The 57,671-nt window shown below is 72.0% G+C and carries 48 protein-coding genes (2 of these 48 cut by a window edge); 34 read left to right on the top strand and 14 right to left on the bottom strand.

From position 1 onward, the window contains the following. From ITX44_RS33785 to ITX44_RS33760, 6 genes are all read left to right on the top strand, one after another. On the top strand, nucleotides 1-343 hold the 3' end of the coding sequence (locus tag ITX44_RS33785) for an SDR family NAD(P)-dependent oxidoreductase (protein ID WP_205362521.1). 464 nt of this gene lie to the left of the window's left edge; 343 of the gene's 807 nt are visible here — the last part of the coding sequence; its start codon lies off the left edge, out of view; it ends in the stop codon at nucleotides 341-343. A 74-nt stretch (nucleotides 344-417) separates the two neighbouring features. Next, complete coding sequence (locus ITX44_RS33780; RefSeq protein WP_205362520.1) at nucleotides 418-1,455, top strand: sugar ABC transporter substrate-binding protein; 1,038 nt, start codon at nucleotides 418-420, stop codon at nucleotides 1,453-1,455. A gap of 42 nt (nucleotides 1,456-1,497) precedes the next feature. Beyond that, entirely contained in the window at nucleotides 1,498-3,189 is a 1,692-nt protein-coding gene (locus tag ITX44_RS33775; RefSeq protein ID WP_205362519.1) for a sugar ABC transporter ATP-binding protein, read from the top strand. Further along, entirely contained in the window at nucleotides 3,182-4,219 is a 1,038-nt protein-coding gene (locus tag ITX44_RS33770; protein ID WP_205362518.1) for an ABC transporter permease, read from the top strand. The genes ITX44_RS33775 and ITX44_RS33770 overlap by 8 nt, the downstream gene beginning before the upstream one ends. Nucleotides 4,220-4,271: 52 nt before the next feature. Beyond that, the gene (locus tag ITX44_RS33765) at nucleotides 4,272-5,252 is read left to right on the top strand and encodes an aldo/keto reductase (protein ID WP_205362516.1); all 981 of its coding nucleotides are present in this window, start codon (nucleotides 4,272-4,274) and stop codon (nucleotides 5,250-5,252) included. Further along, nucleotides 5,249-6,100 (top strand): amidohydrolase family protein, encoded by an 852-nt coding sequence (locus tag ITX44_RS33760; protein ID WP_205362514.1) that lies wholly within the window; start codon nucleotides 5,249-5,251, stop codon nucleotides 6,098-6,100. Before ITX44_RS33765 ends, ITX44_RS33760 begins: the two co-directional genes overlap by 4 nt. A 132-nt stretch (nucleotides 6,101-6,232) precedes the next feature. Here ITX44_RS33760 and ITX44_RS33755 read toward each other — a convergent pair whose 3' ends face one another. Next, on the bottom strand, nucleotides 6,233-6,904 hold the full coding sequence (locus tag ITX44_RS33755; RefSeq protein WP_205362512.1) for a FadR/GntR family transcriptional regulator: 672 nt from the start codon (nucleotides 6,902-6,904) through the stop codon (nucleotides 6,233-6,235). A gap of 127 nt (nucleotides 6,905-7,031) precedes the next feature. Between ITX44_RS33755 and ITX44_RS33750 the strand changes: the two genes are divergently transcribed. Continuing rightward, a complete protein-coding gene (locus tag ITX44_RS33750) occupies nucleotides 7,032-7,850 on the top strand; it encodes a hypothetical protein (protein ID WP_205362511.1) in 819 nt (272 codons plus the stop codon). Nucleotides 7,851-7,890: 40 nt separating this feature from the next. On the opposite strand, the gene ITX44_RS33745 is transcribed toward ITX44_RS33750, so the two are convergent. The 4 genes from ITX44_RS33745 to ITX44_RS33730 all read right to left on the bottom strand — a co-directional run bounded on the left by ITX44_RS33745 (nucleotide 7,891) and on the right by ITX44_RS33730 (nucleotide 12,870). After that, the gene (locus ITX44_RS33745; protein WP_205362509.1) at nucleotides 7,891-9,504 is read right to left on the bottom strand and encodes a glycerol-3-phosphate dehydrogenase/oxidase; all 1,614 of its coding nucleotides are present in this window, start codon (nucleotides 9,502-9,504) and stop codon (nucleotides 7,891-7,893) included. Between the two features lie 8 nt (nucleotides 9,505-9,512). Continuing rightward, entirely contained in the window at nucleotides 9,513-11,087 is a 1,575-nt protein-coding gene (glpK, locus tag ITX44_RS33740; protein ID WP_205362507.1) for a glycerol kinase GlpK, read from the bottom strand. A gap of 61 nt (nucleotides 11,088-11,148) precedes the next feature. After that, entirely contained in the window at nucleotides 11,149-11,934 is a 786-nt protein-coding gene (locus tag ITX44_RS33735; protein WP_205362496.1) for an MIP/aquaporin family protein, read from the bottom strand. A 171-nt stretch (nucleotides 11,935-12,105) separates the two neighbouring features. Next, complete coding sequence (locus tag ITX44_RS33730; protein WP_205362494.1) at nucleotides 12,106-12,870, bottom strand: IclR family transcriptional regulator; 765 nt, start codon at nucleotides 12,868-12,870, stop codon at nucleotides 12,106-12,108. Nucleotides 12,871-13,115: 245 nt separating this feature from the next. Here ITX44_RS33730 and metH point away from each other — a divergent pair, with 245 nt between their 5' ends. From metH to ITX44_RS33710, 4 genes are all read left to right on the top strand, one after another. Continuing rightward, on the top strand, nucleotides 13,116-16,634 hold the full coding sequence (gene metH / locus ITX44_RS33725; protein ID WP_205362492.1) for a methionine synthase: 3,519 nt from the start codon (nucleotides 13,116-13,118) through the stop codon (nucleotides 16,632-16,634). Between the two features lie 189 nt (nucleotides 16,635-16,823). Next, the gene (locus ITX44_RS33720) at nucleotides 16,824-17,537 is read left to right on the top strand and encodes an HAD family hydrolase (protein ID WP_205362489.1); all 714 of its coding nucleotides are present in this window, start codon (nucleotides 16,824-16,826) and stop codon (nucleotides 17,535-17,537) included. Between the two features lie 299 nt (nucleotides 17,538-17,836). Continuing rightward, complete coding sequence (locus ITX44_RS33715) at nucleotides 17,837-19,459, top strand: ABC transporter substrate-binding protein (RefSeq protein ID WP_205362487.1); 1,623 nt, start codon at nucleotides 17,837-17,839, stop codon at nucleotides 19,457-19,459. Between the two features lie 28 nt (nucleotides 19,460-19,487). After that, entirely contained in the window at nucleotides 19,488-21,092 is a 1,605-nt protein-coding gene (locus tag ITX44_RS33710) for an ABC transporter substrate-binding protein (RefSeq protein ID WP_205362485.1), read from the top strand. Nucleotides 21,093-21,123: 31 nt separating this feature from the next. Here the strand turns inward: ITX44_RS33710 and ITX44_RS33705 are convergent, their stop codons facing one another. Beyond that, nucleotides 21,124-21,795 carry a response regulator gene (locus tag ITX44_RS33705; protein WP_205362483.1) on the bottom strand — a complete coding sequence of 224 codons (672 nt, stop codon included), beginning with the start codon at nucleotides 21,793-21,795 and terminating at the stop codon, nucleotides 21,124-21,126. A 13-nt stretch (nucleotides 21,796-21,808) separates the two neighbouring features. After that, the gene (locus ITX44_RS33700) at nucleotides 21,809-22,726 is read right to left on the bottom strand and encodes a RecB family exonuclease (RefSeq protein ID WP_205362481.1); all 918 of its coding nucleotides are present in this window, start codon (nucleotides 22,724-22,726) and stop codon (nucleotides 21,809-21,811) included. A 182-nt stretch (nucleotides 22,727-22,908) separates the two neighbouring features. Here ITX44_RS33700 and ITX44_RS33695 point away from each other — a divergent pair, with 182 nt between their 5' ends. From ITX44_RS33695 to ITX44_RS33685, 3 genes are all read left to right on the top strand, one after another. Further along, complete coding sequence (locus ITX44_RS33695; RefSeq protein ID WP_205362615.1) at nucleotides 22,909-24,153, top strand: site-2 protease family protein; 1,245 nt, start codon at nucleotides 22,909-22,911, stop codon at nucleotides 24,151-24,153. A gap of 93 nt (nucleotides 24,154-24,246) precedes the next feature. Then, on the top strand, nucleotides 24,247-25,152 hold the full coding sequence (locus ITX44_RS33690) for a tRNA (adenine-N1)-methyltransferase (protein WP_205362479.1): 906 nt from the start codon (nucleotides 24,247-24,249) through the stop codon (nucleotides 25,150-25,152). 258 nt (nucleotides 25,153-25,410) lie between these two features. After that, nucleotides 25,411-25,935, top strand: a complete 525-nt coding sequence (locus ITX44_RS33685; RefSeq protein WP_307795615.1) for a hypothetical protein — start codon at nucleotides 25,411-25,413, stop codon at nucleotides 25,933-25,935. A 138-nt stretch (nucleotides 25,936-26,073) separates the two neighbouring features. Here the strand turns inward: ITX44_RS33685 and ITX44_RS33680 are convergent, their stop codons facing one another. Beyond that, complete coding sequence (locus ITX44_RS33680; protein WP_205362475.1) at nucleotides 26,074-26,367, bottom strand: ferredoxin; 294 nt, start codon at nucleotides 26,365-26,367, stop codon at nucleotides 26,074-26,076. Nucleotides 26,368-26,675: 308 nt separating this feature from the next. Between ITX44_RS33680 and arc the strand changes: the two genes are divergently transcribed. From arc to prcA, 5 genes are all read left to right on the top strand, one after another. Continuing rightward, a complete protein-coding gene (arc, locus tag ITX44_RS33675; protein ID WP_205362473.1) occupies nucleotides 26,676-28,442 on the top strand; it encodes a proteasome ATPase in 1,767 nt (588 codons plus the stop codon). A 96-nt stretch (nucleotides 28,443-28,538) separates the two neighbouring features. Next, on the top strand, nucleotides 28,539-30,050 hold the full coding sequence (dop, locus tag ITX44_RS33670) for a depupylase/deamidase Dop (protein WP_205362465.1): 1,512 nt from the start codon (nucleotides 28,539-28,541) through the stop codon (nucleotides 30,048-30,050). A gap of 177 nt (nucleotides 30,051-30,227) precedes the next feature. Next, entirely contained in the window at nucleotides 30,228-30,446 is a 219-nt protein-coding gene (locus ITX44_RS33665; protein ID WP_205362462.1) for a ubiquitin-like protein Pup, read from the top strand. A gap of 107 nt (nucleotides 30,447-30,553) precedes the next feature. Continuing rightward, nucleotides 30,554-31,402: a proteasome subunit beta gene (gene prcB / locus ITX44_RS33660; protein WP_205362459.1), complete on the top strand. Its 849-nt coding sequence runs from the start codon at nucleotides 30,554-30,556 to the stop codon at nucleotides 31,400-31,402. Nucleotides 31,403-31,491: 89 nt separating this feature from the next. After that, nucleotides 31,492-32,238 (top strand): proteasome subunit alpha, encoded by a 747-nt coding sequence (gene prcA, locus ITX44_RS33655; protein WP_205362449.1) that lies wholly within the window; start codon nucleotides 31,492-31,494, stop codon nucleotides 32,236-32,238. A gap of 85 nt (nucleotides 32,239-32,323) precedes the next feature. Here prcA and ITX44_RS33650 read toward each other — a convergent pair whose 3' ends face one another. Beyond that, nucleotides 32,324-33,358, bottom strand: a complete 1,035-nt coding sequence (locus ITX44_RS33650) for a LacI family DNA-binding transcriptional regulator (RefSeq protein ID WP_205362440.1) — start codon at nucleotides 33,356-33,358, stop codon at nucleotides 32,324-32,326. A gap of 141 nt (nucleotides 33,359-33,499) precedes the next feature. Between ITX44_RS33650 and ITX44_RS33645 the strand changes: the two genes are divergently transcribed. The 12 genes from ITX44_RS33645 (at nucleotide 33,500) to ITX44_RS33590 (ending at nucleotide 45,592) form a co-directional block, all read left to right on the top strand. After that, nucleotides 33,500-34,747 carry an MFS transporter gene (locus ITX44_RS33645; protein WP_205362438.1) on the top strand — a complete coding sequence of 416 codons (1,248 nt, stop codon included), beginning with the start codon at nucleotides 33,500-33,502 and terminating at the stop codon, nucleotides 34,745-34,747. 9 nt (nucleotides 34,748-34,756) lie between these two features. Further along, nucleotides 34,757-36,118 (top strand): Pup--protein ligase, encoded by a 1,362-nt coding sequence (gene pafA, locus ITX44_RS33640; protein ID WP_205362436.1) that lies wholly within the window; start codon nucleotides 34,757-34,759, stop codon nucleotides 36,116-36,118. Between the two features lie 105 nt (nucleotides 36,119-36,223). Then, complete coding sequence (locus ITX44_RS33635) at nucleotides 36,224-37,237, top strand: FKBP-type peptidyl-prolyl cis-trans isomerase (RefSeq protein ID WP_205362431.1); 1,014 nt, start codon at nucleotides 36,224-36,226, stop codon at nucleotides 37,235-37,237. A 112-nt stretch (nucleotides 37,238-37,349) separates the two neighbouring features. Continuing rightward, nucleotides 37,350-37,721 carry an FKBP-type peptidyl-prolyl cis-trans isomerase gene (locus ITX44_RS33630; RefSeq protein ID WP_205362429.1) on the top strand — a complete coding sequence of 124 codons (372 nt, stop codon included), beginning with the start codon at nucleotides 37,350-37,352 and terminating at the stop codon, nucleotides 37,719-37,721. 203 nt (nucleotides 37,722-37,924) lie between these two features. Further along, nucleotides 37,925-38,869, top strand: coding sequence for a helix-turn-helix transcriptional regulator (locus tag ITX44_RS33625; protein ID WP_205362427.1), 945 nt, complete (start codon nucleotides 37,925-37,927; stop codon nucleotides 38,867-38,869). A 36-nt stretch (nucleotides 38,870-38,905) separates the two neighbouring features. Beyond that, nucleotides 38,906-39,832, top strand: a complete 927-nt coding sequence (locus tag ITX44_RS33620; RefSeq protein WP_205362613.1) for a helix-turn-helix transcriptional regulator — start codon at nucleotides 38,906-38,908, stop codon at nucleotides 39,830-39,832. Nucleotides 39,833-39,839: 7 nt separating this feature from the next. Beyond that, the gene (locus tag ITX44_RS33615) at nucleotides 39,840-40,088 is read left to right on the top strand and encodes a hypothetical protein (protein WP_205362417.1); all 249 of its coding nucleotides are present in this window, start codon (nucleotides 39,840-39,842) and stop codon (nucleotides 40,086-40,088) included. Nucleotides 40,089-40,133: 45 nt separating this feature from the next. Beyond that, the gene (locus ITX44_RS33610; RefSeq protein ID WP_205362415.1) at nucleotides 40,134-40,337 is read left to right on the top strand and encodes a hypothetical protein; all 204 of its coding nucleotides are present in this window, start codon (nucleotides 40,134-40,136) and stop codon (nucleotides 40,335-40,337) included. Between the two features lie 141 nt (nucleotides 40,338-40,478). Then, complete coding sequence (gene tatA, locus ITX44_RS33605) at nucleotides 40,479-40,763, top strand: Sec-independent protein translocase subunit TatA (RefSeq protein WP_205362412.1); 285 nt, start codon at nucleotides 40,479-40,481, stop codon at nucleotides 40,761-40,763. Between the two features lie 69 nt (nucleotides 40,764-40,832). Then, nucleotides 40,833-41,759, top strand: a complete 927-nt coding sequence (gene tatC, locus ITX44_RS33600; RefSeq protein ID WP_205362410.1) for a twin-arginine translocase subunit TatC — start codon at nucleotides 40,833-40,835, stop codon at nucleotides 41,757-41,759. Between the two features lie 78 nt (nucleotides 41,760-41,837). Further along, nucleotides 41,838-42,725, top strand: coding sequence for a diacylglycerol kinase (locus tag ITX44_RS33595; RefSeq protein ID WP_205362406.1), 888 nt, complete (start codon nucleotides 41,838-41,840; stop codon nucleotides 42,723-42,725). 41 nt (nucleotides 42,726-42,766) lie between these two features. Next, entirely contained in the window at nucleotides 42,767-45,592 is a 2,826-nt protein-coding gene (locus ITX44_RS33590) for a DEAD/DEAH box helicase (protein ID WP_205362396.1), read from the top strand. Nucleotides 45,593-46,081: 489 nt separating this feature from the next. Here ITX44_RS33590 and ITX44_RS33585 read toward each other — a convergent pair whose 3' ends face one another. The 4 genes from ITX44_RS33585 to ITX44_RS33570 are packed head-to-tail and all read right to left on the bottom strand — an operon-like array spanning nucleotide 46,082 to nucleotide 52,863. Next, a complete protein-coding gene (locus tag ITX44_RS33585; protein ID WP_205362389.1) occupies nucleotides 46,082-47,719 on the bottom strand; it encodes an allophanate hydrolase in 1,638 nt (545 codons plus the stop codon). Nucleotides 47,720-47,768: 49 nt separating this feature from the next. Beyond that, on the bottom strand, nucleotides 47,769-51,374 hold the full coding sequence (locus ITX44_RS33580) for a 5-oxoprolinase/urea amidolyase family protein (RefSeq protein WP_205362387.1): 3,606 nt from the start codon (nucleotides 51,372-51,374) through the stop codon (nucleotides 47,769-47,771). Next, nucleotides 51,371-52,057, bottom strand: coding sequence for an urea amidolyase associated protein UAAP2 (locus tag ITX44_RS33575; protein ID WP_205362386.1), 687 nt, complete (start codon nucleotides 52,055-52,057; stop codon nucleotides 51,371-51,373). The genes ITX44_RS33580 and ITX44_RS33575 overlap by 4 nt, the downstream gene beginning before the upstream one ends. Beyond that, entirely contained in the window at nucleotides 52,054-52,863 is an 810-nt protein-coding gene (locus tag ITX44_RS33570) for an urea amidolyase associated protein UAAP1 (protein ID WP_307795614.1), read from the bottom strand. Before ITX44_RS33570 ends, ITX44_RS33575 begins: the two co-directional genes overlap by 4 nt. Before the next feature lie 296 nt (nucleotides 52,864-53,159). Between ITX44_RS33570 and ITX44_RS33565 the strand changes: the two genes are divergently transcribed. Genes ITX44_RS33565 through ITX44_RS33555 form a run of 3 tightly spaced genes read left to right on the top strand, consistent with a single transcriptional unit; the run spans nucleotide 53,160 to nucleotide 57,259 of the window. Then, a complete protein-coding gene (locus tag ITX44_RS33565) occupies nucleotides 53,160-53,843 on the top strand; it encodes a TetR/AcrR family transcriptional regulator (RefSeq protein WP_205362384.1) in 684 nt (227 codons plus the stop codon). 21 nt (nucleotides 53,844-53,864) lie between these two features. Then, entirely contained in the window at nucleotides 53,865-54,176 is a 312-nt protein-coding gene (locus ITX44_RS33560; RefSeq protein WP_205362382.1) for a trypco2 family protein, read from the top strand. Further along, nucleotides 54,173-57,259: a trypsin-like peptidase domain-containing protein gene (locus tag ITX44_RS33555; protein WP_205362380.1), complete on the top strand. Its 3,087-nt coding sequence runs from the start codon at nucleotides 54,173-54,175 to the stop codon at nucleotides 57,257-57,259. Before ITX44_RS33560 ends, ITX44_RS33555 begins: the two co-directional genes overlap by 4 nt. Nucleotides 57,260-57,280: 21 nt before the next feature. On the opposite strand, the gene ITX44_RS33550 is transcribed toward ITX44_RS33555, so the two are convergent. Beyond that, a protein-coding gene (locus ITX44_RS33550) for an ADP-ribosylglycohydrolase family protein (protein ID WP_205362379.1) crosses the window boundary here: on the bottom strand, nucleotides 57,281-57,671 show its end. Its footprint extends 614 nt past the window's final position; only the last 391 of its 1,005 coding nucleotides appear in the window; its start codon lies beyond the right edge, outside the window — the gene reads right to left on this strand; it ends in the stop codon at nucleotides 57,281-57,283.

Genomic DNA, 57,671 nt, shown 5'->3' with positions numbered 1-57,671 from the left:
CCTGCCGCAACGGGCCCTGTACAGCGCGAGCAAGGGCGCCGTACTCTCCCTGACCCTGGCGATGGCCGCCGACCATGTCCGCGAAGGCGTCCGCGTCAACTGCGTCAATCCCGGAACCGCCGACACCCCCTGGGTCGGCCGACTGCTCGACCAGGCCGAGGACCCGGCCGCCGAGCGGGCCGCTCTGAACGCCCGCCAGCCCATGGGCCGGCTGGTCACCGCCGACGAGGTCGCCGCGGCCATCGCCTACCTGGCGAGCCCGGCCGCCGCGAGCGTCACCGGAACCGCGCTCGCCGTCGACGGCGGCATGCAGGGACTCCGCCTGCGTCCCGCCGCTTCCTGACCCGTTTTCGACCCGAGATCCATCTTTACAACAGAGCCGACATTCACCAGCACCCGGAAGGGCAGAACTCGACGATGAGACTGCGCACCACGACTGTGGCCGCATGCGCGGCGCTGCTCGCGGTCACCGCGCTCGCGGGCTGCAACAGAGGCAGTGACAGCAAGGCCGGTACCTCGGGCAAGGTCGGCATCGACCTGCCGCGCTCGGACAGCGACTTCTGGAACTCGTACAACAACTACATCGAGAAGGGCGTCAAGGACGGCGTCGTCTCCGCGCTGCCGCGCAGCAACTCGCAGAACGACATCGGCAAGCTCGTCGCCAATGTCCAGACCTTCGTCGACCAGGGTGCCAAGGCCATCGTGATGGCGCCGCAGGACACCGGCGCCATCGCCTCCACGCTGGACACCCTGGCGAACAAGAAGATACCGGTGATCAGCGTCGACACCCGCCCGGACAAGGGCAAGGTGTACATGGTGGTCCGCGCGGACAACAAGGCGTACGGCACGAAGGCCTGCGACTACCTGGGCCAGCAGCTCCAGGGCAAGGGCAAGGTCGTGGAGTTCGAGGGCGCGCTGGACTCCATCAACGGCCGGGACCGCTCCGAGGCGTTCGCCGCCTGCATGAAGAGCAAGTACCCGAACATCAAGGTGATCGCGCTGGCCACCGACTGGAAGGGCGACGTCGCCTCGGCCAAGCTGCAGACCACCCTGGCCTCCGACCCGGACATCAACGGCATCTACATGCAGGCCGGCGGTGTCTACCTGGAGCCCACCCTGGCGCTGCTCCAGCAGAAGCACCTGCTCAAGCCCCCGGGCACGCCGGGTCACATCACCATCATCTCCAACGACGGCATCCCGCAGGAGTTCAAGGCGATCAAGGCCGGCCAGATCGACGCCACCATCTCCCAGCCGGCCGACCTCTACGCCAAGTACGCGCTGTACTACGCCAAGGAGGCGCTGGCCGGGAAGACCTTCTCGCCCGGCCCGACCGACCACGGCTCCAACATCATCGCCATCCCCAACGGCCTGGAGGACCAGCTCCCCGCGCCGCTGGTGACCAAGGACAACGTCAACGACCCCAACCTGTGGGCCAACCAGCTCGGGAAGAGCTGATACACCGATGAGCACCGGGATCAACGACGGGGTGAGCGCCGCATGAGCACCGCGAACTCCGCAGCAGCGCCCGCGGTCCGCGCCGAGGGCATCGTCAAACGGTTCGGCCCCACGGTCGCCCTCAACGGGGTCGGCATCACGGTCGCGGCCGGCGACTCGCACGCCCTGGTGGGCCGCAACGGTGCCGGCAAGTCCACGCTGGTCTCGGTGCTGACCGGGCTGCACACCCCCGACGCCGGATCGGTGTTCTTCCAGGGCGAGCCGGCCCCCGCCCCGGGAGACACCGCCGCCTGGCAGACCAAGGTGGCGTGCGTCTACCAGAAGTCGATGGTGGTGCCCGAACTGACCGTCGCCGAGAACCTGTTCCTCAACCGCTTCGACAGCGGCAGAATCCGCTGGCCGAAGCTGCGCACCCGGGCCCGCGACCTGCTGGCCGAGTACGGGGTCGACGTCGACCCCGCGGCCCGGGCCGGCGACCTCAGCGTCGAGCAGGGCCAGTTCGTGGAGATCGCCCGGGCGCTGTCCTTCGGCGCCCGCTTCATCATCCTCGACGAGCCCACCGCCCAGCTCGACGCCGGCGGCATCGAGCGCCTGTTCACCAAGCTGCGCGAACTCCAGCAGCAGGGCGTGGCCTTCCTGTTCATCTCGCACCACCTCCAGGAGGTCTACGACCTCTGCACCACCGTCACCGTCTACCGCGACGCCCGCCACGTCCTCACCGCCCCGGTGGCCGAACTGGGCAAGGCCGAACTGGTGGAGGCGATGACCGGCGAGGCGGCGGGCCAGGAGGCCACGGCCTGGCACGCGAAGGGGGGTGCTCTGAAGGCGGCTGCCCCGACGGAGGGGGCCCCGAAGGGGCGCGAGGCTGCATTCGATATGCGGCTGGCGCCGCGTGAGCGCGAGCAACCGAGCACGGACCGCAAGGTCCGGAGAAAGCAGCAAGGGGCAGGCCGGACGGAAAGCTCCGACCCCCTGCTGACCGTCGAGGGCCTGGCCCTCGACAACGACTTCGACCCGATCGACTTCACGGTCCGCCCGGGCGAAGTGCTGGGCCTGGCCGGAGCCACTGCAAGTGGAAGCACGGCGCTGGGCGAGACTCTGGTCGGCCTGCGCAAGCCAAGTGCGGGTCGCACAAGCGTGGCGGGCCGCACCGTAAAACCCGGAAGCGTCCCCCACGCACTGGGGGCCGGCATCGGCTACGTGCCCGAGGACCGGCACCGCCAGGGCCTGGTGCTCGGCCGCAGCGTGGCGGAGAACGCCACGCTCACCGTGGCCGACCAGCTCGGCCCGTACGGCACCGTGCTGCCCTCGCGGACCAAGGCGTTCGCCCAGCGGATGATCACCTCGCTGGACATCAAGACCTCCGGTCCGGGCCAGCCGGTCTCCGACCTGTCCGGCGGCAACCAGCAGAAAGTGGTCATCGCGCGGGCCCTGGCCCGTGACCCGCGGGTGCTGGTGGCCATCCGGCCCACCGCGGGCGTGGACGTGAAGTCCAAGGACGCGCTGCTCGGCGTGGTCCGCTCGGTCGCCGACCGCGGCGACGCGGCGGTGATCGTCTCCGACGAGTTGGACGACCTGCGGGTCTGCGACCGGGTGATCGCCCTCTTCCACGGGCGCGTGATAGCCGAGTTCGGCAGTGGATGGACGGACCGGGACCTGGTCTCGGCAATGGAGGGGCTGCCCGCATCGGGGCGTGCCGAAGGCGGCGACAAGGGAGCCGAGAGCGATGAGTGACACCCGCCAGCTGACCGCCGACCTGCCCGCGCCGGACAAACCGCGGCCCACCGTGCCCCGGATCCAGCTCTCCCGCTACCGGGACCTGTCCCTGATCCCGGTGATCCTCGTCCTGGGCGTGATCGGCTTCATCGTCTCGCCGGTCTTCCTGACCTCGGACAACCTCATCGGCGTGCTCCAGCAGACCACCGAGCTGAGCCTGCTGGTGCTGGGCGAGGCGATGATCCTGATCACCGGCCGGATGGACCTGTCGCTGGAGTCCACCATCGGTGTGGCCCCGGTGATCGCCATGTGGCTGGTCATGCCCCGGCACGGCTCGGCCACCTTCCACGGCATCGGGCTGCTGCCCGGCTGGACCTCCATCCCGGTCTGCCTCGTGGTGGGCCTGGCCATCGGCGCCCTCAACGGCTTCCTGATCCTGAAACTGCGGGTCAACGGCTTCATCGCCACCCTGGGCATGCTGACCATGCTGCGCGGTCTGCAGGACGGCGTGGCGCAGGGCAAGTCCATCGTCGAGGTGCCGGCGTCCTTCTCCTACCTGGGCAAGGCGTCCTGGATCGGCGCGCCCGCCGCGGTGTGGATCTGCCTGCTGCTGTTCGCGATCGGCGGCCTGGCCCTGGGCTACCTGCGGCACGGCCGCGCGCTGTACGCCATCGGCGGCAACAGCGAGGCCGCCCGCGCGGCCGGCATCCGGGTGGACCGCATCACCTGGATCGTGCTGGCCGTGGGCAGCCTGCTCGCCGCCTTCGCCGGTGTGCTGTACGTCGGCCACTACGGCGCGATCTCCTCCACCCAGGGCGACGGCTGGATCTTCCAGGTCTTCGCCGCCACCGTGATCGGCGGGGTGAGCCTCAACGGCGGCCGCGGCACCCTCTTCGGTGCCCTGACCGGCGTGATCGCCCTCCAGCTCGTGGTCAACGTCACCACCCTCGGCGGCGTACCGCCGCTGTGGGACAAGTTCCTCTACGGTGCCATCATCATCGTCGCCCTGATCATCTCCCGCTTCGCCAGCGGCGAGAAACAGGACTGACGCCCGTACGGCATCCCGCACGACCGACCCGCGTACCAGGAGTCACCACCCCATGTCCGTACCGCCCCTGCCACGGCTCGGCCTCGGCTGCGCCCCTCTGGCCAACCTCTACCGTGCCGTCACCGACGAGGAGGCCGAGGCCACCGTGGCGGCGGCGTTCGACACCGGTGCCACGTACTTCGACACCGCGCCGCACTACGGGCTGGGCCTGTCCGAGGAGCGCCTCGGCCGGGCGCTGGCCGGCCGTGACCGGGCCTCGTACACCCTGTCCACCAAGGTCGGCCGCCGGCTGCGCGACCTGGCGCCGGGCGAGGCCGTGGACGGCCAGGGCTTCACCGACACTCCCGCCCGGGCCCGGGAGTGGGACTTCACCGCCGACGGCATCCGCGCCACCCTCGAGGGCTCCCTGGAGCGGCTCGGCGTGGACGCCGTCGACATCGTCTACCTGCACGACGTCGAGGACCACCTGCCGGAGGTGTACGACTCCGGCTTCCCGGCCCTGGCCGCGCTGCGCGACGAGGGCATGGTCAAGGCCATCGGCTTCGGCATGAACCTCAGCGACGTCCTGGCCCGCCTGGTGACCGACCTCGACGTCGACGTCGTGCTGTGCGCCGGCCGCTGGACCCTGCTGGAACGCACCGCGCTGGACGACCTGCTGCCCGCCTGCCGGCGGCGCGGCACCCAGGTCGTCGTCGGCGGCGTCTACAACTCCGGCCTGCTGGCCGACCCCAGGCCCGGCGCCCCGTACAACTACGCCGCCGCCCCGGCCGACCTGCTGCGCCGCGCCCAGGACATGGCCGCGGTCTGCGCCGAGTTCGGCGTCCCGCTGCGCGCCGCCGCCCTGCGCTACCCCTTCGCCCACCCGTCCGTGATCTCCGCCGTGGTCGGTGCCGCCGGCCCGGCGGAGGCCCGGGACAACGCGGAGATGTTCGCCCACCCGATACCGGACGACATGTGGACCGCCCTGGTGGAGCGCAAACTGCTGGACGAGGACGTGCCGCTGCCCACGGCGGCCGGGAACACCGGGGAGTGACGTTGCGCATCGACGCCCACCACCACCTGTGGGACCTGGACCGCCGCCCCCAGCCCTGGCTGGTAGGCGAGGCACTGGACCCGATCAACCGCACCTTCCGGCCGGCCGATCTGCTCCCGCTGCTCGACGAGCACGCCATCGACGCCACCGTCCTCGTCCAGTCCAGCTCCTCCCTGGACGAGACCCGCGAACTGCTCGCCATCGCCGGTGAGTCGGGCGGCCGCGTGGCCGGCGTCGTCGGCTGGGCCGACCTCACCGACCCCGCCCTCCCCGACGTCCTCGCCTCCCTGACCGGACCCCTCGTCGGCATCCGGCACCAGGTCCAGGACGAGCCCGACCCCGCGTTCCTGGACCGCGCGGACGTCCGCCGCGGCATCTCCGCGGTCGGCGCGGCAGGGCTCGTCTACGACCTCCTGGTCACCCCCCGCGAGCTCGCCTCCGCCCACGCCCTCGCCGCCGCGCTCCCCGAGGTGCTCTTCGTTCTCGACCACGGCGGCAAGCCGCCCATCGCCTCGGGCGCCCGCGAGCCCTGGGCCGGCCTCATCACGTCCCTTGCCGCTCTGCCCAACGTGACCTGCAAGCTTTCCGGATTGATCACCGAAGCGGATTGGGCGGCCTGGCGGCCGCAGGACGTCCTGCCCTACGCCCGCCACCTCCTTGACTCCTTCGGCCCCGAGCGGATTCTTTTCGGCTCGGACTGGCCCGTCTCCACCCTTGCCGGGGGGTACGGCGATGTCCTGGCTCTCGCCGAGGAAGCGGTTGCCGGCTTGTCGCCGGCTGAACGCGAGGCTGTCTTCGGCGTGACCGCCGCCCGCGTCTACAGGCTGCCTTCGGCCGACGTGGCCTGACCGTCCGGGCTGCCCCTTGCTGTTTGTTCCCGGACCTTCTGTCTGCTCGTGGCTTGTCGCGCAGTTCCCCGCGCCCCTGAAAAAGTGCGGCCACTCCATCGCCTGCGGAGTGGCCGCACTTTCCGGCGGACCCTAGAGCGTGGAGCGAAGCCATTGCTCGACGCTGGCGACGTGCACGATGGCCCAGGAACGAGCCGCCTCGGCGTCCCGATCACGGAGGGCCTGAAGAATCGCCCGGTGCTCCCGCAGCGTGCGGGAAACCGCGTCCTCCTGGGTGAGGCCGCGCCAGATACGGGCCCGGGTGGTGGGCCCGGACAACCCGTCGAGCAAGGAGCAGAGCACGGAATTGCCCGAGGCCTGGACGATCCCGCGGTGGAACTCCAGGTCGGCGGCGACCAGTTCCTCCACGGAGGGCTGCGCGCCGAGCGCGTTGAGCTTGCCGTCGAGGACGTCGAGGTCCTCCGGGGAGATCCGTACCGCGGCCATCGCGGTGGCGGCCGGCTCGAGGATCCGGCGCACCTGGAGGAATTCCAGCACCGTGTCGTCGCGGTGGAAGTCCACCACGAAGCTCAGCGCCTCCAGCAGCAACTGCGGATCGAGGCTGGTCACGTACGTGCCGTCGCCCTGCCGGACGTCGAGGATGCGGATCAGCGACAGCGCGCGTACGGCCTCCCGCAGCGAATTGCGGGACAGACCCAGCTCGGCCGCCAGCTCGCTCTCCTTCGGCAGCCGGTCGCCCGGCCGCAGCGCACCCGAGACGATCATTTCCTTGATCTTCTCGATGGCCTCGTCGGTGACCGCCATCAGCGCCCTCCCCTTTGTTGTCAGGTCGTGCCGGGCGCCCCAGCAGACCTCCGATGTCTTGCGTTCATTATGGGCCAGATCCTGCGCGCGGCCCAACACGGCCGCGGCAGGGCCGATACTGGGCGCCGTGATCCAGCACGAATTGATCGCCCGGACCCGCCGGGCGTGCCTCGCCGACGACCGTCTCGACGCCGCGCTGATGTACGGCTCGTTCGCCGCGGGGGAGGGCGACGCCCACAGCGACATCGAATTCTGGCTGTTCTTCGACCCCGCCCGGCACGCCGAGGTGGACCCGGTGCGCTGGTGCGAGCAGGTGGCGCCGGTCAACCTGGTGGTCCGCAACGAGTTCGGCACCCATGTGGCGTTCTTCCCCGGGCCGATACGCGGCGAGTTCCACTTCGCCACCACCGACGACATCCCCTCGGTCGGCGACTGGCCGGCCCGCGGCGCCGCCGTGGACGCGATGCTGGTCGTCGACCGGTCCGGGCGGCTCACCCCGGTACTGACCGCGGTGCCGGAGCGGCCGCCGCTCCCGGCCGACCCCGACGAGATCGAGGCGCTGTGCGGCCGGTTCGCCAACTGGCTGGTGCTGGCCCTGCACGTGGCCGCCCGCGGCGAGGAACTGCGCGCCCAGGACGCGCTGTCCCACGCCGCCCGCCACCTGCTGTGGCTGGCCCGCCTCGCCGAGGACAGCACCGTTCACTGGCTGACCCCGTCCCGCGCCGCGGAAGCGGAACTGCCCGCCCGTACGGCCGCGGCAACCGGCGTCGCTCCCTCCGCCGCGCTCTGGGCCCGCTCCCAGTGGGCCGAGGGCCGCGCCCGCTGGCAGGACCTGCTGGCCCGGATCGGACGGCCGGTGCCGGCCGCGCTGTTCGCCGAGATCGACGCCCTGGTCGCCGGGGCCGGCACCGCAGCCGAGGCCGGGGCCCGTACCCCGGCGCCCTAGGACATCGGATCAGGACATCGGATCAGGACATCGGACCGGCTCAGTCCCGCCGTTCGGCGAGCAGGTCGGCGGTGCGCTCGCGCACCTCGGACGTGTCCAGGCCGCGAATGGTCAGCGTGGTGCGGCGGCGCAGCACGTCGTCCACGTCGTACGCCCACTCGCGGTCCCGGGCGTAGACCACCTGGGCCCAGATCTCCGGGGCGTCGGGGTGGATGCGCGCCGCCAGTGCCGGGTCCTCATTCGCCAGCCGGGCGATGTCGAAGGCCAGTGAACCGTAGTGGGTGGCCAGGTGGCGGGCGGTGTCGGCGGACATCCGGGGGCCGGGCGTGCCGCTGTCCACCAGCAGCCGGTGCGCGACCGCCGGCGGGCTGGCGAAGCCGGGCAGGTGGGCGTGCCGGGGCAGCTGCCGGACCGGTTCCACGTCGTCGCCGAGCGGATGGCCGGGCAGCGCCTCCAGCTTGGCCAGCACGGTGCGGCCGATGTGCCGGAAGGTGGTCCACTTCCCGCCGGCCACCGACAGCATCCCGCCGCGTCCCTCGGTGACCACCGTCTCCCGCTTGGCCTTCGCGGTGTCGCCGGGCCCGCCGGGCAGCACCCGCAGTCCGGCGAAGGAGTACGTGATCAGGTCCCGGGTCAGCTGCTGGTCGCGGACCGACAGCGACGCCTCGTCCAGGATCTGCGCGATGTCGGCCTCGGTGACCGCCACCTGCGCCGGGTCGCCCTCGAACGCCTCGTCGGTGGTGCCCAGCAGCAGCATGTCCTCCCACGGCAGGGCGAAGGTGATGCGGTACTTGTCGATCGGGGTGGCCAGCGCCGCCCGCCACGGCGCGGTCCGGCGCAGCACCAGGTGGGCGCCCTTGGACAGCCGGATCGACGGCTCGGCCTTGGGGTCCTCCATCCGCCGCAGGTGGTCCACCCACGGCCCGGTGGCGTTGAGCACCAGCCGCGCGTCGATGCCGAACTCGGTGCCGTCGGTCCGGTCGCGCAGCTCCGCGCCGCTGACCCGGCCGCCGGTGAAGCGCAGCCCGGTGACCTCGGCGTGGTTGAGCACCGTGGCGCCGGCGTCCACCGCCGCCCGTACCGTCATCAGCGCCATCCGGGCGTCGTTCATCTGCCCGTCCTCGTACACCGCGACCGCGCGCAGGTTGTCGGTGCGCAGTTCCGGCACGTCCCGGGCGGCGCGGGACGGGCTGATCACGTGGCCGACGCCGTCGCGGAACGCGGACAGCGCGGAGTACGCGAACACGCCGGCGCCCAGCTTGGCCGCGCCGTGCGGGCCGCCCTTGTAGACCGGCAGGTAGAAGGTCAGCGGGTTGGCCAGGTGCGGCGCGACGTCCCGGGAGACGGCGCGCCGCTCGAAGTGGTTCTCGGCGACCAGCTTCACCGCGCCGGTCTGCAGGTAGCGCAGGCCGCCGTGGAGCAGCTTGGAGGAGGCCGAGGAGGTGGCGCCGGCGAAGTCGCCGGCCTCCACCATGGCCACCCGCAGCCCCGACTGAGCGGCGTGCCAGGCGGTCGTGATGCCGAGGATGCCGCCGCCGATCACCAGCAGGTCGTACGCGGCCCGCCCGAGCAGGTCGCGGGTCTCGGCCCGCCCTGGGTTGACGCCGGCGGTCGGATGCGTCCCGAGGGCCGGGACGGGCTGCGGGGTGGTCATGGTCTGCCTCAGTGCTCCTCTTCGATCCAGCCCATGGTCCGTTCCACGGCCTTGAGCCAGTTCTTGTATTCGCGGTCCCGGTCGGCCGCGTCCATCCGGGGGGTCCACTCCGCGGCCCGCTTCCAGTTCGCCCGCAGGGCGTCGGTGTCGGGCCAGAAGCCGACCGCGAGTCCGGCCGCGTAGGCCGCGCCCAGGCAGGTGGTCTCGGCGACCATCGGCCGCACCACGGGTGCGTCCAGGGCGTCGGCCAGGGTCTGCATGAGCAGGTTGTTGGAGGTCATGCCGCCGTCGACCTTGAGGGCGGTCAGTTCGACATCGGAGTCCTTGGTCATGGCGTCGGCGATCTCCCGGGTCTGCCAGGCGGTCGCCTCCAGCACCGCGCGGGCGATGTGCGCCTTGGTGACGTACCGGGTCAGGCCGGCGATCACCCCGCGCGCGTCGTCCCGCCAGTAGGGCGCGAACAGGCCGGAGAAGGCCGGTACGAAGTACGCGCCGCCGTTGTCCGCCACCGAGGAGGCCAGCGTCTCGATCTCGGCGGCGGTGCTGATCAGGCCCATCTGGTCGCGCATCCACTGCACCAGGGCGCCGGTCACGGCGATCGAGCCCTCCAGCGCGTACACCGGGGCCTCCTCGCCGATCCGGTAGCCGACGGTGGTGATCAGGCCGTTGTAGGAGTTGACCGGGGTACCGCCGGTGTTCATCAGCATGAAGGTGCCGGTGCCGTACGTGGACTTCGCCTCGCCCTCGGCGAAGCAGGTCTGCCCGAACAGGGCCGCCTGCTGGTCGCCGAGCGCGGAGGCCACCGGCACCCCGTCCAGGCCGCCGACGTTCGTGGTGCCGTACACCTCGGAGGAGGACCGGATCTGCGGCAGCACCGCGGCCGGCACCTCCATGGACGCCAGGATCTTGTGGTCCCACTCGAGAGTGTGCAGGTTCATCAGCAGGGTGCGGGAGGCGTTGGTGACGTCGGTGACGTGCACACCGCCGTTGACCCCGCCGGTGAGGTTCCAGATCACCCAGGAGTCCATGGTGCCGAACAGGATGTCGCCGGCCTCGGCGCGCTCGCGCAGCCCGGGGACGTTGTCCAGCAGCCAGCGGATCTTGGGCCCGGCGAAGTACGAGGCCAGCGGCAGGCCGGTCTCGCGGCGGAAGCGGTCCTGGCCGACGTTGCGGCCCAGCTCCCGGCACAGCGCGTCGGTGCGGGTGTCCTGCCAGACCAGCGCGTTGTGCACCGGCTCGCCGGTGTGCCGGTCCCACAGCAGGGTGGTCTCGCGCTGGTTGGTGATGCCGATCGCCTTGACGTCGGCGGGCGTGAAGCCGGGGATGTCCTGGGCGGCCTTGGCGATCGCGCCGGCCACCACCTCCTGGACGTTGGTCCAGATCTCGGCGGCGTCGTGCTCCACCCAGCCCGGCTTGGGGAAGATCTGCTCGTGCTCCTTCTGGTCCACGGCGACGATCCGGCCGTCGCGGTCGAAGACGATGCACCGGCTGGAGGTGGTGCCCTGGTCGATGGCGGCGATGAACGGGCCGCTGCCGTGCGAGCTGGTGCCGGTCGGGTCGGCGCTGGTCTGCGGGTCGGTCACGGTGTGCTCCTGACGGTCGGTGCGGTCGGTGCGGTGTGCGCGCGGCGGGTGTCCGCGGGGGTCACGTGAAGGCCAGCTTGTACAACCCGCCGGCGATGGCGGCGCCGACCAGCGGGCCGACCACCGGAATCCAGGCGTAGCTCCAGTCGGACCCGCCCTTGTTGGGCAGCGGCAGGAGGCTGTGCACGATGCGCGGACCGAGGTCGCGGAAGGGGTTGATGGCGTAGCCGGTCGGCCCGCCCAGCGACAGGCCGATGCCGACCACGATCAGCGCGGTGAGCAGGATGCCCAGGCCGTTGAGGGCCAGGCCCTGCGTCATGCCCTGGGTGAGGATGAACAGCACCAGCACCATGGTGCCGATGATCTCGGTCGCGAGGTTCTGCACCGGGTTGCGGATCTCCGGGCCGGTCGAGAACACGCCGAGAACGGGACCGCCGGGCGCCTTGCGCGCGGTGACCGGACCGGCCGGGTCGGCGGTGATGCCCGCGACCACCTCCGGGTCGGTCAGGTGGGCCTGGAACTGGCCGTAGTAGGCGAGCCAGACCAGGACGGCGCCGAGCATGGCGCCGACGAGCTGGCCGATCAGGTAGAAGGGCACGGTGTGCCAGACGCCGGTCTTGATGGCCACGCCGAGGGTGACGGCCGGATTGAGCTGGCCCCCCGAATAGCCGTTGGCGATGTAGGCGCCGCCGAGGACGGCGAAGCCCCAGCCGAACGCGATGGCGACCCAGCCCGCGTCCTTGGCCTTGGACCGCTTCAGGGTCACGGCGGCGACGACCCCGCCGCCGAGCAGGATGAGCACGGCGGTCCCGAAGATCTCGCCGATGACTATATGGCCGTTGGACACATTGACTCCTTTGTCTAAGCCCAGGTGGCGGCGACCGGCTCCCGTCCGTTGTTCGACATTGTCGACCGCAGGACGAGAGTCTGATACCCGAGGTCAGGTGGGTCAAGAGGGATGTGACGCAGGAGACCGCAGATGCGGGTTTCGATTCGGCCAAGGCGACCGCGAGGCGCCTCAGAAACGCCCCGCCCCCAGGTCCCGGGACACCGCCCGCGCGCAGTCCCGTACCGCCGCCACCAGCCGGGCCCGGATGCCGCTCTCGTCGCACACCCGCTCCACCGCGCCGGTGACCCCCACCGCGCCCACCGGCATCCGCCGCCGGTCGTACACCGGCGCCGCCACCGAGGCCACGCCGTCCCAGGTCTCCTCCAGGTCCGCGGCCCACCCGCGGGCCCGGGTCAGCTCCAGCACCTGTTCGAAGCCGGCCGGGTCGGTGACGGTGCGCGGGGTCAGCGCGGCCAGCTCGCCCTCGGCCACCTCGCTGTGCGCCACCGGGTCGAAGGCGGACAGCACCTTGCCCAGCGCGGTGCTGTGCAGCGGCTGCATGGCGCCGACCTCCAGCACCTGGCGGCTGTCGTCGGGGCGGAAGACGTGGTGCACGATCAGCACGCCCTGCTGGTGCAGCACGCCCAGATACGCCGCCTCGCCGCTGGACCGGGCCAGGTCGTCGGTCCACACCAGGGCCCGGGCGCGCAGTTCGTGGACGTCCAGGTAGCTGTTGCCCAGCCGGAGCAGTTCGGCGCCCAGCTGGTACTTGCCGGAGACCGGGTCCTGCTCGACGAAACCTTCCTGCTGGAGGGTGCGCAGGATGCCGTGCGTGGTGCCCTTGGCCAGGCCCAGCGAGGAGGCCACGTCGGACAGGCCCAGCCGGCGCTCGCCGCCGGCCAGCAGCCGGAGGATGGCCGCCGCACGTTCCAGCGACTGGATGGGACCTGGCATCGCACGCTCTCCAAGATGATCGGCACAAGGACGGCAGGGTCACCGTAACGGCGCACCCCGGTCGACATTGTCGACCCGCATCATCTCAGAGACGAGCCCGGCGCCACCCGTCCGCCCCTCGGAATGCCATCGAGACCCAGCGCTGTCGGCGGCTACGCTGGGTGGGTGCGTGTCCTGGCCCCGGGGCCCGGCTCCGGACGGGACGGCGCATAGCCGACAGCCGTCGCATCCCAGGGAGCACCCCTATGGCCTTGCCGTCCCCTTCCGCCTCCACCGCCGCCGCCAGTTCCGCGCGGGCCGCCGCACTCCGGGAGGCACTGGCCTCCCGGGTCGTCGTCGCCGACGGCGCCATGGGCACCATGCTCCAGGCACAGAACCCCACGCTGGACGACTTCCAGCAGCTCGAGGGGTGCAACGAGATCCTCAACGTGACCCGCCCGGACATCGTCCGCTCGGTCCACGAGGCCTATCTCGCGGTCGGCGTGGACTGCGTGGAGACCAACACCTTCGGCGCCAACCTCACCGCATTGGGTGAGTACGACGTCGCGGATCGCATCCACGAGCTGGCGCAGGCCGGCGCCCGCCTGGCCCGCGAGGTCGCCGACGGCTTCGCCGCCGACGGCCGCCCGCGCTGGGTGCTCGGCTCCATCGGCCCGGGCACCAAGCTGCCCACCCTCGGCCACACCACGTACCGGGCGCTGCGCGACGGGTACGAGGCGAACGCCGCCGGCCTCATCGCGGGCGGCGCCGACGCCCTGGTCGTGGAGACCACCCAGGACCTGCTGCAGACCAGGGCCGCGGTGATCGGCGCCCAGCGCGCGATGGCCGCTGCCGGCGTCAGCCTGCCGGTCATCTGCTCGGTCACCGTGGAGACCACCGGCACCATGCTGCTCGGCTCCGAGATCGGCGCCGCGCTCACCGCCCTGGAGCCGCTCGGCGTCGACATGATCGGCATGAACTGCGCCACCGGCCCGGCCGAGATGAGCGAGCACCTGCGCTACCTGGCCCGGCACGCGCGCACCGCGCTGTCCTGCATGCCGAACGCGGGCCTGCCGGTGCTGACCAAGGACGGCGCGCACTACCCGCTGACCCCCGAACAACTCGCCGACGCCCACCAGACCTTCACTCGCGAGTACGGGCTGGCGCTGGTCGGCGGCTGCTGCGGCACCACCCCCGAGCACCTGCGGCAGGTCGTGGAACGCGTCGGCGGCCAGGACGTCGTCCCGCGCGACCCGCGCCCCGAGCCGGGCGCGGCCTCGCTGTACCAGACCGTCCCGTTCCGCCAGGACACCTCGTACCTGGCCATCGGTGAGCGCACCAACGCCAACGGCTCCAAGAAGTTCCGCGAGGCCATGCTGGAGGGCCGCTGGGAGGACTGCGTGGAGCTGGCCCGCGAGCAGATCCGCGAGGGCGCCCACCTGCTGGACCTGTGCGTGGACTACGTGGGCCGGGACGGTGTCGCCGACATGGCCGAGATCGCCGGCCGGTTCGCCACCGCCTCCACCCTGCCGATCGTGCTGGACTCCACCGAGGTGGACGTGCTGCGGGCCGGCCTGGAGAAGCTCGGCGGCCGCGCGGTGCTCAACTCGGTCAACTACGAGGACGGCGACGGCCCCGAGTCCCGGTTCGCCAAGGTCACCCGGCTGGCCGCCGAGCACGGCGCCGCCCTGATCGCGCTGACCATCGACGAGGAGGGCCAGGCCCGCACCGCCGAGAAGAAGGTGGCCGTCGCCGAGCGGCTGATCGCCGACCTGACCGGCAACTGGGGCATCCGCGAGTCCGACATCCTCATCGACTGCCTGACCTTCACCATCTGCACCGGCCAGGAGGAGTCCCGCAAGGACGGCGTGGCCACCATCGAGGCCATCCGCGAACTCAAGCGCCGCCACCCGCAGGTGCAGACCACCCTCGGCCTGTCCAACATCTCCTTCGGCCTCAACCCTGCCGCCCGTACCGTGCTCAACTCGGTCTTCCTCGACGAGTGCGTCAAGGCCGGGCTGGATTCCGCGATCGTGCACGCCGCGAAGATCCTGCCGATCGCGCGGATCCCGGAGGAGCACCGCGAGACCGCCCTGGACCTGGTGTACGACCGGCGCCGCGAGGGCTACGACCCGCTGCAGCGGCTGATGGAGCTGTTCGAGGGCGTCGACACCAAGAGCATGAAGGCCGGCAAGGCCGAGGAACTGGCCGCGCTGCCGCTGGAGGAGCGCCTCAAGCGGCGGATCATCGACGGGGAGAAGAACGGCCTGACCGCCGACCTGGACGAGGCGCTGATCGAGCGGCCCGCCCTGGACATCGTCAACGACACCCTGCTGGACGGCATGAAGGTGGTCGGTGAGCTCTTCGGCTCCGGCCAGATGCAGCTCCCCTTCGTGCTCCAGTCCGCCGAGGTGATGAAGACCGCCGTCGCCCACCTCGAACCGCACATGGAGAAGAGCGACGAGGGCGGCGGCAAGGGCACCATCGTGCTGGCCACCGTCCGCGGCGACGTGCACGACATCGGCAAGAACCTGGTCGACATCATCCTGTCCAACAACGGCTACAACGTGGTCAACCTCGGCATCAAGCAGCCGGTCGCGGCCATCCTGGACGCCGCCGAGGAGCACCGGGCCGATGTGATCGGGATGTCCGGGCTGCTGGTGAAGTCCACCGTGGTGATGAAGGAGAACCTGGAGGAGCTGAACCAGCGGGGCCTGGCCGCGCGCTATCCGGTGATCCTCGGCGGCGCCGCCCTGACCCGGGCCTACGTCGAGCAGGACCTGCACGAGGTGTACACCGGCGAGGTCCGCTACGCCCGGGACGCCTTCGAGGGCCTGCGGCTGATGGACGCCCTGGTGGCCGTCAAGCGCGGGGTGCCCGGCGCCGCCCTGCCCGAGCTCAAGGCCCGCCGGGTGCCGCGCCGCGAACAGCCCGAGCCGGAGCCGGCGCCCACCGACGGCCCGGTGCGCTCCGACGTGGCCGTGGACAACCCGGTGCCCACTCCGCCGTTCTGGGGCAGCCGGGTGGTCAAGGGCATCCAGCTCGGCGACTACGCCTCCTGGCTGGACGAGGGAGCCCTCTTCAAGGGCCAGTGGGGCCTGAAGCAGTCCCGCGCGGACGCGCCCTCGTACGAGGAACTGGTCGAGACCGAGGGCCGGCCCCGGCTGCGCGGCCTGCTCACCCGGCTGCAGTCCGAGTCGCTGCTGGAGGCCGCCGTGGTCTACGGCTACTTCCCGTGCGTGTCCGAGGGCGACGACCTGGTGGTGCTGCACGAGGACGGCACCGAGCGCACCCGCTTCACCTTCCCCCGCCAGCGCCGCGGCCGCCGGCTGTGTCTGGCCGACTTCTTCCGGCCGGCCGATTCCGGCCAGAGGGATGTGGTCGGCTTCCAGGTGGTGACCGTCGGCGGCCGGATCTCCGAGGCCACCGGGGAACTGTTCGCCACCGACTCCTACCGCGACTACCTGGAACTGCACGGGCTGTCGGTACAGCTCGCCGAGGCGCTGGCCGAGTACTGGCACGCCCGGGTCCGGGCCGAGCTCGGCTTCTCCGGCGAGGACCCGCACGCGATGGCGGACATGTTCGCCGTCAAGTACCGCGGCGCCCGCTTCTCACTGGGCTACGGCGCCTGCCCCGACCTGGAGGACCGGGCCAAGATCGCCCAGCTCCTGGAGCCCGAGCGGATCGGGGTCAAGCTCTCCGAGGAGTTCCAGCTCCACCCGGAGCAGTCCACCGACGCCATCGTGATCCACCACCCGGAGGCGAAGTACTTCAACGCCCGTTGATCCGGCCGTAAGGGACTGTTTTCTTCCCATTGAGCGGTTCGCACCGGACCGACGTACCATGGACGGTCCGGCAGAGGCCGGCCGCCATCCCGCGTCCCGCGGGGTGTCGCGGCCGGCCTCTGTGCCCCCCGGGGCCGGACGCGCCGACCACCGGGACCGGGAGCAGGACCGAGCCGAGGAGTGGGGCGTATGACCAGCAGCATCGCCGTCGCCGACACCTGGACGGAGCAGCGACCGGGGCCGCGTGCCGTGCTCCTGGACCTGGACGGGACCCTGGTGGACACCGAAGGTCTCTGGTGGGCGGCGGAGACCGAGGTCTTCGCGGGCCTCGGGCACGTGCTGGACGACGCGCACCGCGAGGTGGTGGTCGGCGGGCCGATGTCCCGCAGCGTCGGCCACCTGATCTCCGTCACCGGGACCACCGCGACCCTGGCGGAGCTGACCGTGCTGATCAACGCCCGGTTCGAGGCGCTGATCGCCCGCGGAGTGCCGCTGATGCCCGGCGCCCGCCGGCTGCTCACCGAACTGTCCGCGCACGGCGTGCCCACCGCGCTGGTCTCCGCCTCCCACCGCCGCACCATCGACGCGATGCTGCGCTGGCTGGGGCCGGAGCACTTCGCCTTCACCGTGGCCGGCGACGAGGTCGGCCGCACCAAGCCGGACCCCGAGCCCTACCTGACCGCCGCCGCGCGGCTCGGCGCGGACCCGGCCGACTGCGTGGTCGTCGAGGACACCCGCACCGGCGTCGCCGCGGCCGAGGCGGCCGGCTGCCGGGTGGTCGTCGTCCCCTCCGTGGTGCCGATCGAGCCCGCGCCGGGCCGCACCGTGGTCCGCTCCCTCGAAGAGGTCGGCGTGCCATTTCTGCGGTCATTGCCGAGCGCTGTGAATACCCGCATTCACTGAGCGTATCCACCGGGTGTCCCGGAGTGTCCGTGCAGACAACAACTTCTGTCTCACGGTGAACTTTGACATCCCGTTGCTGCTGATCACACGCAATCTCGGTATCGTCGGCCCGAGCGTGCCCGCGGGATGTGCTGGAATACCTGCGGTGACCGCGCGGTGGGGGATCAACGACCCGCACGCACAAGCCTTCCCGTCATCGGCTCCGGCCGGAATCCCGGTGCGCTCCCGTGCCGGGAAGGGCTGTCCGGGCGTGCCGCGGCCACCACTTGTGCCAAGGCAACAAAGGAGTACGACGACCGATGAACCGCAAGCTTCTGGTGCTGCCCGCCCTGCTGGGCGTCCTGACACCCGTGATCAGCGGGTGTGGCAGCTCCGGGGGTGGGAGCGGCGGCGGTGGCAACCCCATCGTCGTAGGCACCACCGACAGCATTGAGCTGAACAAGGACAATCCCGCCCCGTTCGACCCGGCCACTTCCTACGACAGTGCCACCTGGAACGTCTTCTACAACACCTTCCAGATGCTTCTGACGTTTCCCCGTGGCAGCACCACCCCGACGCCCGACGCGGCGAAGGAATGCCACTACGCGGACCAGACCGGGCTCACCTACCAGTGCACGATGCGGGACGGCCTGAAGTTCTCCAACGGGCACGAACTCACCTCGCAGGACGTGAAGTTCTCGATCGACCGGATGCAGAAGATCAATTTTTCGGCCGGTCCCGCGTCCCTGATATCCGGTGTGAAGTCGGTGTCCGCGCCCGACGACCAGACGGTCGTTTTCCATCTGAAGGCGCCCGACGCCACGTTCCCGTACAAGCTCGCCACCCCGGCCGCGGCCATCGTGGACCACCAGGTCTACTCGGCCACCGAGCCGTACGACGGTTTCAAGCTGGTGGGTTCCGGCCCTTACACTCTGAGCGATGTCACCGCGCCCGAGACCGGGGGATCCCAGGCGTTCCGGAGTGGTGTCTTCACGAAGAACCCGCACTACCAGGGCGTTCTCAAGCTCAACAACAGCAAGGTGGAGCTGCGGATGTTCGCCGACTCCACGAAGATGGAGGCCGCGCTGAAGTCCGGTGCCGTCGACGTGATGTCCCGCACCCTGGCGCCGAACCAGATCAGCGAGCTGCTGTCCAGCACCGACCAGAACATCAAGCTCACCGAGGCGCCCGGCGGCGAGGCCCGCTACCTGTTCTTCAACACCTCCGCGCCGGGGCTGCGCGACAAGGCGGTCCGCCAGGCCATCGCCCAGGTCATCGACCGGCAGGCCATCACCCGCGACGTCTACCAGCGCACCGCCGACCCGCTCTACTCGGTGGTGCCGCAGGGCATCCTCAGCCACACCAACTCGTTCTTCGACCGCTACGGCAACCCGAGCACGGCCGCCGCCAAACAGACCTTGCGCGGCGCCGGGATCACGGGCAAGGTTCCGCTCACCATCAACTTCCGCCGCGACAACGGCGGCACGATGAACCAGCCGGAGGCCGAGGAGATCAAGCGCCAGCTCGACGCCAGCGGCCTGTTCGACGTCACGGTGCAGAGCGAGCAGTGGAACGCCTTCCTGAAGGCGGCCTCGCAGCGCCAGTACCAGATCTTCGCCATCAGCTGGCTGCCGGACTTCCCGGACCCCGACAACTACATCGCACCGTTCTTCGACAAGGACAACTTCCTGAATCTGCCGTACCAGAGCAAGCAGATCCAGGACGTGATCCTGCCGCAGACCCGCCGCCAGGCGGAGCGCAGCACCGCCAGCGCCGCCTTCGGGACGGCGCAGCAGATCATCGCCCAGGACGTGCCGATGCTGCCGTTGTGGCAGGGCAAGCAGTACATCGCCGCGCGCAGCGACATCACCGGCGTCGAATGGGCGCTCAACTCCACCACCACCACACAGTTCTGGGAGCTCGGTCGTGGTGTGACGGGTTGATCCGCACAGACAAGGGAGATCGTCGAGGATGAACCGCAAGCTGCTCGTCGTGCCGGCCCTCATCGGCCTGGCTACTCCGCTGCTCGCCGGATGCGGATCCGGTTCCGGCAGCGGAGGCGACGGCAAACCGATCGTGGTCGGTACCACGGATACGTTCCAGATGTCCAAGGACAACCCCGCGCCGCTGGACCCGGCGACCGGGTACGACATCGGCTCCTGGAACATCTTCCAGAACACGTACCAGACGCTGCTGCGCATGCCGCGCAGCGGCACCGACCCCGAGCCGGAAGCGGCCAAGGAGTGCCACTTCACGGACACTCAGGGCGAGCAGTACCGATGCACCCTGCGGGACGGTCTCACCTTCTCCAACGGGGACAAGATCACGTCCGAGGACGTGAAGTTCTCCGTGGACCGCATGCTGCGGATCAACGCCCCCAGCGGTCCGGCGAGCCTGCTGACCAACGTGGACAAGGTGGAGACACCCGACGAGTCCACGGTGGTCTTCCACCTCAAGGACCCCGACTCGACCTTCCCGTTCAAGCTGTCCACGCCCGCCGCGGCCATCGTGGACGGGAAGGTCTACGGGGCCACCGAGATCCACCGGGGCTTCAGCGTGGTCGGCTCCGGGCCCTACACGCTGGCCTCGTGGGCCCCGGGCAAGGAGGCGGTGTTCACCAAGAACCCCAAGTACAAGGGGTCGATCAAGCTCAAGAACAGCAAGATCGAGCTGAAGTTCTTCACCACGGCCACCGCCATGGAGACCGCGCTCAAGAACGGCACGGTCGACGTCATGAACCGCACGATGAACCCGGACCAGATCAACCGGCTCACCGTCGGCAACGACCCGAACATCAAGCTCACCGAGGCCCCCGGCACCGAGATCCGCTACCTGGTGTTCAACACCGCCGACAAGACGGTCGCCGACAAGGCGGTCCGGCAGGCGGTGGCCATGGTCGTGGACCGGCAGGCCATCACCCGGGACGTCTACCTGCGCACCACCGAGCCGCTGTACTCGATGGTCCCGCAGGGCATCACCGGCCACTCCAACCCGTTCTTCGACACCTACGGCGACCAGCCCGACGTGGCGAGAGCGAGAAAGACCCTGGAGAAGGCCAACATATCCACGCCGGTGCCGCTCACCCTGTCGTACACCACCAACCACTACGGTGACGCGACCGCGGGCGAGTTCGCCAAGCTCAAGTCCCAGCTCGACAGCAGCGGCCTGTTCAAGGTCACCCTCAACCCGGTGTCCGACTGGCAGGCGTACAAGGCCGACTACGTGGCCCACAAGTTCCAGGTCTACGGCATGGGCTGGTTCCCGGACTTCCCGGACCCGGACAACTACCTGGCGCCCTTCTTCGGCCCCGACGACTTCATGAACCTGGCCTACGTCAACCCGGTGCTCCGCAACCAGATCCTCAAGGACACCCGGCAGAAGACCCAGCGCAGCAGCGCCGTCGGCGACTTCGAGCAGGCCGAGCAGATCATCGCGAACGAGGTGCCGATCCTGCCGCTGTGGCAGGGCAAGCAGTACATCGCGGCCCGCGCCGACATCACCGGCACCGAGTGGGCGCTCAACGCCTCCTCCACCACCCAGTTCTGGGAGCTGGGCCGCGGGGCGGCCACCGGCTGAGCCCGCAGGCGCCGTGACGTGAGCGGCCGGGTCAGCCCGAACCGGGGCGGACCAGGCCGCTTTCGTATGCGTACACCGCCGCCTGCACCCGGTCGCGCAGCGCCAGCTTGGTCAGCACATGGCCCACGTGGGTCTTCACCGTGGTCTCGCTGACGAACAGCTCGGCGGCGATCTCCGCGTTGGACAGCCCGCGGGCCACCAGCTTGAGCACCTCCACCTCGCGCTCGGTCAGGTCCCGCACCGGCGGCGGCACCGTCTCGTCGCCCGACGGCAGCCGCCCGGCGTACTTGTCCAGCAGCCGCCGGGTGATGCTGGGCGCCAGCATCGCCTCGCCGGCCGCCACCACCCGGATCGCCTGCACCAGCTCGGCCGCCGGCGCGTCCTTGAGCAGGAAGCCGCTGGCACCGGCCCGCAGCGCCTCCACCACGTACTCGTCCAGGTCGAAGGTGGTCAGCACCAGCACCTTGGTCGGGCCCGAGCGGTCCGGGCCGGTGATCTGCCGGGTGGCCTCCACACCGTCCATCCGGGGCATGCGGATGTCCATCAGCACCACGTCGGGCTGGAGCGCCCGCACCTGGTCCAGGGCCTGCTGGCCGTCCCCGGCCTCACCCACCACGGCCAGGTCCGGCTCGGCCTCCAGGATCATCCGGAAACCGGTGCGCAGCAGGGGCTGATCGTCCACCAGCAGGACGCGAATCGCCACGGGCTCTCCTTCGCTAGAGGGCATCATTCTGGCCCACCGCCGGCGGCTCACCCGGTGACAGGGCCAGCGGGTACGGCGGGGGAGTGCCGCCGAACTCCGGACACAGCGCCTGGTGGTCGCACCAGCCGCACAGCGGGGTGCGGCGCGGCTGCCAGTCCCCGCTGGCCGTCGCCTCCTTGATCGCCTCCCACAGCGCCAGCAGCTTGCGCTCGGTGCGCCGCAGGTCCTCCTCCGAGGGGTCGTACGTCAGCACGTCCCCGCTGCCGAGGTAGACCAGCTGGAGCCGGCGCGGCACCAGCCCTCGCAGCCGCCACAGCACCAGGGCGTAGAACTTCATCTGGAACAGCGGCTCGTCCGCGTACTCCGGGCGCGGGGCCTTGCCGGTCTTGTAGTCCACCACCCGCAGGTCGCCGTTGGCCGGCGCGACGTCCAGCCGGTCCACGTAGCCGCGCAGGGTCAGCCCGGACTCCAGCACCGTCTCCACGTACAGCTCGCGCTCGGCCGGCTCCAGCCGGGTCGGGTCCTCCAGGGTGAACCAGCGCTCCACCAGGGCGCGGGCACTGTCCAGCCAGGTGGCCAGCGCCTGCGGCCCGGCCGCCGCGAACAGCTCCGCCAGCTCCGGGCGGGCCGCCAGCAGCCGCTCCCACTCGCCCTCGACCATGCCGGTGGCCCGCAGCGCGGTCCGCTGCGCCGCCGGCGCGTCGAACAGCCGCTCCAGCACGGCGTGCACCACCGTGCCCTTGGTGGCCGCCTCGCTGGGCTTCTCCGGCAGCCGGTCGATGACCCGCAGCCGGTACAGCAGTGGGCAGCGCATGAAGTCCTGTGCCCGCGACGGCGACAGCGACGTCGGCGGGCGCGGCGGAATGCTCCTGGGCCGGCTGTCCTCGGGCCGGCTGTCCTCGGGCGGGATGCTCTGCGTCGGGGTCCCCATGGCAGCAGACCCTACGGCCTGCCACCGACAGCCGGGGCCGGCGCCCGCCCCGGCCTGTGGACAACCGGCCGGGACCGAGGTCGCACCGGCGGCCCGCCCCACCGGACCCCGCCCGGCGACCGTCCGTACGTGCCCACCGGCCCGGCGCAATAGCATGGTCACAGAGCCGCTCGTGCCACATGATGCGGAGCGAGGGTCCTGACCAGCGACGAGGGGAACCAGTGAGCGAGAGCGGCCAGCCGCCGGGCGAGGACGGCGGGACCGGTGCCCCGCAGCGAGAGGCCGGCGGCGGCATCCTGATGGGCCGCTTCTTCGGGGTCCCCATCTACGTGGCCCCGAGCTGGTTCCTGGTCGCCGCGCTGATCACCTGGGTCTTCGGCGGCCAGCTCGACACCGTGCTGCCCGAGCTGGGCAACGTCCGCTACCTGGTGTCGCTGTTCTTCGCCGTCGCCTTCTACGCCTCCGTCCTGGTGCACGAGCTGGCCCACACGGTCGCCGCGCTGCGCTTCAAGCTGCCCGTGCGCCGCATCCAGCTCCAGTTCTTCGGCGGCATCTCGGAGATCGAGAAGGAGTCCGACACCCCGGGCCGGGAATTCGTGCTGGCCTTCGTCGGACCGCTGCTGTCGCTGGTGCTGGCCGCGCTGTTCTTCGGCGGGATGCAACTGGTCGAGGCCGGCACCGTGCCCGGCGTGCTGCTCGCCGGGCTCATGGTGAGCAACTTGATCGTTGCCATCTTCAACTTCCTGCCCGGGCTGCCGCTGGACGGCGGCCGGATGCTGCGGGCCGTGGTCTGGAAGATCAGCGGCAAGCCGATGACCGGCACCGTGGCCGCTGCCTGGGTCGGCCGGGCGCTGGCGCTGGCCGTACTGATCGGGATGCCGCTGCTGTCGTACGAGGGCGGCATCAACGGTGACGGCGGCGGGGGCGGCTCGCTCACCGACGCCCTGCTCGCCGCGATCCTGGCCGCGATCATCTGGACCGGCGCCGGCAACAGCCTGCGGATGGCCCGGCTGCGCGAACGGCTGCCCGGCCTGGCCGCCCGCACCCTGACCCGGCGGGCCGTCCCGGTCAACTCCGACACCCCGCTGTCCGAGGCGCTGCGCCGGGCCAACGAGGCCGGCGCCCGCGCCCTGGTCGTGGTCGACGGCCGCGGCACCCCCACCGCCCTGGTGCGCGAATCGGCCATCGCCGGCATCCCCGAGCACCGCCGCCCCTGGGTCGTGGTCAGCGGCCTGGCCCAGGACCTCACCCCCGGCATGCGGGTCTCCGCCGAGCTGACCGGCGAGGACCTGCTGGACCGGCTGCGCGCCAACCCCGCCAGCGAGTACCTGGTCGTCGAGCCCACCGGCGAGATCTACGGGGTGCTGTCCACCGCGGACGTCGAGCGCGCCTTCCTGGCCGCGATGTCCCGCAGCGAGTCCGGCTGAGCTGTCCCGCTGAGCCCGGGGGCGGCACGGCGGCCGGCCGCGGCAGGCGCGCTGGCGGTACGGGCGCCCCGCCGGGCCGGATAGGGTGGGTTCATGTCCGAACCGACTGGTGCCGCCCGCCGTCGCGGGCCCTTCAAAGTCGGGGACCAGGTCCAGCTCACCGACCCCAAGGGACGCCACTACACCTTCACGCTCGAAGCCGGGAAGCAGTTCCACACCCACAAGGGCGCCTTCCCGCACGACGAGCTGATCGGGGCCCCCGAGGGCAGTGTTGTCCGAACCACGGGAAACGTCGCCTACCTCGCGCTGCGCCCGCTGCTCCCCGACTACGTCCTGTCCATGCCCCGCGGCGCCGCCGTGGTCTACCCCAAGGACGCGGGGCAGATCCTGGCCATGGCCGACATCTTCCCCGGCGCGCGCGTCGTCGAGGCCGGGGTGGGCTCGGGATCGCTGAGCAGCTTCCTGCTGCGCGCGATCGGTGACCACGGCATGCTGCACAGTTACGAGCGCCGGGCGGACTTCGCCGAGATCGCCACCCAGAACGTCGAGCGCTACTTCGGCGGCCCGCACCCCGCCTGGCGGCTGACCGTCGGCGACCTCCAGGACAACCTCTCCGACACCGAGGTGGACCGGGTCATCCTGGACATGCTCGCCCCCTGGGAGTGCCTTGAGGCCGTGTCCAAGGCCCTGGTGCCCGGCGGCATCCTGTGCGCCTACGTGGCCACCACCACCCAGCTCGCCCGGACCGTCGAGTCGATCCGCGAGCACGGCTCCTTCAACGAGCCGGCCGCCTGGGAGACCATGGTCCGCACCTGGCACGTGGAGGGCCTGGCGGTCCGCCCCGACCACCGGATGATCGGCCACACCGGCTTCCTGCTCACCGCCCGCCGCCTCGCCGACGGCGTCGAGCCCCCGCTGCGCCGCCGCCGCCCCGCCAAGGGCGCCTACGGCGAGGACTACGCCGGGCCGGGCAGCGGCAGCGGCGCCGACCGGGACTGAACCCGGCGCCCGGAGGGCACTGTTTCGGCCAACTTCACCGAGCCGCCGCGGGTTTGTTCACTTACCGGACATCCCGCGGCGGCCCTCCGCAGCCGCGCGGCGCTCCGCCCGTCACTCCACGCGCTCCGGCGCACCCCCCGCGTACCGCGGCGGTGTGACGTATGGCACGATGCTGGCCACCCCCACCGACCGACCCCAGGAGCCAGGCGAGTGCAGTCGCCCTCAGGTCCGTCCCTTCCGCACACTCGCGCCCGTACCGTGCACTGGATCAGCACCGCCGCCGCCCTGGGCGCGGTGGTCGCAGCCGCCGCCCTGGTGCAGCCCGCCGACGCCTCTCCCACCGCGGCCGCCCGGCCGCCGGCCCACCCGGCGGCCGCCCCCGACCCGCACGCGGTCGCCTACCCGCTGACCTGCGCCCCGGGCGCCGCGGTGGACGTCATAGCCCACGTCTCTGGTGACCTGGACGGCGACGGGCGGCCGGAGACCGTGGCCGTGGTGCGCTGCCACTCCGACGTGGGCACCCCGCCCAGCGGCGTCTACGTGATAGCAGCGTCCGCGGCCGCCGGCGGCGCCCCGCGGATCGTGGAAATGCTGGTCAACCCCAAGGAGGACCGGGAGATCACCGATTTCCGGCTCCAGGGCCGCACGGTCCGCGCGACCGTCCTGGGCTTCTCCAGCGACTCCACTCCCCGCTGCTGCCCCGACCTGCGGCGCGACTACTCCTGGGAGTGGCGCGACGGACGCTACGTGGCCATACCCGCACCGGCGGCCAACAGCATCTGAGGCCCGCCTCTGGGGTCCGCATCTGGGGCCCGAGAGCAAAGCGCGGGCCCGGGCGCCCGGGCCCGCGCTACGCGCTGAGCGAACAAACACCGCCGCTCCCGCCCGCCGAAGCGGCGGCGGGGCGGCCGCACGGGCCCCTTATTCCGCGTCCGGGCCGTACACCTCGACGCGGTCGGCGACCCGCCGTACATGGATGCAGTCGCCCGGGCACTCCCGGGCCGAGTCCGCCACGTCCCGCAGCAACGCCAGGGGAACGGGTACGGTGGCACCTGGGGACTGTCGCAGCTCGTCGTCGTCACCCTTGACGTAGGCGAGACCGTCGATGTCCAGCTCGAACACTTCGGGCGCGTACTGCACGCAGATGCCGTCGCCCGTGCACAGGTCCTGATCGATCCAGACCTCGAGTGCCGCGTCGGCCTTCTTGTCGCTCACGGAAACCCTCGCCTGCCGTTAGTCGTTGCACACCTTTGGGAAGCAGCCCGTGGGCACCTCGGGCAGCAACCCGGCAATCCACCGGCAACCGACCCGGGAAGCATCCGCCCCCGGCGGCTGTTGACCGAAACGACGATACAACCGGCGGCTTCCGGATGGAGATCGGCGGGTATCCCAGTGGCGGAGGGACGTGCGCAAGGGTGAAGATCGGACACACCGCGATCGTCTTTGTGATCTAGGGGTTTCAACCCCCACCAGCCCAGGTAGGGTCTGGGAACGTCCAGCTCCCCTTGGAGGAGGTGAGGACCGTGGCGGCCCACGACGACGACATCAACCGTGGCGGCCGACCCGCTCGTGGATCGGAAGACCCCATGAGCCAGGTCGCCTTTCTTGAGCAGGAGATCGCCGTCCTGCGACGCAAGCTCGCCGACTCTCCGCGGCACACGAGGATTCTCGAAGAGCGGATCGTCGAGCTGCAGACCAACCTGGCAGGCGTGTCCGCGCAGAACGAACGGCTGGCGAGCACGCTCCGCGAGGCCCGCGACCAGATCGTGGCCCTCAAGGAGGAGGTCGACCGGCTCGCGCAGCCGCCGGCCGGCTTCGGCGTGTTCCTGCAGGCCAACGACGACGGCACGGCGGACATCTTCACCGGTGGCCGCAAGCTCCGGGTGAACGTGAGTCCCGCGGTCGAGCTGGACGCCATCCAGCGCGGCCAGGAAGTGATGCTCAACGAGGCGCTGAACGTGGTTCAGGCCATGGAGTTCGAGCTCATCGGCGACATCGTCACCCTCAAGGAGATCCTTGAGGACGGCGATCGGGCGCTGGTGATCGGGCACACCGACGAGGAGCGCGTGGTCCGGCTGGCCGAGCCGCTGCTCGACGGCACCCTGCGCACCGGCGACGCGCTGCTGCTCGAACCCCGCTCCGGCTACGTGTACGAGCGCGTGCCCAAGAGCGAGGTCGAGGAGCTCGTCCTCGAAGAGGTTCCCGACATCCAGTACCAGCAGATCGGCGGCCTGGGAAACCAGATCGAGCAGATCCGCGACGCGGTGGAACTGCCGTACCTGCACGCCGACCTGTTCAAGGAATACGAACTGCGGCCGCCCAAGGGCGTGCTGCTCTACGGCCCGCCCGGCTGCGGCAAGACGCTGATCGCCAAGGCGGTGGCCAACTCGCTGGCCAAGAAGGTCGCCGAGGTGACCGGGCAGCCGGCCGGCAAGAGCTACTTCCTGAACATCAAGGGCCCCGAGCTGCTCAACAAGTACGTGGGCGAGACCGAGCGGCAGATCCGCCTGGTCTTCCAGCGGGCCCGGGAGAAGGCGGGCGAGGGCACCCCCGTCATCGTCTTCTTCGACGAGATGGAGTCGCTGTTCCGCACCCGTGGCTCCGGGGTGAGCTCGGACGTGGAGAACACCATCGTTCCCCAGCTCCTCGCCGAGATCGACGGCGTCGAGGGCCTGGAGAACGTGATCGTGATCGGCGCCTCCAACCGCGAGGACATGATCGACCCCGCGATCCTGCGCCCGGGCCGGCTGGACGTGAAGATCAAGATTGAGCGTCCGGACGCCGAGGCCGCCCAGGACATCTTCTCCAAGTATCTGCTGGACACCCTGCCGCTGCACGCCGAGGACCTGGCCGAGCACGGCGGGTCCACCGCGGCCACCGTGGACGCCATGATCCAGTCCGTGGTGGAGCGGATGTACTCCGAGACCGAGGAGAACCGCTTCCTGGAGGTCACCTACGCCAACGGTGACAAGGAGGTCCTGTACTTCAAGGACTTCAACTCCGGAGCGATGATCCAGAACATCGTGGACCGGGCCAAGAAGATGGCGATCAAGGACTTCCTGGACCACGGTCAGCGGGGCATGCGCGTCTCCCACCTGCTCGCCGCCTGCGTCGACGAGTTCAAGGAGAACGAGGACCTGCCCAACACCACCAACCCCGACGACTGGGCCCGGATCTCCGGCAAGAAGGGCGAGCGGATCGTGTTCATCCGCACCCTGGTGACCGGAAAGCAGGGAGCGGACACCGGACGCTCCATCGACACCGTGGCGAACACCGGACAGTATCTGTAAGCACTACCCTCCGGCTGCGGGGCCCCGACCGCGGGTACCCGCAGCCGGTGTGTTTTCCGGCCCGCACGGGACCGGAGCCGGGCAAGGAGGGTCCGCATGACCGTACGGCGAGTAATGGGCATCGAGACGGAGTACGGCATCTCCGTTCCCGGCCACCCGAACGCCAATGCCATGCTCACCTCGTCCCAGATCGTCAACGCCTACGCGGCGGCGATGCACCGGGCGCGGCGGGCCCGGTGGGACTTCGAGGAAGAGAATCCGCTGCGGGACGCCCGCGGCTTCGACCTGGCCCGGGACGCGGCGGACACCACCCAGCTCACCGACGAGGACATCGGCCTGGCCAACGTCATCCTCACCAATGGCGCGCGGCTCTACGTCGACCACGCCCATCCGGAGTACTCGTCACCCGAAGTGACCAACCCGCGCGACGCGGTGCTGTGGGACAAGGCCGGCGAGCGGATCATGGCCGAGGCGGCGATGCGGGCCGCCCAGCTCCCCGGCGCCCAGCCGATCCACCTGTACAAGAACAACACCGACAACAAGGGCGCCTCCTACGGCACGCACGAGAACTACCTGATGAAGCGGGAGACGCCGTTCTCCGACATCGTGCGCCACCTGACGCCCTTCTTCGTCTCCCGCCAGGTCGTCACCGGCGCGGGCCGGGTCGGCATCGGCCAGGACGGCCACGAGGACGGCTTCCAGCTCAGCCAGCGGGCCGACTACTTCGAGGTCGAGGTGGGGCTGGAGACGACCCTCAAACGGCCCATCATCAACACCCGGGACGAGCCGCACTCCGACGCCGAGAAGTACCGCCGGCTGCACGTGATCATCGGCGACGCCAACCTCTCCGAGCTGTCCACCTACCTCAAGCTGGGCACCACCTCGCTGGTGCTGTCCATGATCGAGGACGCCTTCATCAAGGTCGACCTGGCCGTGGACCAGCCCGTGCGCACCCTGCACGAGGTCTCCCACGACCCCGGGCTCAAACGCCTGGTCACGCTGCGCAACGGCCGCACCCTGACCGCCGTGCAGCTCCAGATGGAGTACTACGAGCTGGCCCGCAAATACGTCGAGGAGCGCTACGGCTCGGACGCCGACGAGCAGACCAGGGACGTCCTGGGCCGCTGGGAGGACGTGCTGAACCGGCTGGAGCGCGATCCAATGAGCCTGGCCGGCGAGCTGGACTGGGTCGCCAAGCTGGAACTGCTGGAGGGCTACCGGCGCCGCGACGGCCTGGGCTGGGACGCCGCCCGGCTGCACCTGGTGGACCTCCAGTACGCGGACGTACGCCCCGACAAGGGCCTGTACAACCGCCTGGCGGCCCGTGGACGCATGCAGCGCCTGCTGGACGAGGCAGACGTCGTGCGGGCCGTCACGCACCCGCCTGAGGACACCAGGGCCTACTTCCGCGGCCGCTGCCTGGAGCAGTACGCGGACGACGTGGCCGCCGCCTCCTGGGACTCGGTGATCTTCGACCTGCCGGGCCGGGACTCGCTCCAGCGGGTGCCCACCCTGGAGCCGCTGCGGGGCACTCGCAAGCACGTCAAGGAGCTGCTGGACCGGTGCCGCACCGCCGAGGAACTGGTGCGGATCCTGTCCGGGGGCTGAAACGGTCCAGAACCGGGAAACAACCCAGAGGCGGTCGTACGTTGAGCTGAACGGGAGCCGATGTCGGACCCTGCTTGTAGGGTCTGATCTTGTACGGGTCCCGCCGGGACCGGTACGGAACTCGTACGGCTCAGGCACGGCAGGCAACGAGTGCACGAATCGAGCGGGGTGAGGGACATGGCCACTAAGGACACCGACGGCGGACAGCAGCGGGCGACGCGTGCCACGGAGGAGGTCGAGGAGGTCCAGCAGGACGCTGAGGCGGCCGCGGACCTCAAGGAACGCCACGAGAAGCTTTCGGACGACGTCGACTCGGTCCTGGACGAGATCGACGACGTCCTGGAGGAGAACGCGGAGGACTTCGTCCGGTCGTTCGTGCAGAAGGGCGGCGAGTAAGCCGCACCCGATCCACTCGCCCCGCGGCCCGCAGACCGCGGGGCGGATGGATTTCCGGGCCAGGGGTAGGGTCCGTACCGACTTCTTGATCGTGTGGAAGGAAACGCGTGGAAGCCAACACTCGCAGCACCACCGGGCGTCTGCCGGCCGCCTTCCTGACGCCCGGCTCGTCCTCGTTCCTCGACTTCCTCGGTGAGCACTCCCCCGAGCTGCTCCCCGGGAACCGCACGCTGCCTCCGCTCAAGGGCGCCGTGGAACTGCCGCACGGCACGACCATCGTGGCCGCCGCCTTCGACGGCGGCGTGATCCTGGCGGGTGACCGCCGGGCCACGATGGGCAACCTGATCGCCCAGCGCGACATCGAGAAGGTCTTCCCGGCCGACGAGTACTCCGCGGTCGGCATCGCCGGCACCGCGGGCCTGGCCGTGGAGATGGTCAAGCTGTTCCAGCTCGAGCTGGAACACTACGAGAAGATCGAAGGGGCGACCCTGTCCCTGGAGGGCAAGGCCAACCGCCTGTCCACGATGATCCGCAGCAACCTCGGCATGGCCCTGCAGGGCCTGGCCGTGGTCCCGCTGTTCGCCGGGTACGACACGGACCGCGAGAAGGGCCGCATCTTCTCGTACGACGTGACCGGCGGCCGCAGCGAGGAAATCGGCTTCGCGGCCACCGGCTCCGGCTCGGTGTTCGCCCGCGGCGCCCTGAAGAAGCTGTACCGCAGCGACCTCACCGAGCGTCAGCTCGCCACCGCGGTGATCCAGGCGCTCTACGACGCGGCGGACGACGACTCGGCCACCGGCGGTCCGGACCTGTCCCGGCGGATCTACCCGATCATCACCTCGATCACCGACGAGGGCTTCCGGCGGCTGGGCGAGGACGAGGTCGCCGAGATCGCCCGCACGGTGATCGACGGGCGGCTGGCGCAGCCGGACGGACCCCGGGCCGAGGTGCTGTGACGGCCGCCCCGGCGATCCGCGGTGGCCGGCAGCACCCCGCGTCCCCAGTGACGTTCCCAGCGACGACAGCAGAAAGGCACGGTTAGCCGGTGTCCACGCCCTTTTACGTATCGCCCCAGCAGGCCATGGCGGACCGTGCCGAGTACGCCCGCAAGGGCATCGCGCGTGGCCGCAGCGTCGTCGTGATCCAGTACACCGACGGCATCGTCTTCGTGGCGGAGAACCCGTCCCGGGCCCTTCACAAGGTCAGCGAGATCTACGACCGGATCGCCTTCGCGGCGGTCGGCAAGTACAACGAGTTCGAGAACCTGCGGATCGGCGGCGTGCGGTACGCCGACCTGCGCGGCTTCACCTACGACCGGGACGACGTGACCGCCCGCGGTCTGGCCAACGTCTACGCGCAGACGCTCGGCACGATCTTCTCCAGCGTCGGCGAGAAGCCCTACGAGGTCGAGCTGATCGTCGCCGAGGTCGGCTCCGCCCCCGAGGACGACCAGATCTACCGGCTGCCGCACGACGGGTCCATCGTGGACGAGCACGGCGCGGTCGCCGTCGGCGGCAACTCCGACCAGATCGGCAGCTTCCTGGACCAGCGGCACCGGGACGGGCTGAGCCTGGCGGAGGCGCTGGAGCTGGCGGTGGAGTCGCTCAGCCGCGACACGAACGGCGGCGAGCCGCGCACGCTCACCGCCGAGCAGCTCGAAGTGGCCGTGCTCGACCGCACCCGGCCGCAGCAGCGGAAGTTCAAGCGGATCCTCGGCAGCCAGCTGAGCCGGCTGCTGGGCACGGAGGGCACCTCCGAGGGCGACACGGACGAGTCGTCCGACAAGGAGTAGCTCCGACGAGGAGTAGCTCCGACGAGGAGTGGCGAACAGGCGCGGACGGACGGGCCGGGGGTACGCCCCCGGCCCGTCCGCACGTTCACGCCTCTTTCGCGGCCACCGGGCCCGTCGAGCCCCGCACCACCAGTTCCACCGGCAGGTCCACGGGGGCGGGGTGGTCGCCCCGCAGGAGGGTGAGCAGGGCGGACATGCCGGCGCCGCCGACCTGTTCGGCGGGCAGCCGGACCGTGGTGAGTTCGGGGTCGAGCGCGGTGGCCAGTGACAGGTCGTCAAAGCCCGAGACCGACAGGTCCCGCGGGACGTGCAGCCCCAAGTGGCGGGCGGCCTTGCAGGCGCCCGCGGCCAGGGTGTCGCCGTCGCACAGCACAGCGGTGGGGCGCGGGCCGGAAGCGGTGAGGGCCCGCAGGGCGGCGTCGCGGGCGGCGGTGACGTCCAGGGCGCAGCGCTCGGTGCGCAGCAGGGCGCCGGGGACGGCGCGGAGCTCGGCGGCCACCGTGTCGGCACGGACCCGGAAGGTCCAGGTGTCGACGTCGCTCGCCAGGTGGATGATGCGCCGGTGGCCCAGTGCCAGCAGGTGCCGGGCGACCTGGCGGATGCCGTCGGCGACGGCGAGGTTGACCGTGGGCGGCCCGCCGGGAGCCGCCGGGTCGCTGTCCAGCATGACCAGGGGCAGCCCGCCGGCCCGGCCCCCTTCACCGATGCCGGCCAGGGCGTCCGCGGCCATCGAGGAGGCCAGCACGCCGTCGATGGCCGCCCGGGCCGAGCCGAAGGGGTCCCGGGCCGGGCCGGTGCCGGCCGGCGACGGGTAGAGCACCACCCCGAAGCCGTGCTCGGCGGCCACCGCGGCGGCCCCGGTGTAGACCCGGGCGAAGTATTCGTGGGTGAGCGCGGGCACGACCAGCAGGGCGGTCCTGGTGCGGCCCGTGCGCAGCGAGCGGGCCGCCAGGTTGGGGGCGTAGCCCAGGTCGCCGGCGGCCTCCCGGACGACCGCGGCCGTGCGCTCCGAGACCCGGCCGCGCCACTTGTCGCCCAGCACCAGCGACACGGTGGCCTGCGAGACCCCCGCGGCCCGCGCCACGTCCCGCGAGGTCGGCCGGATCCCGCCGCTGGCCATCGCCGTACGCCCCTTCGTGCTTCCCCGGCCGTCCCCGGCCCGCACCGCGCGGGTTTACCCGCGCGCATGCGCCATGGTACGTATGACCAGCCACGTTATACGTAACACTGCCGCTGGGCAGGTGGGGGAGAGGGGCCGGGGATGGCAAGCGGATACGGGGACCTGCTGCGTACGCCGTACGCCGCGCGGCTGCTCGGCGGCACCCTGCTGGGCCGGCTGCCCAACGCCATGGCCGCGCTCGCCGTGGTGCTCTTCCTGCGCTCCCAGGGCGCCGGCTACGGCCTGGCCGGCACCCTGTCGGCGCTGTACGGCCTCGCCGTCGCCGTCGGCCAGCCGCTGCTGGGGCGCATGGTGGACCGGCGCGGGCAGCCGAGGGTGATGACCGGCGCGGCGCTGCTGTCGGCCGCCGGATTCGTCCTGCTGGCCGTCACCGGCCCGTCCCCGCTGCCGCTGGCCGTCCTTGCCGTGGTGCTCGCCGGAGTGGCCACACCGCCGCTGGAGGGCGGCCTGCGGGCACTGTGGCCCACCGTGCTGGGCGAGGCCGAACGGGTGCAGAAGGCGTACGCCCTGGACGCCGCCGCCCAGGAGGTGCTGTTCACCGTCGGCCCGCTGCTGGTCTCGGCCGCCGTGGCCGCGGTCTCCCAGGCCGCCGCGGTGGTGCTCACCGGCGCCCTGTGCGTCGCCGGCACCCTGGTGGTGGTCACCGCCCTGCCCTCCCGGCAGTGGCGGGCCGAGCGGCGCGAGGCGCACTGGCTGGGCGCCCTGCGCTCCCGGGGCCTGGCCGTGCTGCTCGCCGCCTGCTTCTTCCTGGGGATCGCGCTGGGCGCGATCTCGCTGGCCGCCGTCGCCTACGGTGACGCGCACGGCGGCGGACCGGTGGCCGCCGTGCTGCTGGCCGCCAATGGGGCAGGCGCCCTGGCCGGCGGCCTGGCCTACGGCGCCCGGCAGTGGGACTCGGTGCCCGAGCGGCGGCTGCGGGCCTTGTCGGTCGGTCTCGCGGTGTGTTATCCGCCACTTCTGCTCGTCCCGGGCGTCCTCTGGACGGCCCTGCTCGCCGCCCTCGCCGGAATCTTCCTCGCACCCACTCTGGCCTGCGGTTTCCTGGTCGTGGACCGGCACGCCCCGGCCGGCACCGTAACCGAGGCGTTCTCCTGGGTGGTCACCGCCGTCGGGGTCGGCGCGGCCCTGGGCACGGCCGCCGCGGGCCTCGCCGCGCAACACGGCGGGGCCCGCGCCGGATTCGCCGTGGCCGCCGCGGGCGGGGCCGTGGCCTGCGCCGTACTGCTGTCCACCGGCCGAATCCTGACGCCGCCAAACCTCGAAAGTCGACCGGAAAAAGATCGAAACGGTGCGCTGCAACCCCGTTTCAGCACCACGCATCAGGCGTAATGTTCAGACATGGACCGCCGCATTTTCGGGCTGGAGAACGAGTACGGCGTCACATGCACGTTCAGGGGACAGCGGCGTCTGTCCCCTGACGAGGTGGCGCGGTACCTCTTCCGCCGTGTCGTGTCATGGGGCCGCAGCAGCAATGTCTTCCTGCGCAATGGGGCCCGCCTCTACCTCGACGTCGGCTCGCACCCGGAGTACGCCACTCCCGAGTGCGACAACGTCACCGAACTCGTCACGCACGACAAGGCCGGAGAGCGCATCCTCGAAGGTCTGCTGGTGGACGCCGAACGGCGGCTCCACGAAGAGGGCATCGCGGGCGACGTGTACCTGTTCAAGAACAACACGGACTCGGCCGGCAACTCCTACGGATGCCACGAGAATTATCTGGTGGCCCGCCACGGGGAATTCTCCCGGCTGGCGGACATCCTCATTCCCTTCCTCGTCACCCGGCAGCTCCTGTGCGGCGCGGGCAAGGTGCTGCAGACCCCCCGCGGCGCCGTGTACTGCGTGAGCCAGCGCGCCGAGCACATCTGGGAAGGCGTCAGCTCGGCCACCACGCGTTCCCGCCCCATCATCAACACCCGGGACGAGCCGCACGCCGACGCCGAGCGGTACCGGCGGCTGCACGTGATCGTGGGCGACTCCAACATGTCCGAGACCACGATGCTGCTCAAGGTCGGCGCCACCGACCTCGTGCTGCGCATGATCGAGGCCGGCACCGTGATGCGCGACCTCACCCTGGAGAACCCGATCCGGGCCATCCGCGAGGTCAGCCACGACATCACCGGCCGCCGCAAGGTCCGGCTCGCCTCCGGCCGCGAGGCGTCCGCGCTGGACATCCAGCAGGAGTACTACTCCAAGGCCGTGGAGTTCTGCGAGCGGCGCGGCATCCGCACCGGCGTGATCGACCAGGTGCTGGAGCTGTGGGGCCGCACCCTGGACGCCATCGGCAGCGGGGACCTGGGCAAGATCGGCACCGAGATCGACTGGGTCATGAAGTACCAGCTCATCGAGCGGTACCGGAGCCGGGACAACATCACCATGTCGCACCCGCGGGTCGCGCAGATAGACCTCGCGTACCACGACATCCACCGCCGGCGCGGGCTGTACTACCTGCTGGAGCGCAAGGGCCAGGCCAAGCGGGTCTGCAGCGACCTGAAGATCTTCGAGGCCAAGTCCGTGCCCCCGCAGACCACCCGGGCCCGGCTGCGCGGCGACTTCATCCGCCGTGCCCAGGAGCAGCGCCGTGACTTCACGGTGGACTGGGTGCACCTCAAGCTCAACGACCAGGCCCAGCGGACCGTGCTGTGCAAGGACCCGTTCCGGTCGGTGGACGACCGGGTGGAGAAGCTGATCGCCGGTATGTGACCCGGACAGGTGCACCCCGTAGGGTGTGGGGCGGCAAAACCACAGACCACGACCCGAGCAGAGATCCCCCCACCGCCCCGCACCCACCACCAGACGAGGACCCCCGTGCGCCGTCGCTCCGTACTCGCCGCCGTGCCCGCGCTCTTGCTGACCGCCGCCGGCTGCGGCAGCAACGACAAGAAGAGCGACTCGGCCTCCTCGCCGTCGCCCAGTGGCTCCGCGACCACCACCAGCCCCGCGGCCACGCCCAGCGCGACGCCGACCCCGAAGACCGTCAGCGGCCCGGTGCCCGCCATCACCGCCGGCGCCACGTTCAACCAGAAGCCGACCGTCGCCAAGGGCCCGGGCACCCCGGCCACCGACCTCGCGGTCAAGACCGTGATCAAGGGCGACGGGCCGGCGATCGCCGCCGGCGACTACATCCAGGTGAACTACCTCGGGCAGATCTGGTCCACCGCGAAGGTCTTCGACACCTCCTTCGGCCGCGGCACCTACACCAACGTGATCGGCCAGGGCAAGGTCATCCCCGGCTGGGACCAGGGCCTGGTCGGCCAGACGGTCAAGAGTCGGGTCGAGCTGGCCATCCCGCCGGCCCTGGGCTACGGCAGCTCCGGCAACGCCGCCGCGGGCATCAAGGGCACCGACACGCTGGTCTTCGTCGTCGACGTGCTCAACCGCTACAACGCCAAGAGCTCCGCCACCGGCAAGGCCACCGCCCAGAGCGACGCGAGCCTGCCCAAGGTCGGCACCAACACCGACGGCAAGGCGCCGTCCATCACCGTCCCCAAGACCAAGGCGCCCACCAAGCTCGTCTCGAACTACATCCTCGAGGGCGACGGCCCGGTGGTGAAGGCCAGCGACACCCTGCTGCTCCAGTACAAGGGCGTGCTGTGGGACACCGGCAAGGAGTTCGACGCCAGCTACACCCACGGCGAGCTGGCCGCCTTCCCGCTGGCCCAGCTCATCAAGGGCTGGCAGCAGGGCCTGGCGGGCAAGAAGGCCGGCAGCCGGGTCATGCTGGTCACCCCGCCCGACCTGGCCTACGGCAGCCAGGCCAACAACGGCATCCCGGCCAACTCCACCCTGGTGTTCACCCTGGACATCCTGGCCATCCTCTAGCCGCCCGGCCGCGAGCCCGCCGCCCGGCCGTGTCGCGGGTCCGCCCCGCACGGCACGGCACCCCGGTCTGGAAGACTGTCCGGGTTTCCGGCATCAGCACAAGGAGCATCACGTGAGCATCGAGAAGCCCGAGATCGACTTCCCGGGCGGCGAGCCCCCGGCCGACCTGGAGGTCAAGGACATCTGGGTCGGCGAGGGCACGGAGGCGAAGGCCGGCGACATGGTCTCCGTCCACTACGTCGGCGTGGCCTTCTCCACCGGCGAGGAGTTCGACGCGAGCTGGAACCGGGGCAACCCGCTGCGCTTCCAGCTCGGTGTCGGCCAGGTCATTCCCGGCTGGGACCGGGGCGTGCAGGGCATGAAGGTCGGCGGCCGCCGCCAGCTCACCATCCCCGCGCACCTCGCGTACGGCGACCGCGGCGCCGGCGACAAGATCGCCCCCGGCGAGACGCTGATCTTCGTCTGCGACCTGGTGTCCGTCTGACCGCACCGGTCAAGGCGCCTGCGGGTCCCCCGGACCCGTACGCCTGAGGTCCGGCACGGACCCGTCAGCGCCCGGTGGGGCCCCGGCCACGGCCGGGGCCCCACCCGTTTCCGGGCCTTTTCCGGGCCTTTCCCCGGCCGGTTTTCCGTTCCGCGCCGAGAGCGGTACGGTCAGCGATCGAGGGCGGAAACGAAGGGTGCGGGATGGCGATTGCCAAGGCCGAGCGGCTGATGAATCTGGCGCTGTGCCTGATGAACACCCGGCGGCCGGTCAGCAAGCGGGAACTGCGCGCGTCCATCGAGGCCTACCACGAGGTCACCTCCGACGAGGCGTTCAACCGCATGTTCGAGCGCGACAAGGACGACCTGCGCGAGCTCGGGCTGGTCATCGACACCGTGGAGAGCCTGGACGGGGAGTACGGCTACCTCGCCCGCAGCGACCGCAACCGGCTGCCCGACATCGCCCTGGACCCCGAGGAGGCCGCCGCCCTCGGCCTGGTCGCCAAGGTCTGGCAGCAGGCCCGGCTCGCCGAGGCCGCCAGCGGGGCGCTGCAGAAGCTGCGCGCGGCCGGCGTGCCGTACGAGGACCCCTCCGGCGTGCTGGAGCCGCGCATCCCGGCTCCCGAGCCGGCCTTCGAACCGCTGATGCTGGCCACCCGCGAGCGCCGCGCGGTCGCCTTCGACTACCGCAAGGCCAGCGCCGCGCGCCCCGAGCCGCGGGTGGTCGAGCCGTGGGCGCTGGAGTGCTGGCGCGGCCACTGGTACCTGGCCGGCTACGACCGGGACCGCGGCGCCGTCCGCGTCTTCCGGCTGTCCCGGATCACCGGCCGGGTCCGTACCGCCCGTGGCGCCTTCACCGCGCCGGTGCCCGACCACGTCGACGTACGGGAGACCGTGGCCCGCTGGGCCGGCGAGGGCGTCACCTCCGTCACCGCCCGGATCCGGCTGCGCCGCGACAGCGGCTACCCGCTGCGCGCCCGGGCCGTGACGACCACCCCGGTCGACGCCGACTGGGACGAACTGGAGGTCCCGTACGGCCACGGCCTGGACGCGTGGCTGGCCGAATTCGGGCCGGACGTGCTGGTCCTGGCCCCCGAGGAGCTGCGCGCCGACGTCCTGGACCGGCTGCGCGCGGTGGCGAAGGGCTGATCAGCGGTGAGCAATGCGATCGACCAGACCCGGCGGATGCTGTCCCTGGTCACCTACCTGCGCGAACGCCCGGGAGCCCGGGTCAGCGACGTGGCCCGCGCCTTCGGGGTCACCGAGGCCGAGCTGATCGGCGACCTCAATGTGCTGCCGCTGTGCGGCACCAGCTTCCGCGGCGGCGACCTGCTGGACATCGACACCGACGGCGAGCGCATCTGGTGGCACAACCCCGGCACCGCCGACGACGTGGCCCAGCCGCTGCGGCTGGCCGCCGACGAGGCCACCGCGCTGCTGGTCGCCGCCCGCGCGGTGGCCGACCTGCCCGGCCTGCGGGACAGCGACCGCCAGGCCCTGCTGCGGGCCTGCGCCAAACTGGAGGACGCGGCCGGCGAGGTCGCCGCGGGCAGCGCGCAGCTGTCGGTCACCTTCGAGTCCGAGGGCAGCGTCTTCGCCACCGTGGACCGCGCCATCACCGAGCGGCGCCGGCTGTGGATGCGCTACTACTCGCCGGCCCGCGACGCGCTGACCGAGCGTGAGGTGGACCCGATCCGGCTGTTCGCGGTCGGCCACACCTATGTCGAGGGCTGGTGCCGCCTGTCGGAGGACCGGCGCACCTTCCGGCTGGACCGGGTCGCCGAGATCCGGCTGCTGGACGCGCCGTCCGACCCGCCCCGGATCGAGCCGCGCGACCTGTCCCAGGGCCTGGTGCAGCCGGCCGGCGACGACCCCGAGGTGATCGTCGAGGTCGGGCCCGGCGGGCGCTGGGTCGCCGAGTACTACCCGCACGACCGCGCCGAGGAACTGCCCGACGGCGGCCTGCGGATCACCCTGCGCACCCCCGACCCGGGCGCCCTGCGCCGGCTCGCGCTGCGGCTCGGCCGCGACGGCCGGATCGTCGCGCCGCCCGCCCTGGCCGCGCAGGCCCGTGACGCGGCCGTCGCGGCGCTGGCCGCGTACGGGGAGTGAACGGCCGATGACCTCGACCGCCGCCCCGCCGCCACCCGCCACCGGGCCGGCCGTCTTCCGGGCGAACTGCCCGCACTGCCGCACCAGCTTCGAACTGCGCGCCGACGACCTGCGGCTGGCCATCGGCGCCTCCGCCCGCACCACCTTCTACTCCTTCACCTGCCCCGAATGCGGCGAGGCGGTCCGCAAGCCGGCCCCCGAACGCATCGTCGAACTCCTCACGCTGGGCGGGGTCAGCACGATGCGGCTGGCCTGACCGGCCTGACCGGGCGTGGGCGGCGTCACGGTAGGCTCACCGCCCATGTGGTGGCTCTACTTCTGGGTCGGCCTGGCGACAGCGGGACTGTTCGTGCTGGCCGTGGCGGCGCTGCGGGTCTTCGTGGCGGCGCAGGAACTGGCCCGTCAGGTCGCGGCCGGCAGCGAGGCGCTGGCCCGCGCGGGGGAGCGGCTGCAACAGGCCGCGGGCCCGCTGGCCGGCCGCGGCGGCGAGATCTCCCGCCGCTGACCTCCTCACATACGTGCCGCAGGAAGGTAGTCTGGCCGGGGCCGCAATCGGGCGGACCCCGGGCACACCCCGGCCGTTCACCCGTGCGCGCTACGATCGAGCCGCACGTCCCCATCGTCCAGGTGAGAAGGTAGAACTTTTATGCTCGGCAATCTCAAGCCCCTGGAGATCGTCCTCATCCTGGTCGTGGTCGCCCTTCTCTTCGGCTCCAAGAAGCTCCCCGACGTGGCCCGGTCGCTGGGCAAGTCGGCGCGCATCCTCAAGAGCGAGGCCAAGGCGATGAAGAACGACGGCGCCGCCGACCGTACCGCCGAGTCCGCCGCGCAGGAGCCGGCCGCCCCTCGTACGATCCAGTCGGCGCCCGGCGACACCGCCAGCGCCCGCCCGGTTTCCGAGGACGCCGACCGCACCACGGCGAAGAGCTGACGCAGCAGGTAGCAGGTACGCACAAGCCGGCCGGCGCGCCGACGGCTGCCGCACGAGACGAGGACGTGGGTGCTCAAGACTGCCCGCACGCAGGAGAAGGACCCCGAGGGGCGGATGCCCCTCGGGGACCACTTGCGTGAGCTGCGCAACCGGCTGTTCAAGTCGGTGCTCGCGATCATGGTCGTCACGATCGTGGCGGCTTTCTTCTACCGCCACATCCTGGAGATCTTCCAGCACCCGATCCTGAAGGCGGCCGGCTGCCCGACCGGCGTCGATCACCTCGACAAGGGCAAGGCGTGCGCCCAGCTGACCGTCACCGGCCTGATGGGCGGTTTCTCGGTCGCGTTGAAGGTCGCCCTGATGACCGGGCTCATCGTCAGCTCGCCGGTGTGGCTCTACCAGCTCTGGGCCTTCCTCGCCCCCGGCCTGCACAAGAACGAGAAGCGCTACACCCTCGCCTTCGTCGGCACCGGAGTGCCGCTGTTCGTCGGCGGCGCCGCGCTCGCCTACGCGATCCTGCCGCAGAGCGCGAAGATCATGATCGGCTTCGTGCCGGACCACACCGTCAACCTGGTGCCGCTCGACCAGTTCATCGACCTGGTGCTGCGCCTGGTCGTCGTCTTCGGCCTGGCCTTCGAGCTGCCGCTGGCGCTGGTGCTGCTCAACTTCACCGGTGTGGTGACCGGCCGGCGGATGCTCGGCTGGTGGCGCGGCATGGTGATAGGCATCGTCGTCTTCGCAGCGGTCGCCACCCCCACCGGTGACCCGCTCACCATGTGCCTGCTGGCCGCCCCGATCGTCTTCCTGTACTTCCTGGCCATGGGCGTCTGCTTCATCAACGACGGCCGCCGCTCGCGCCGCCGCGCCGCCGACCCGGACTTCGGCCTCGACCCCGACGAGGCGTCCTCGCTCGACCACATCCCCGAGCAGGTCTCCGCCCAGCCGTTCAACTCCGCCGAGTTCCGCGGCGACGACGGGTACGACGACGCGACCTGACCTGACCCCTTTGTTCGATCGTGCCGGATCCGGACGGATCCGGCATGCCTCGTGCCTCCCGCGGGGTAGGGTCCGCGGGTGACCAGCGACGTCAGCCTCTTCGTGAACCCCTCCGCGGGCCGCGGCCGGGGTGCCCGGGCCGCCGGACCCGCCGCCGACCACCTGCGCCGGGCCGGATTCGGCGTCCGCTCGGTGGTCGGCGCCGACGCCGCGGACGCGCTGCGCCGGGCCCGCGCCGCGGTCGAGGCCGGCACCTCCGCGCTGGTCGCCGTCGGCGGTGACGGCATGGTCTCCCTGGCCCTCCAGGCCGTGGCCGGCACCGACACCCCGCTCGGCGTGGTCGCCGCCGGCACCGGCAACGACTTCGCCCGCGCCGCCGGGCTGCCGCTGCGCGACCCCGCCGCGGCCGGCCGGGTCGTCGCCGAGGCGCTCAAGGAGGGACGCATACGGGAGCTGGACCTCGGCCGGACCGGCGACCGATGGTTCGGCACCGTCCTGGCCTCCGGCTTCGACTCCCGGGTCAACGACCGGGGCAACCGGATGCGCTGGCCCACCGGGCGGCTGCGCTACGACGTGGCCGTACTCGCCGAACTCGCCGCGCTGCGTCCCATCCCGTACCGGATCGCCCTCGACGACGCCCCCGAGCGGGAGATCGAGGCCACCCTCATAGCGGTCGGCAACGGCCCCTCCTACGGCGGCGGCATGCGCATCTGCGCGGACGCGGAGATGGACGACGGGCTGTTCGACGTGTGCGTGGTCGGCCCGTGCAGCCGCACCACGCTGCTGCGGGTCTTCCCCCGGGTCTACCGCGGCACCCACCCCTCGCACCCGGTGGTCACCGTCCACCGCGCCGCCCGGGTCCGGCTGGCCGCGCCCGGTGTGACCGGCTACGCCGACGGCGAGCGGATCGGGCCGCTGCCGCTGGAGGCGCGGACCGTGCCCGCCGCGGTCCGGCTGCTGGTCTGAGCACGCGCTGTGTCGGTGCCTCCCGGTAGGCTCGATGCGAGATGACCGAAGAGATGTCCCCCGCCGAGCGCTACGCCGCCAGCCGGCGCCGCGCCACCGAGACCGCCACCGCACTCGGGCAGTTCCGCGAACTGTACGAGTTCGGCCTCGACCCGTTCCAGATAGAGGCGTGCCAGGCGCTGGAAGCGGGCAGCGGAGTCCTGGTCGCCGCGCCCACCGGATCGGGCAAGACGGTGATCGGCGAGTTCGCCGTCCACCTCGCCCTCGCCGAGGGCCGCAAGTGCTTCTACACGACGCCGATCAAGGCGCTGTCCAACCAGAAGTACAACGACCTGGCCAAGCGCTACGGAGCGGAGAAGGTCGGCCTGCTCACCGGCGACAACAGCGTCAATGGCGACGCGCCGGTGATCGTGATGACCACCGAAGTGCTCCGCAACATGCTGTACGCGGGTTCCTCCGCCCTGGACGGCCTCGGCTACGTGGTCATGGACGAGGTGCACTACCTCTCCGACCGGTTCCGCGGCGCCGTCTGGGAAGAGGTGATCATCCACCTGCCGCCCTCGGTGACCCTGGTGTCACTGTCCGCGACCGTCTCCAACGCCGAGGAGTTCGGTGACTGGCTGGACACGGTCCGCGGCGACACCAAGGTGATCGTCTCCGAGCACCGCCCGGTCCCGCTGTGGCAGCACGTCCTGGCCGGCCGCCGGATGTACGACCTGTTCGAGGAGAAGACCGGCCCCACCGAGCCGCAGGGCCGCCGCGAGGTCAACGCCGAACTCGTCCGGCTGGCCCGGATGGAGAACCAGCGCACCTACCACCCGCGGGCCAAGCGCGGCAAGGAGGCGGACCGGGAGCGCGAACGCCGGGCCCGGTCCCGGATCTGGACGCCCAGCCGCGCCGAGGTCATCGACCGGCTGGACAGCGAGGGCCTGCTGCCCGCCATCACCTTCATCTTCAGCCGGGCCGGCTGCGAGGCCGCGGTCCAGCAGTGCCTGAACGTGGGCCTGCGGCTGAACAACGACGAGGCCCGCTCGGCCGTGCGCGCCATCGTGGAGGAGCGCACCCGCGCCATCCCCGACGAGGACCTGCACGTCCTGGGCTACTTCGAGTGGCTGGAGGGCCTGGAGCGCGGCATCGCCGCCCACCACGCCGGCATGCTGCCCGCCTTCAAGGAAGTCGTCGAGGAACTCTTTCTCAAGGGCCTGGTCAAGGCGGTGTTCGCCACCGAGACGCTGGCGCTGGGCATCAACATGCCGGCCCGCTCGGTGGTGCTGGAAAAGCTCGTCAAGTGGAACGGCGAGATGCACGCCGACATCACTCCTGGCGAGTACACCCAGCTCACCGGCCGCGCCGGGCGCCGCGGCATCGATGTCGAGGGCCACGCGGTGGTGCTGTGGCAGCGCGGCTTCGACCCGGGCGCCGTCGCGGGCCTGGCCGGCACCCGCACCTATCCGCTGCGGTCGTCGTTCAAGCCGTCGTACAACATGGCGGTCAACCTCGTCGGGCAGTTCGGCCGGCACCGCTCGCGCGAGCTGCTGGAGACCTCCTTCGCGCAGTTCCAGGCCGACCGCTCGGTGGTCGGCATCGCCCGCCAGGTGCAGCGCAACGAGGAGGGGCTCGACGGCTACCGCGAGTCGATGACCTGCCACCTCGGCGACTTCGACGAGTACATGCGGCTGCGCCGGGAGCTGAAGGAGCGCGAGCAGGAGCTGTCCCGGCAGGGCGCGGTGGAGCGCCGGGCGGCGGCCTCCGACGCGCTGGAGAAGCTGAAGCCGGGCGACATCATCCATGTGCCGGCCGGGAAGTACGCCGGGCTCGCCCTGGTGCTGGAGCCGGGCATCCCCGGGCGGGCGGCCGGCGACCACCACCCGCGCGGCGGCGAGTACCACGACGGGCCGCGTCCGCTGGTGCTCACCGCCGAACGCCAGGTCAAGCGGCTGGCGCAGATCGACTTCCCGGTGCCGGTGGAGGCGCTGGACCGGATGCGCATCCCCAAGTCCTTCAACCCGCGCAGCCCGCAGTCGCGCCGGGACCTGGCCTCGGCGATGCGCTCCAAGGCCGGCAGCGCGGGCTGGACCGGACCGGCCCGGCACCGCAAGCAGCGCTCCGCCGCCGCGGAAGACACCGAGATCTCCCGGCTGCGCACCGCGATCCGGGCGCACCCCTGTCACGGCTGCGAGGACCGTGAGGACCACGCCCGCTGGGCCGAGCGGTATCAGCGGCTGCGCCGCGACACCCAGCAGCTCGAACGGCGCATAGAGGGCCGCACCAACACCATCGCCCGCACCTTCGACCGGGTGTGCGCGGTACTGAGCGAACTCGACTACCTGGAGGGCGACCAGGTCACCGCGGACGGCCGCCGGCTGGCCCGGCTCTACGGCGAGTTGGACCTGCTGGCCAGTGAATGCCTGCGCGAGGGCGTGTGGGACGGCCTGAACCCGGCCGAACTGGCGGCCTGCGCCTCGGCGCTGGTCTTCGAGTCCCGCCAGGCCGACGACGCGATGACGCCGCGGCTGCCCACCGGCCAGGCCCGCAACGCCCTCGGCGAGATGGTACGGATCTGGGGCCGGCTGGACGCCCTGGAGGAGGACCACCGGATCAACCAGACCGAAGGTGTCGGCCAGCGCGAACCCGACCTCGGCTTCGCCTGGCCCGCCTACCGCTGGGCGTCCGGCCACACCCTGGACTCCGTCCTCACCGACGCCGACATGCCGGCCGGCGACTTCGTCCGCTGGTGCAAGCAGCTCATCGACGTCCTCGGCCAGATCGGCGAGGCCGCCCCGGAAGGCAGCCCGGTCCGCCGCAACTCCCGCCGGGCGATGGACGGCCTGCTGCGCGGCGTCGTGGCCTACTCCTCGGTGGGCTGAGACTCACGCGGCGGCGGCCCTGCCCGGTAGGGCCGCCGCGGGCGGGACGAGTACGGCGGACGTGGCCAATACGGCGAGTACCGCCGTGGGCCGGCCCGGGCGGCTCGGGTGCCATGCCCGGGTGGCCCCGGGCCGATGCCCCGGCGGTCCGGTCAGGCCGGCCACCTGCCGCCGAAGGCACCGGTGAGGGCTGTCGGCCAGCGGGTGGCCAATACGGCGGGTACCGCCGTGGGCCGGCCCGGGCGGCTCGGGTGCCATGCCCGGGTGGCCCGGGCCGGTGCCCCGGCGGTCCGGTCAGGCCGGCCGCCTGCCGCCGAAGGCACCGGTGAGGGCTGTCGGCCAGCGGTTTGCGCCCCGCTTGGCCACCCTTCGGTGGTCCGGCTCGGCTCGTAGTCCGGTGTCGCGGGCCGGACGAGCCCGTCGGCCGTGCACGCGACGGGGTCCGCGGCCTGAGTGAGGGCCTCGGCGCGCAGCCCGCGCGCCGTTCGGTCACTCTTCGGCGGTCCGGCCGGCCAGATACGCCCGCCAGCCGCCGTACGACGTAATGTCCACCGCACCGGTCAGGGCCACCGGTTCGCACAGGAAGCCGGTGGCCGTGGTGCCGTCGGACAGGTCGACTCTGCCCAGGGTCATCGGGTGGGGGAGGGCGGCGGTGAAGGTGCCCAGGGCCGCGGCGGGGAGTTCCCACACCTCGGCCTCCATTGCGGCGCCGTCGGTGGCGACCCGCACCAGGCCCGGCTTGGGCGGATCGGTGGGCAGGGCGTAGAGCCGGTAGGTGGGGGCTGTCGCGGTGCGGGTGGCCAGGCGGGCGCCGAGGGCGAGGAGCTGGTGGTTGAGGGGCTGGCCGGTGAGGTGGGCGCCCACCACGGCGAGCCGTAGCGGGGGTTCCAGCAGGGCGGCCAGGTCGGCGAGGCGGTCGTCGGTGTGCGCGGGGCCGAGCAGCATCAGCCCGAAGCCGGTTGGGCCGCCGCCGGGGACGGCGACCGCGCACAGGTCCAGCAGGTTGGCGGAGTTGGTGAACCGGCCCAGGCGCGCGTTGGCGCCCACCGGGTCATCGGCGACCTCGGCGAGGGTGGGGTGGCCGGGGGTGGTCGGCAGCAGCAGCGCGTCGCAGTCGCCGAGTTCGGCCAGGGCCTCCTCCCGCAGTGCGGCCAGCCGCTCGAGGTCGGCGAAGACCCGGTGCGCGGGCAGGTCCCGGGCCGCGCCGATGATGGCGGCCACCGTGGGGTCGAGGTCGGGCGCGCCGCGGTGCCGGTCGACGAAGTCGCCCACCGCCGTCCAGCGCTCGGCGACGAACGCCCCCTCGTACAGCAGCTCAGCGGCCCGCGTGAACGGGGTCAGGTCCAGGGCGCGCAAAGCCACGCCGCGCGCGGCGAGCCGGCCGGCTGCCGCCTCGTACGCCTGTTGCCAGCCGGGTGCCAGCTCGCCGAGGTGTTCCGGCCGCGCCACCGCCACCCGCCAGGGGCCCGGGCGGCGCGGTGCGGGCGCGGGGCTCGCCAGCAGGGTCGTCGCCCGCCGCGCCTCGGCCAGGGTGCGGGCGAACACGCTCACGCAGTCCAGGCTCGCGCAGGCCGGCACGACGCCCCGCGTGGACAGCAGGCCGCGGGTCGGCTTGATCCCGACGATCCCGTTGAAGGCGGCCGGCACCCGCCCGGAGCCCGCGGTGTCCGTGCCCAGTGCGAGGTCCGCCCACCCCCTGGCCACCGCGACCGCCGATCCCGAGCTGGACCCGCCGGCCACCCGCTCCCCGTCCAGCACGCTGCTCACCGCCCCGTACGGGCTCCTGGTCCCGACCAGGCCGGTGGCGAACTGGTCCATGTTGGTCACACCCAGCACGATCGCCCCGGCCGCGCGCAGGGCGGCCACCACCGGCGCGTCCTCCCGCGGCCGGTAGGCGTACGACGGGCAGCCGGCGGTGGTGGGCAGCCCGGCGACGTCGATGTTGCCCTTGACGGCCAGCAGCGTGCCGGCCAGCGGCAGCGGCTCGCCCGCGGCCACCCGGGCATCGATGCCCGCCGCCTCGGTCTCGACCTCCTCCCGGGAGCGCCGGGCGATCCACACGGCGCCGTCCGGCTCGCCGTCCATCCGGTCGAAGGCGGCCCGGGCGCGGGCGAGTGCGGTGGTCATGGTCGCGGGCCTCCCGTGAACGGCGGTACTGGTTGTGCCACGTGCCGGCTCATCCCACCGGCTCCAGGACCAGCAGCGGCTGGCCCGCGGTGACCTGGGTGCCGGGCGGGGTGAGGATCCGGGCCACCCGGCCGGCGGCCGGGGCGAGCACCGGGGACTCCATCTTCATCGCCTCCAGGGTCAGCAGCCGCTGCCCCGCGCTGACCGTGTCGCCCGGCCGCACCGCGACCTGCCAGACACTGGCCGCGAACTCCGCCTCGACCGCCCGGGCGCCCGGCGGCAGCTCCGGCCCCGCGGCGTCCGGGCCGGCGGCGTCCGGCGCGGGGACGGGTTCGCGTTCGGCGCGGGCGAACTCGCCCGACGCCTCCCAGGCCGCCCGCTCCTGCGCGAAGGCCGCGGCCTGGCGGCGGCGGAAGTCCGCGATGGACCCGGCGTGCCCGGCGAGGAAACGGCGGTGCTCGGCGAGCGAGAAGTGCCCTTCCTCCGTGCGCGGTTCCAGCCGCCCGGCGGCCATGTCGGCCCGCAGGTCGAGCAGTTCCTCCGCGGAGACCGGGTACCACCGGATCCGGTCGAAGAACCGCAGCAGCCAGGGCCGCGCCGAGGGCCGGCGGTTCCACACCTGCACGGTGCGGCCGATGAACTGGTACCCGCCCGGCCCCTCCATGCCGTAGATGCACAGATAGGCGCCGCCGATGCCGACCGAGTTCTCCGCGGTCCAGGTGCGGGCCGGGTTGTACTTGGTGGTGACCAGCCGGTGCCGCGGGTCCAGCGGGGTGGCGACCGGTGCGCCGAGGTACACGTCGCCCAGGCCCAGCACCAGGTATTCCGCTTCGTGGACGATGCGGTGGACGTCGTCCACCGAGTCCAGCCCGTTGATCCGGCGGATGAACTCGATGTTCCAGGGGCACCAGGGCGCGTCGTCCCGCACCCCGGCCATGTAGCGGGCGATGGCCTCCCGGGTGGCCGGGTCGTCCCAGGACAGCGGCAGGTGCACGGTCCTGCTGGGCACCACCAGCTCCTCGGTGGGCGGCAGCAGCTCCTCGGCCTCCCGTACCAGGTCAAGCAGCTTGGCCGCGGGCAGCACATCGGGATCGACGTGCACCTGGAGCGAGCGGATCCCCGGCGTCAGGTCCACCACACCGGGCAGCCGCCGCTCCGTCAGGTGTTCGGCCAGCGCGTGCACCCGCATCCGCAGGGCGAGGTCGAGCTGCATCGGCCCGTACTCCACCAGCAGGTTGTCGTCACCACTGCGCCGGTACGTGACCGCCGGGCGGGTCGCGGCCGGCGCGGCGCGCCCGAGCACGCCGCCGTCCACGACGGCCGGCCGCCGGGCCCGGGTGCCGCCGTCTGCCACGGGCACGAACCGTACGGTGTCGCCCGGCCGGAGCTGCCCGAGCTTCCAGCGTTCCCGGCGCACCACGGTCGCCGGGCAGACGAAGCCGCCCAGCGACGGGCCGTCCGGGCCGAGCAGCACCGGCATGTCGCCCGTGTAGTCCACCGCGCCGACCGCGTACGGCGTGTCGTGGATGTTCGACGGGTGCAGGCCCGCCTCGCCGCCGTCGGCCCGCGCCCAGCGCGGCTTGGGGCCGACCAGCCGTACGCCGGTGCGCGCGGAGTTGAAGTGCACGCTCCACGCGGCGGCGTAGAAGTCCCGCATGTCCTCCTCGGTGAAGAACTCCGGTGCCGCGTGCGGCCCTTCGACCACCGCCAGGGCCCACTCGGTGCCGATCGCCGGCCGCCGCTCCGGCGGGACCGCCGGCCCCGGGGCCGGGAGGAGGGCGCCGCCGTGCAGCACGTCGCCCGCGCGCAGGGCCCGGCCGCCGTGCCCGCCGAAGCCGCCGAGCGCGAAGGTCGCGGCGCTGCCCAGGTGCTCGGGCACGTCCAGGCCGCCGGCGACCAGGACGTACGTGCGCAGGCCCGCCTCGTGCGGCGCGCCGACGTCGAGGAGCGCGCCGGCCGGGACGGTGAACGGCTGCCACTGCGGCACCGGGACGCCGTCGAGCGCGACCGGGGCCGGCGCGCCCGTGACGCACACCGTGGTGGCGTGGCTGAACCGCAGCGACGGCCCGGTGAGGGTGCACTCCAGGCCGGGGGCGCCCTCGTCGTTGCCCAGCGCCAGGTTCCCCAGCCGGAAGGACCGGTCGTCCATCGGGCCGCAGGGCGGCACGCCGACGTGCCACAGCCCGGTGCGGCCCGGCCAGTCCTGCACGGTGGTGAGCGTCCCGGGCCGGACCACCTCGATCCGCCGGGTGGGGTCGGCGATCCCGGACAGGGTGCCGGTGTGGTGGACCGCGGCCGGCAGCGCCGGGTCCGCCAGGGCGGCCCGCAGCAGCCCGAGGTTGGTCTCGACGCCGTCGATCCGGGTGGCCGCCAGCGCCTCGCCCAGCCGGGCCAGCGCCTCGGCCCGGTCGGCGCCGCCGGCGATCACCTTCGCGAGCATCGGGTCGTACGCCGTGCTCACCTCGGTGCCGGTCTCCACCCAGGTGTCCACCCGCACGTCCGGCGGGAAGACGACCCGGGTGAGCACGCCGGCGCTCGGCCGGTGGCCGCGGGAGGGGTCCTCGGCGTAGATCCGGGCCTCCACGGCGTGTCGTACTGGCTTTGTCGACAAATTCACCGGCGTGTCGCGGGTGCCGGGTGCGGAACCGTCGGGCAGGAGCGCGGGTCCGGCGGGGTACGTGTCCAGGAAGCCGGTCTCGCCGCGGGCCAGCCGCAGCATCCACTCCACCAGGTCCAGGCCCGTGACCTCCTCGGTGACCGGGTGCTCCACCTGGAGGCGGGTGTTGACCTCCAGGAAGTACGCCTGCTCGCGCTCCGCGTCGTAGACGAACTCCACGGTGCCCGCCGAGCGGTAGCCGAGCGAGGCGCACAGCGCCCGTGCGCTGTCGGCGAGTTGCCGCCGTACGCCCGCGGGCAGACCGGGCGCCGGGGCCTCCTCGACGACCTTCTGGTGGCGGCGCTGGAGCGAGCAGTCCCGGTCGCCGAGCGTCAGCACCCGCCCGTGCCCGTCGCCGAAGACCTGCACCTCGACATGGCGGGCGCGGGCCACGTACCGCTCCAGGAACACCCCGGCCGAGGAGAAGCCGGCCTGCGCGACCCGTTGTACCGACTCCCAGGCGTCGGCGAGTTCGGCGGGGGAGTGGCAGGCCCGCATGCCGATGCCGCCACCGCCGCCGGTGGCCTTGAGCATCACCGGGTACCCCAGGGCGCCGGCCGCTTCGAGCGCCGCGGCCGGGTCCGGGAGCAGGCCGGTGCCCGGCAGCAGCGGCACCCCCGCGGCCTCGGCCGCCGCCCGCGCGGTGTGCTTGGTGCCGAACACCTCCAGGTGGTCCGGGGCGGGCCCGACGAAGACCAGGCCGGCCTCCTCGCAGCGGCGGGCGAACGAGGCGTCCTCGGACAGGAACCCGTACCCCGGGTGCACCGCCCCGGCGCCGGTCGCGCGCGCCGCGGCCAGCACCGCCTCCGCGTCCAGATAACTGTCCTTGGCCGGCGCCGGTCCCAGCCGTACGGCTGTGTCCGCGAGGTGGACGTGCGGCGCGCCCCGGTCCGGGTCGGAGAAGACGGCGACCGTGCGCAGGCCCATCGCCTTGGCGGTACGGATGACGCGTACGGCGATCTCGCCGCGGTTGGCGACCAGCAGGGTGTCGAAGGTCATCGGCCCGCACCGTCCGCGGTGGGCGCGGGGGTGACGGTCATCCGGACCGGGGTCGGGTCGAAGCCGTTGCAGGGGTTGTTGATCTGGGGGCAGTTGGAGACCAGCACCAGGACGTCGGTCTCGGCCCGCAGGGTGACCTCCAGGCCGGGCGCGGAGATGCCGTCGACGATGCCGAGGGTGCCGTCCTCCTCGACGGGTACGTTCATGTACCAGTTGACGTTGCTCACCAGGTCGCGCTTGCCCAGGCCGTAACGGGCGCCCTCGGCGAGGAAGTTGTCCACGCAGGCGTGCTGGGACCACGTGTGGTGGCCGTAGCGCAGGGTGTTGGACTCCTTGGAGCAGGCGCCGCCGATCGTGTCGTGCCGGCCGCAGGTGTCGGCGACCACGGTCATCAGCGGGGTGTGCTCGCCGGACATCAGCACGCTGCCGGTGGTCAGGAAGATGCCGCCCTGGGCCTGGAGGGTGTCGGGGGCGCTGTAGCGGACGGCGTGGTCGTGGGCGTCGTACACCAGGAAGTCCACGGCCTGGTTGCCGTGCAGGTCGGTGATGGTCAGGTGCGATCCGGCGGGGAGGACCGCGGACCAGGGGGCGCGGGCGGGGACGTCGGTGACCGTGGGTACGTCGTCGGTGGTCGTCGGTTGTACGGCTGTCGTCGGCTGTACGGCGGCGGTCCGGGTGCTCATACGATCCCCCTGGCGGTCAGGTGCTCGGCGGTGTTCTCGAAGGCGCGGCGGCCCTCCGGGGTGGCGTCCCACAGCGGGTCGCCGGGGGCGGTGGGCGCGGCGCGGCGCGCGGTGACCTCCAGCGGGCCGCAGGTGTACGCCGGGCGCGGGTCGAGCGGGTGCGGCACGTTGGCCACCAGGACCGTGAGCGGCTGCTCGGCGCGCAGGGTGACCGAGGTGCCCGGGCCCGCCGAGCCGATGAACTCCAGCGAGCCGTCGGGCTCCACCCGCACGCCCTGGAAGAAGGACAGCGACGGCGGCAGGTCGCGCGGCTCCAGCCCGTGCTTGGCGGCGGCCAGCGTGAACAGCTCGCGCCCCGCGGGGGAGGGCCCGTGCGGCGAACCGTCCCCGTACCGCGCGGTGTTGCGCGCCGCCGTGGACGTACCGCACAGCGTGTCGTGCCGCCCGCTGGTGTCCGCGACCAGCGAGGCCAGCACCCGGCCCTGGTCGGACAGCAGCAGATGCCCCGCCCCGAGATACGCCTGCCACTGCACCTTGACGGTGTCCGCCGCGTTCAGCCGCTCCCACGGCCGCCCGGCCACGAACAGCAGCACATGGGCGCAGGCGTCCCCGGTCGGGTCGGCCAGCCGCAGTTCGGTGCCGCGGGCCAGCGCCTTGTGCGTGTAGCCGCCGCCCGCCACGGTCTCCGCCCACACCAGCCCGTCCGGCGGCGGCACCTTGGGCATCGCTGTCGCCCGTACGCCCTGCTGCGCGCGGGCGTGATCACGAGCGCCGTACGTCGTACGCGTCTGACCGGTGGTCGCCACGGTTGCCGCACCTCCGTCTCGGTCCGCGGGGCTCCCGGCGGGCGCGGGGAGCCGATTTTCTGTCGCTCGACAGAAATTAGGGACGCTTCGATTCGGCGGGGTTGCCCGGGCGTTGCGCGGTGGTTACCGCCTGCTCGCAGCGGGCTCCCGTCCGGCGGCCCGGAGCGGGATCGAACCGCGGCGTCCGGCGCCGGGAGGAGGCGGCCACCGCGCCGGGGAAGCGGCGGCCCCCGGAAGATCCACCGGGCTGATGCCGCGGTCAGGGCCCCCGCAGGGACCTGTGCGACGATCGGCCGGTGAGCGTGAACGGGAGACGGGTGGGGCGGCCGAGGGCCGAGCAGCGGCCGGAGAGCGGGCTGAGCGCGCGCGAGGAGCTGCTGGCCGCGGCGGCGGAGCTGTTCACCACCCGCGGCTACACCGCGACCACGACCCGGGCGCTCGCCGAGCGGGCCGGGATGCGGCAGGCGTCGATGTACCACTACGTCGGCGGCAAGGAGGACCTGCTGGCCGAACTCCTGGACGGCACGGTCACCCCCTCCCTGCGACTGGCCCGGCGCCTGCTCGCCGAGACCGCGCGGCCCGCGGAGGCCCGGCTGTGGGAGCTGTGCCGGTCCGACGCGGAACTGCTGTGCGCGGGCCCGTACAACCTCGGCGCCCTGTACCTCCTCCCCGAGGTCGCCGCCCCCCGCTTCGCCCCCTTCCACGAAGCCCGCGCCGCCCTCAAATCCGCCTACGCCGACCTCCTCGCCCGCACCGCCCCCTGCGCCGACCTCCCCCCGCCCGCCCTCGCCCTGCGCGCCGACCTCCTCTTCACCCTGATCGAAGGCCTGATCCTGGCCCACCGCGGCACCCCGCCCTCCCCCGACGCGGCCCCCGGGCCGACCGCCCCTGACCCGGCCTTCCTGTCGGCGGCGGCCGACGCGGCCCTGCGCATCGCGGGCGTCGCTGATGACGCCCTGTCGGCCTTCCGCAGCCTGTAAGGTCTGAGCGGGGGGCTGGCTATGGATGACGCCGTCGAACTGGCCGACATGATCTCGCAATTGCGCAACGAGCTCAGCCGGGCCATGCGGGCGGGTGAGCACACCGACCTTCGGTTCACGGCTGAGCGGGTGGAGCTGGAACTGACCGTGGCGGTGGAGCGCAGCGTCGAGCCAGGCATGAAGGTGCGCTTCTGGGTGTTCGATGCCAACGCGACGCGCAGGCATGCGACAGCTGCGACGCAGAAGCTGACCCTGACCCTTCAACCGGTACGTTCCGACCGTCCGGACCGGCCCGCGGTCATCTCGGGCGACGACCTTCCGGGTGAAGCATGACCGACGGCGCGCCGGACAAGCCGTCCGCCCTCGGACGGTCGAGGGGAGCGGGGCCCGATCAGCCGGGGCTCGATCCACACCGCATCGCCGAGGTGATCGTGGCCGACGGCGGCGGTCGGCGTGGTTCCGGCTACCGGGTCACCGCCACGGCGGTGCTGACAGCGGCCCACGTGGTGGTGGACGCGATGGACCTGCAGGTCAGGTTCGATGTCGACCGGCCCGGCCAGTGGGCTGTTCCGGGAACGGTGGCCTGGATCGATCCCAGCACCGACGTGGCTGTTGTGACGATCACCCCGGTGGCGGAGTCCGCCGACGTGGCACCGGCGGTCTTCGGCCGGGTTCGTGACGACCGCCATGCCGTCATCGGCGTGCATGCAGCCGGTTTTCCCCTGTGGAAGCAGCGCATCGACAGGGAGGGCCGGCCCTTCCGGGAACTGCACCAGGCCGATGGCACCGTGGCCGCGCTGTCCAACCTGCGGACCGGCACTCTCGAGATCACGGTCGCGCCGGCGGGAGTCGATCCCGACGCGAACTCGTCCCCCTGGGCAGGGATGTCCGGCGCGGCGTTGTGGGCCGGGTACCGCATCGTGGGGGTGATCGCCGAGCATCACCGGTTCGAGGGCACGGGACGGCTGACCGCGGTACGCATCGACCATGCGATCGGCAAGGCCGACGGAGCCGGGCGGGAGGCATTGTGCGCCCTGCTGGGGATTGGGGCTCGCGTCCTGCTCCCCGACGCCGAGGCGCCGCCCCCGAGTGGAAGTCGGCCGGCGCGGGCAGGCGTTGCGTCAGATACAAGTGACGCCATGGGAGGCATTCTGGTGAGCGAGGATGCTCCGCCTCCGCGCGGGACTTCCAGGATCGTTGGCCTGCCCGTGGCCCACGGCCTGGAACTGTTCAAGAACCGCTCCGCCGAACGTGATCTGATCGGGCGCCACCTGGCCGACCCGGCTGTCCGGGTCGTCACGGTGACGGGAAGACGCGGCATCGGCAAGAGCGCGGTCGCGGCCAAGGTCATGGAGGCACTGGAACGCGGTGGCTGGCCCGGTTCGGTTCAGGCACCACCGCCCGCTGGGCTGATCAATCTCAGTACACGTACATCCGGTATCTCGCTGGAGCGTATCTATCTCGACTGCGCCCATTTGCTGGGAGCCGGCCAGGAGGCCCGCCTGCTGAACATCTGGGCGACCAACCGGACCATTCAGGAGAAGGTCCGCGAGCTCATCGAGGCCATGGGCGATCAGTTGTTCGTCATCCTCCTGGACAACCTGGAGGACCGCCTGGAGGACGACGGCAGGCCCGCGGACGAGGAACTGGCCGTCTTCTTCGACTCGGTCTTCCGGGCCAGGTCCACGCCGCGGCTGCTGATCACCTCCCAGGTGCCGTTGTTGCTTGCGCCCGAGTTGCGCCGCTTCGCGGCGGAGGTCGAGATGACCGAGGGACTGCCGCCCACGGACTCCGTCGCTCTGCTGCGTGAGCTGGACCGCGCGGGCAGCCTGGGGGTGTCGCAGCTCACCGACAGCCAGCTGCTGCAGGCGGCCGTGCGGGTGCACGGCGTGCCTCGGGCGCTGGAACTGCTGGTCGGCGCGATGGCCGACGACACCGTGACCTTGCCGACGCTCCAGGAGGTGCTGGAGGACTTCACGCTGCGCGGCGACGTCGTGGCGGGTTTGGCCCAGGACCGGTACCGGCGGCTGGACCCGCCCAGCCGCGCGGTGCTCAATGTCCTGGCGGTGCTGCGTACTCAGGCAACCCGGGAAGCGCTCACCTGGATCATGGCGGGTTTGGACCCGGCCGTCGACGTGCCGGCCGTGCTGTCGCATCTGCTGCGGGTGCACATGCTGTCGGTCGACCGGCCAAGCCGCACTTTCGCGCTGCACCCCATGGACGCCGACCTGGCCTACGACGAGATGCCGTGGTCCGGTGCATCAGGACGGCAGGCGGTCGAGCGGCGGGTGGCGCAGTGGTACGCCGGCATCGCCCCGCCGCGCGAAGAGTGGCGAAGTCTGGACGATGTCCGGTCGTACCGTCGCGAGTTCGACCACTTGGTGCTTGCCGGCGACTTCGACCGGGCGGCGACGGTCCTGGGGACGCTGAGCGAGTGGATGGTGTGGCAGGGATCCACGATCTCGGTCATCTCCATGCACATGGCCCTGGACGGCAAGCTGCAGGATGATCGGGCCCGCCTGGCCCATGCCCTCGGGTATGCTCACGCCCGGCTCAACGCCGGGCCGCTGGCCGACGCGGCCGAGCTGTTCGCGGCCGCATCCGAGCTGGCCCGACAGCTCGACGACCGGCCGGCCGTACAGGTGGCCACGTTCGGTCTGGGGGATGCCTACCGGCAGATGGGCCGCCTGGACGCGGCAGCGGACCCGTTGGCCCGGGCTGCGGAACTGGCCCACGAGCTGGACGACTTCGAGCGCGAGGTGCACGCGCTGCTGAGCCTGAGCCTGACTCACAGCTACATGGGACAGGGGACCAGGGCTCTTGCGGGCGCCGACCGGCTGCGGGACCTGGCACGGGGCTCCGGCGACATGCTCACCGAGGCGCGTTCGTGGAATGCGCGCTCCATCGCACTTCTCGTCCTCGGCCGCTGGCAGGAAGCGATCGAGGCGGCCGACCGGAGCCTCGGCGCGTACCAGGACGCCGGGAGCAGGGAGGCGACGACGTACGCGCTGAATGCCCGTGGCGTGGCCCTCACCGCGTTGGGCCGTGTGCCCGAGGCGCTGCGAGCGCTCGGTGCGGCACTCGATGACGCGTCACAGATGGAGAACCCGCGGGCCGAGGGCGTCTGTCTGTACAACATGGCCTGGGCCCACTGGACAGGAGCCGAATACGACCAAGCCGCGCAAACCGCCGAGCGGGCCGCTCGGTCCCTGCACATCGCCGGGGCTGTGGAGGCGGCCGCAGCACAGGCACTGGCGGAAGCGGCGCGCGCCCAGACGATACCGGACCCCACGGCCGCGGCCGATGCGCTGATCCGGGCGGCGGACGCGATCGGCAACAACGCGGAGATGGCCGGCCGGGCCTCGGCGGAGGTACAGGCGCAGCAACTGCTCAACAGTACGCCCGACGGCCGGTGACGGGACGGGCGGGCCCGCGCCTCACCCAGCCCGCCCGCCCAGGCCGTGCACTCGGTACGGATCCGACGGGGCGCTTCCGGTGGCCTCGCGGGACCCACCCGCCGCCGCGGCCCCTGCCCTGGCCAAGTCCCGGGCCAGCTCCGTGAGTTCGGCCTGCCGCAGAGTGCGTCCGGTGCTCGGGAGCGGTACGTGCACGGCGGTTCGCCAGGCGGCGGGGATCGCGTCGAGGCCGTACACCGCGCCCGCCAGGCCGCCGGTGACGGCGGCCACCGTATCCGTGTCGCCGCCGAGATCGACGGCGGCGCGTACGGCGTCCGGGTACGAGCCGGTGGTCCGTACGGCCCAGACCGCGGAGCCCAGGCACGGCCACACGGCGCCGTTGAACTCGGTGGCCAGGTCGGGGTGCCAGGAG

Source organism: Actinacidiphila acididurans (assembly GCF_016918855.1).
Taxonomy (GTDB): Bacteria; Actinomycetota; Actinomycetes; order Streptomycetales; family Streptomycetaceae; genus Actinacidiphila; species Actinacidiphila acididurans.
Note: the sequence above shows the minus strand (reverse complement) of the source record. Positions and strands in the feature narration are given on the sequence as shown.

What these genes read in the sequence shown, in the direction of transcription:
- tatA (WP_205362412.1), top strand. Translation starts at nt 40,479, where the DNA reads ATGCTCGGCAATCTCAAGCCCCTGGAGATCGTCCTCATCCTGGTCGTG.
- ITX44_RS33700 (WP_205362481.1), bottom strand. Translation starts at nt 22,726, where the DNA reads ATGGGGACCCCGACGCAGAGCATCCCGCCCGAGGACAGCCGGCCCGAG.
- dop (WP_205362465.1), top strand. Translation starts at nt 28,539, where the DNA reads ATGACCGTACGGCGAGTAATGGGCATCGAGACGGAGTACGGCATCTCC.
- ITX44_RS33775 (WP_205362519.1), top strand. Translation starts at nt 1,498, where the DNA reads ATGAGCACCGCGAACTCCGCAGCAGCGCCCGCGGTCCGCGCCGAGGGC.
- ITX44_RS33690 (WP_205362479.1), top strand. Translation starts at nt 24,247, where the DNA reads ATGTCCGAACCGACTGGTGCCGCCCGCCGTCGCGGGCCCTTCAAAGTC.
- ITX44_RS33720 (WP_205362489.1), top strand. Translation starts at nt 16,824, where the DNA reads ATGACCAGCAGCATCGCCGTCGCCGACACCTGGACGGAGCAGCGACCG.
- ITX44_RS33770 (WP_205362518.1), top strand. Translation starts at nt 3,182, where the DNA reads ATGAGTGACACCCGCCAGCTGACCGCCGACCTGCCCGCGCCGGACAAA.
- ITX44_RS33560 (WP_205362382.1), top strand. Translation starts at nt 53,865, where the DNA reads ATGGATGACGCCGTCGAACTGGCCGACATGATCTCGCAATTGCGCAAC.
- ITX44_RS33610 (WP_205362415.1), top strand. Translation starts at nt 40,134, where the DNA reads ATGTGGTGGCTCTACTTCTGGGTCGGCCTGGCGACAGCGGGACTGTTC.
- ITX44_RS33665 (WP_205362462.1), top strand. Translation starts at nt 30,228, where the DNA reads ATGGCCACTAAGGACACCGACGGCGGACAGCAGCGGGCGACGCGTGCC.
- ITX44_RS33650 (WP_205362440.1), bottom strand. Translation starts at nt 33,358, where the DNA reads ATGGCCAGCGGCGGGATCCGGCCGACCTCGCGGGACGTGGCGCGGGCC.
- ITX44_RS33695 (WP_205362615.1), top strand. Translation starts at nt 22,909, where the DNA reads ATGCGGAGCGAGGGTCCTGACCAGCGACGAGGGGAACCAGTGAGCGAG.
- ITX44_RS33575 (WP_205362386.1), bottom strand. Translation starts at nt 52,057, where the DNA reads ATGAGCACCCGGACCGCCGCCGTACAGCCGACGACAGCCGTACAACCG.
- ITX44_RS33555 (WP_205362380.1), top strand. Translation starts at nt 54,173, where the DNA reads ATGACCGACGGCGCGCCGGACAAGCCGTCCGCCCTCGGACGGTCGAGG.
- ITX44_RS33590 (WP_205362396.1), top strand. Translation starts at nt 42,767, where the DNA reads ATGACCGAAGAGATGTCCCCCGCCGAGCGCTACGCCGCCAGCCGGCGC.
- ITX44_RS33620 (WP_205362613.1), top strand. Translation starts at nt 38,906, where the DNA reads ATGCTGTCCCTGGTCACCTACCTGCGCGAACGCCCGGGAGCCCGGGTC.
- ITX44_RS33730 (WP_205362494.1), bottom strand. Translation starts at nt 12,870, where the DNA reads ATGCCAGGTCCCATCCAGTCGCTGGAACGTGCGGCGGCCATCCTCCGG.
- ITX44_RS33585 (WP_205362389.1), bottom strand. Translation starts at nt 47,719, where the DNA reads ATGACCACCGCACTCGCCCGCGCCCGGGCCGCCTTCGACCGGATGGAC.
- ITX44_RS33580 (WP_205362387.1), bottom strand. Translation starts at nt 51,374, where the DNA reads ATGACCTTCGACACCCTGCTGGTCGCCAACCGCGGCGAGATCGCCGTA.
- pafA (WP_205362436.1), top strand. Translation starts at nt 34,757, where the DNA reads ATGGACCGCCGCATTTTCGGGCTGGAGAACGAGTACGGCGTCACATGC.
- ITX44_RS33645 (WP_205362438.1), top strand. Translation starts at nt 33,500, where the DNA reads ATGGCAAGCGGATACGGGGACCTGCTGCGTACGCCGTACGCCGCGCGG.
- ITX44_RS33625 (WP_205362427.1), top strand. Translation starts at nt 37,925, where the DNA reads ATGGCGATTGCCAAGGCCGAGCGGCTGATGAATCTGGCGCTGTGCCTG.
- ITX44_RS33615 (WP_205362417.1), top strand. Translation starts at nt 39,840, where the DNA reads ATGACCTCGACCGCCGCCCCGCCGCCACCCGCCACCGGGCCGGCCGTC.
- ITX44_RS33745 (WP_205362509.1), bottom strand. Translation starts at nt 9,504, where the DNA reads ATGACCACCCCGCAGCCCGTCCCGGCCCTCGGGACGCATCCGACCGCC.
- ITX44_RS33710 (WP_205362485.1), top strand. Translation starts at nt 19,488, where the DNA reads ATGAACCGCAAGCTGCTCGTCGTGCCGGCCCTCATCGGCCTGGCTACT.
- metH (WP_205362492.1), top strand. Translation starts at nt 13,116, where the DNA reads ATGGCCTTGCCGTCCCCTTCCGCCTCCACCGCCGCCGCCAGTTCCGCG.
- ITX44_RS33765 (WP_205362516.1), top strand. Translation starts at nt 4,272, where the DNA reads ATGTCCGTACCGCCCCTGCCACGGCTCGGCCTCGGCTGCGCCCCTCTG.
- ITX44_RS33715 (WP_205362487.1), top strand. Translation starts at nt 17,837, where the DNA reads ATGAACCGCAAGCTTCTGGTGCTGCCCGCCCTGCTGGGCGTCCTGACA.
- ITX44_RS33755 (WP_205362512.1), bottom strand. Translation starts at nt 6,904, where the DNA reads ATGGCGGTCACCGACGAGGCCATCGAGAAGATCAAGGAAATGATCGTC.
- ITX44_RS33780 (WP_205362520.1), top strand. Translation starts at nt 418, where the DNA reads ATGAGACTGCGCACCACGACTGTGGCCGCATGCGCGGCGCTGCTCGCG.